This is a genomic window from Vibrio sp. 1727 (genome assembly GCF_033344415.1).
Lineage (GTDB): Bacteria > Pseudomonadota > Gammaproteobacteria > Enterobacterales > Vibrionaceae > Vibrio > Vibrio alginolyticus.
In genome coordinates, this window is record NZ_JAWPOT010000003.1 from 1 (window position 1) to 57671 (window position 57671).

Annotated in this window: 48 protein-coding genes and 1 pseudogene (1 of these 49 running past the window's edge); 26 read left to right on the forward strand and 23 right to left on the reverse strand. The window is 44.3% G+C overall.

Annotation, left to right across the window (positions count from 1 at the left end):
* The first annotated feature begins 90 nt into the window (after window positions 1–90).
* Window positions 91–1509 carry a tetratricopeptide repeat protein gene (locus tag R8O10_RS04290; RefSeq protein ID WP_318191140.1) on the forward strand — a complete coding sequence of 473 codons (1419 nt, stop codon included), beginning with the start codon at window positions 91–93 and terminating at the stop codon, window positions 1507–1509.
* Between the two features lie 134 nt (window positions 1510–1643).
* Here the strand turns inward: R8O10_RS04290 and R8O10_RS04295 are convergent, their stop codons facing one another.
* Window positions 1644–2117: a DUF1842 domain-containing protein gene (locus R8O10_RS04295; RefSeq protein WP_005373450.1), complete on the reverse strand. Its 474-nt coding sequence runs from the start codon at window positions 2115–2117 to the stop codon at window positions 1644–1646.
* Between the two features lie 283 nt (window positions 2118–2400).
* Here R8O10_RS04295 and R8O10_RS04300 point away from each other — a divergent pair, with 283 nt between their 5' ends.
* From R8O10_RS04300 to R8O10_RS04310, 3 genes are all read left to right on the forward strand, one after another.
* Window positions 2401–4092: an FAD-binding oxidoreductase gene (locus tag R8O10_RS04300; protein WP_213915836.1), complete on the forward strand. Its 1692-nt coding sequence runs from the start codon at window positions 2401–2403 to the stop codon at window positions 4090–4092.
* 87 nt (window positions 4093–4179) lie between these two features.
* On the forward strand, window positions 4180–4506 hold the full coding sequence (locus tag R8O10_RS04305) for a hypothetical protein (RefSeq protein ID WP_005373454.1): 327 nt from the start codon (window positions 4180–4182) through the stop codon (window positions 4504–4506).
* 471 nt (window positions 4507–4977) lie between these two features.
* A complete protein-coding gene (locus R8O10_RS04310) occupies window positions 4978–6267 on the forward strand; it encodes a linear amide C-N hydrolase (protein WP_017635214.1) in 1290 nt (429 codons plus the stop codon).
* 146 nt (window positions 6268–6413) lie between these two features.
* Here R8O10_RS04310 and R8O10_RS04315 read toward each other — a convergent pair whose 3' ends face one another.
* The 5 genes from R8O10_RS04315 to R8O10_RS04335 all read right to left on the reverse strand — a co-directional run bounded on the left by R8O10_RS04315 (window position 6414) and on the right by R8O10_RS04335 (window position 12238).
* A complete protein-coding gene (locus R8O10_RS04315) occupies window positions 6414–7457 on the reverse strand; it encodes a GMP reductase (protein ID WP_005373458.1) in 1044 nt (347 codons plus the stop codon).
* A 435-nt stretch (window positions 7458–7892) separates the two neighbouring features.
* Window positions 7893–9434, reverse strand: coding sequence for an NAD(P)H-hydrate dehydratase (locus R8O10_RS04320; RefSeq protein ID WP_262655115.1), 1542 nt, complete (start codon window positions 9432–9434; stop codon window positions 7893–7895).
* A gap of 86 nt (window positions 9435–9520) precedes the next feature.
* Entirely contained in the window at window positions 9521–9958 is a 438-nt protein-coding gene (locus R8O10_RS04325; protein WP_005373463.1) for a PAS domain-containing protein, read from the reverse strand.
* Complete coding sequence (locus R8O10_RS04330) at window positions 9958–10962, reverse strand: response regulator (RefSeq protein ID WP_005373466.1); 1005 nt, start codon at window positions 10960–10962, stop codon at window positions 9958–9960. Before R8O10_RS04330 ends, R8O10_RS04325 begins: the two co-directional genes overlap by 1 nt.
* A 367-nt stretch (window positions 10963–11329) precedes the next feature.
* Window positions 11330–12238, reverse strand: coding sequence for an aldo/keto reductase (locus tag R8O10_RS04335; protein WP_005387688.1), 909 nt, complete (start codon window positions 12236–12238; stop codon window positions 11330–11332).
* Between the two features lie 95 nt (window positions 12239–12333).
* Between R8O10_RS04335 and R8O10_RS04340 the strand changes: the two genes are divergently transcribed.
* Window positions 12334–12747 (forward strand): helix-turn-helix domain-containing protein, encoded by a 414-nt coding sequence (locus R8O10_RS04340; RefSeq protein WP_005387686.1) that lies wholly within the window; start codon window positions 12334–12336, stop codon window positions 12745–12747.
* Here R8O10_RS04340 and R8O10_RS04345 read toward each other — a convergent pair.
* Window positions 12728–13342, reverse strand: a complete 615-nt coding sequence (locus tag R8O10_RS04345) for a hypothetical protein (protein WP_080996737.1) — start codon at window positions 13340–13342, stop codon at window positions 12728–12730. The genes R8O10_RS04340 and R8O10_RS04345 overlap by 20 nt on opposite strands.
* Before the next feature lie 470 nt (window positions 13343–13812).
* Here R8O10_RS04345 and clcA point away from each other — a divergent pair, with 470 nt between their 5' ends.
* Together clcA and R8O10_RS04355 are read left to right on the forward strand one after the other, a co-directional pair.
* Window positions 13813–15216 carry a H(+)/Cl(-) exchange transporter ClcA gene (gene clcA, locus R8O10_RS04350; RefSeq protein ID WP_005373473.1) on the forward strand — a complete coding sequence of 468 codons (1404 nt, stop codon included), beginning with the start codon at window positions 13813–13815 and terminating at the stop codon, window positions 15214–15216.
* Between the two features lie 261 nt (window positions 15217–15477).
* Window positions 15478–16425, forward strand: a complete 948-nt coding sequence (locus tag R8O10_RS04355) for a TDT family transporter (RefSeq protein WP_005373475.1) — start codon at window positions 15478–15480, stop codon at window positions 16423–16425.
* Between the two features lie 44 nt (window positions 16426–16469).
* Here the strand turns inward: R8O10_RS04355 and folE are convergent, their stop codons facing one another.
* A complete protein-coding gene (gene folE, locus R8O10_RS04360) occupies window positions 16470–17123 on the reverse strand; it encodes a GTP cyclohydrolase I FolE (protein ID WP_005373478.1) in 654 nt (217 codons plus the stop codon).
* A 287-nt stretch (window positions 17124–17410) separates the two neighbouring features.
* Here folE and moeA point away from each other — a divergent pair, with 287 nt between their 5' ends.
* From moeA to R8O10_RS04385, 5 genes are all read left to right on the forward strand, one after another.
* Window positions 17411–18646 carry a molybdopterin molybdotransferase MoeA gene (moeA, locus tag R8O10_RS04365; RefSeq protein ID WP_318191141.1) on the forward strand — a complete coding sequence of 412 codons (1236 nt, stop codon included), beginning with the start codon at window positions 17411–17413 and terminating at the stop codon, window positions 18644–18646.
* Window positions 18647–18655: 9 nt separating this feature from the next.
* Complete coding sequence (gene moeB / locus R8O10_RS04370) at window positions 18656–19405, forward strand: molybdopterin-synthase adenylyltransferase MoeB (protein ID WP_053349250.1); 750 nt, start codon at window positions 18656–18658, stop codon at window positions 19403–19405.
* Window positions 19406–19581: 176 nt separating this feature from the next.
* Window positions 19582–21687 (forward strand): LruC domain-containing protein, encoded by a 2106-nt coding sequence (locus R8O10_RS04375; protein WP_318191142.1) that lies wholly within the window; start codon window positions 19582–19584, stop codon window positions 21685–21687.
* Window positions 21688–21699: 12 nt separating this feature from the next.
* Window positions 21700–22194 carry a hypothetical protein gene (locus tag R8O10_RS04380; protein WP_318191143.1) on the forward strand — a complete coding sequence of 165 codons (495 nt, stop codon included), beginning with the start codon at window positions 21700–21702 and terminating at the stop codon, window positions 22192–22194.
* A 129-nt stretch (window positions 22195–22323) separates the two neighbouring features.
* Window positions 22324–23154 carry a sulfurtransferase gene (locus tag R8O10_RS04385; protein WP_065275193.1) on the forward strand — a complete coding sequence of 277 codons (831 nt, stop codon included), beginning with the start codon at window positions 22324–22326 and terminating at the stop codon, window positions 23152–23154.
* A gap of 165 nt (window positions 23155–23319) precedes the next feature.
* Here R8O10_RS04385 and R8O10_RS04390 read toward each other — a convergent pair whose 3' ends face one another.
* Complete coding sequence (locus R8O10_RS04390) at window positions 23320–24321, reverse strand: sugar-binding transcriptional regulator (protein ID WP_065275192.1); 1002 nt, start codon at window positions 24319–24321, stop codon at window positions 23320–23322.
* A 466-nt stretch (window positions 24322–24787) separates the two neighbouring features.
* Between R8O10_RS04390 and tal the strand changes: the two genes are divergently transcribed.
* Window positions 24788–25738, forward strand: a complete 951-nt coding sequence (tal, locus tag R8O10_RS04395) for a transaldolase (protein ID WP_005373488.1) — start codon at window positions 24788–24790, stop codon at window positions 25736–25738.
* A gap of 125 nt (window positions 25739–25863) precedes the next feature.
* Window positions 25864–27855, forward strand: coding sequence for a transketolase (gene tkt, locus R8O10_RS04400; protein WP_042522667.1), 1992 nt, complete (start codon window positions 25864–25866; stop codon window positions 27853–27855).
* 141 nt (window positions 27856–27996) lie between these two features.
* Here the strand turns inward: tkt and R8O10_RS04405 are convergent, their stop codons facing one another.
* From R8O10_RS04405 to aroG, 3 genes are all read right to left on the reverse strand, one after another.
* On the reverse strand, window positions 27997–29559 hold the full coding sequence (locus R8O10_RS04405) for a methyl-accepting chemotaxis protein (protein ID WP_065275191.1): 1563 nt from the start codon (window positions 29557–29559) through the stop codon (window positions 27997–27999).
* A gap of 209 nt (window positions 29560–29768) precedes the next feature.
* Window positions 29769–30941 carry an MFS transporter gene (locus R8O10_RS04410; RefSeq protein ID WP_025767923.1) on the reverse strand — a complete coding sequence of 391 codons (1173 nt, stop codon included), beginning with the start codon at window positions 30939–30941 and terminating at the stop codon, window positions 29769–29771.
* 159 nt (window positions 30942–31100) lie between these two features.
* Window positions 31101–32153 carry a 3-deoxy-7-phosphoheptulonate synthase AroG gene (gene aroG, locus R8O10_RS04415; RefSeq protein ID WP_005389030.1) on the reverse strand — a complete coding sequence of 351 codons (1053 nt, stop codon included), beginning with the start codon at window positions 32151–32153 and terminating at the stop codon, window positions 31101–31103.
* A 459-nt stretch (window positions 32154–32612) separates the two neighbouring features.
* Here aroG and R8O10_RS04420 point away from each other — a divergent pair, with 459 nt between their 5' ends.
* Entirely contained in the window at window positions 32613–33605 is a 993-nt protein-coding gene (locus R8O10_RS04420) for an OmpA family protein (protein ID WP_005373499.1), read from the forward strand.
* Between the two features lie 88 nt (window positions 33606–33693).
* Here R8O10_RS04420 and R8O10_RS04425 read toward each other — a convergent pair whose 3' ends face one another.
* The gene (locus R8O10_RS04425) at window positions 33694–34296 is read right to left on the reverse strand and encodes a beta-phosphoglucomutase family hydrolase (RefSeq protein ID WP_270007478.1); all 603 of its coding nucleotides are present in this window, start codon (window positions 34294–34296) and stop codon (window positions 33694–33696) included.
* 76 nt (window positions 34297–34372) lie between these two features.
* Here R8O10_RS04425 and arfB point away from each other — a divergent pair, with 76 nt between their 5' ends.
* Window positions 34373–34786: an alternative ribosome rescue aminoacyl-tRNA hydrolase ArfB gene (arfB, locus tag R8O10_RS04430; protein WP_017635196.1), complete on the forward strand. Its 414-nt coding sequence runs from the start codon at window positions 34373–34375 to the stop codon at window positions 34784–34786.
* A gap of 100 nt (window positions 34787–34886) precedes the next feature.
* Window positions 34887–36656 (forward strand): methyl-accepting chemotaxis protein, encoded by a 1770-nt coding sequence (locus tag R8O10_RS04435; RefSeq protein WP_025767924.1) that lies wholly within the window; start codon window positions 34887–34889, stop codon window positions 36654–36656.
* An 89-nt stretch (window positions 36657–36745) separates the two neighbouring features.
* Here the strand turns inward: R8O10_RS04435 and vmeZ are convergent, their stop codons facing one another.
* The gene (gene vmeZ / locus R8O10_RS04440) at window positions 36746–39898 is read right to left on the reverse strand and encodes a multidrug efflux RND transporter permease subunit VmeZ (protein ID WP_017635194.1); all 3153 of its coding nucleotides are present in this window, start codon (window positions 39896–39898) and stop codon (window positions 36746–36748) included.
* Window positions 39899–39906: 8 nt separating this feature from the next.
* Window positions 39907–41033, reverse strand: a pseudogene (gene vmeY, locus R8O10_RS04445) (multidrug efflux RND transporter periplasmic adaptor subunit VmeY).
* A 419-nt stretch (window positions 41034–41452) separates the two neighbouring features.
* Between vmeY and R8O10_RS04450 the strand changes: the two are divergent.
* Window positions 41453–41917, forward strand: coding sequence for a dCMP deaminase family protein (locus R8O10_RS04450; protein ID WP_005373515.1), 465 nt, complete (start codon window positions 41453–41455; stop codon window positions 41915–41917).
* Between the two features lie 82 nt (window positions 41918–41999).
* Here R8O10_RS04450 and pepT read toward each other — a convergent pair whose 3' ends face one another.
* Window positions 42000–43229, reverse strand: a complete 1230-nt coding sequence (gene pepT, locus R8O10_RS04455; protein WP_176311456.1) for a peptidase T — start codon at window positions 43227–43229, stop codon at window positions 42000–42002.
* Between the two features lie 170 nt (window positions 43230–43399).
* The gene (locus R8O10_RS04460) at window positions 43400–44263 is read right to left on the reverse strand and encodes a DUF6279 family lipoprotein (RefSeq protein WP_053304525.1); all 864 of its coding nucleotides are present in this window, start codon (window positions 44261–44263) and stop codon (window positions 43400–43402) included.
* Window positions 44264–44524: 261 nt separating this feature from the next.
* Here R8O10_RS04460 and R8O10_RS04465 point away from each other — a divergent pair, with 261 nt between their 5' ends.
* Window positions 44525–44698, forward strand: coding sequence for an RNA helicase (locus R8O10_RS04465; RefSeq protein WP_318191144.1), 174 nt, complete (start codon window positions 44525–44527; stop codon window positions 44696–44698).
* Between the two features lie 90 nt (window positions 44699–44788).
* On the opposite strand, the gene R8O10_RS04470 is transcribed toward R8O10_RS04465, so the two are convergent.
* Both R8O10_RS04470 and narQ read right to left on the reverse strand, forming a co-directional pair.
* Window positions 44789–45403, reverse strand: a complete 615-nt coding sequence (locus R8O10_RS04470) for a response regulator (protein ID WP_031777156.1) — start codon at window positions 45401–45403, stop codon at window positions 44789–44791.
* Window positions 45404–45407: 4 nt separating this feature from the next.
* Window positions 45408–47144 carry a nitrate/nitrite two-component system sensor histidine kinase NarQ gene (gene narQ, locus R8O10_RS04475; RefSeq protein WP_318191211.1) on the reverse strand — a complete coding sequence of 579 codons (1737 nt, stop codon included), beginning with the start codon at window positions 47142–47144 and terminating at the stop codon, window positions 45408–45410.
* Window positions 47145–47391: 247 nt separating this feature from the next.
* Here narQ and napF point away from each other — a divergent pair, with 247 nt between their 5' ends.
* From napF to R8O10_RS04505, 6 genes are all read left to right on the forward strand, one after another.
* Window positions 47392–47877: a ferredoxin-type protein NapF gene (gene napF, locus R8O10_RS04480; RefSeq protein ID WP_005373529.1), complete on the forward strand. Its 486-nt coding sequence runs from the start codon at window positions 47392–47394 to the stop codon at window positions 47875–47877.
* A 47-nt stretch (window positions 47878–47924) separates the two neighbouring features.
* On the forward strand, window positions 47925–48233 hold the full coding sequence (locus R8O10_RS04485; RefSeq protein WP_005373535.1) for a chaperone NapD: 309 nt from the start codon (window positions 47925–47927) through the stop codon (window positions 48231–48233).
* Window positions 48230–50719, forward strand: a complete 2490-nt coding sequence (napA, locus tag R8O10_RS04490) for a periplasmic nitrate reductase subunit alpha (RefSeq protein WP_158173411.1) — start codon at window positions 48230–48232, stop codon at window positions 50717–50719. The genes R8O10_RS04485 and napA overlap by 4 nt, the downstream gene beginning before the upstream one ends.
* Window positions 50720–50797: 78 nt before the next feature.
* On the forward strand, window positions 50798–51253 hold the full coding sequence (locus R8O10_RS04495; protein ID WP_005389061.1) for a nitrate reductase cytochrome c-type subunit: 456 nt from the start codon (window positions 50798–50800) through the stop codon (window positions 51251–51253).
* A 28-nt stretch (window positions 51254–51281) separates the two neighbouring features.
* Complete coding sequence (locus tag R8O10_RS04500; RefSeq protein WP_005373542.1) at window positions 51282–51860, forward strand: NapC/NirT family cytochrome c; 579 nt, start codon at window positions 51282–51284, stop codon at window positions 51858–51860.
* A gap of 11 nt (window positions 51861–51871) precedes the next feature.
* Window positions 51872–52006 (forward strand): TIGR02808 family protein, encoded by a 135-nt coding sequence (locus R8O10_RS04505; protein ID WP_005373546.1) that lies wholly within the window; start codon window positions 51872–51874, stop codon window positions 52004–52006.
* Between the two features lie 170 nt (window positions 52007–52176).
* On the opposite strand, the gene phaC is transcribed toward R8O10_RS04505, so the two are convergent.
* The 4 genes from phaC to R8O10_RS04525 form a co-directional block, all read right to left on the reverse strand.
* Window positions 52177–53952 carry a class I poly(R)-hydroxyalkanoic acid synthase gene (gene phaC / locus R8O10_RS04510; protein ID WP_017819891.1) on the reverse strand — a complete coding sequence of 592 codons (1776 nt, stop codon included), beginning with the start codon at window positions 53950–53952 and terminating at the stop codon, window positions 52177–52179.
* Window positions 53953–54018: 66 nt separating this feature from the next.
* The gene (locus R8O10_RS04515) at window positions 54019–54366 is read right to left on the reverse strand and encodes a phasin family protein (protein WP_005373550.1); all 348 of its coding nucleotides are present in this window, start codon (window positions 54364–54366) and stop codon (window positions 54019–54021) included.
* A 44-nt stretch (window positions 54367–54410) separates the two neighbouring features.
* Window positions 54411–55619: an acetyl-CoA C-acetyltransferase gene (locus tag R8O10_RS04520; protein ID WP_054574713.1), complete on the reverse strand. Its 1209-nt coding sequence runs from the start codon at window positions 55617–55619 to the stop codon at window positions 54411–54413.
* A gap of 12 nt (window positions 55620–55631) precedes the next feature.
* On the reverse strand, window positions 55632–56372 hold the full coding sequence (locus R8O10_RS04525; RefSeq protein ID WP_005373555.1) for an SDR family oxidoreductase: 741 nt from the start codon (window positions 56370–56372) through the stop codon (window positions 55632–55634).
* Window positions 56373–57111: 739 nt separating this feature from the next.
* On the opposite strand from R8O10_RS04525, the gene R8O10_RS04530 reads away from it, so the two are divergent.
* A protein-coding gene (locus tag R8O10_RS04530; protein ID WP_258475559.1) for a LysE family translocator crosses the window boundary here: on the forward strand, window positions 57112–57671 show its 5' portion. Its footprint extends 61 nt past the window's final position; the window shows 560 of its 621 coding nt (coding positions 1–560); the start codon lies at window positions 57112–57114; its stop codon lies beyond the right edge, outside the window.

A 57671-nucleotide genomic window follows, 5' to 3' on the forward strand; every position in this document is an offset into this window, starting at 1 on the left:
GGCTACGATGCTTGATGGGTGTAGCCGATCAGATCGTATCTTTTTGATTTAGTTCCATCGATTTAAGCAACAAAGCCTTCAAAAATACACATGGCCTGCGCAAAATGGTATGAGAACCGAGATCGGTTCTTATATGCAGTCCATATCAATCATGCCAAGGGCGAAGGTGTATTTACTGTTCTTGACCAGACCGCCAAACATTACCTGAGCAATTATCAATTTGAAAAAGCACTGACTCTTATTGAATACGCTATTAAAGAGTCACCTAAAGCACAGATGGCGTATGCACTAAATATGAAAGGAAACTGCCTGTATTCGATGGGACGCATCAAAGAGAGTATTGAGGTTCTTGAGCAAGCGATTCATCACACAGAAAATGATTCTGAACGTGTTCAATACTATTTAGACCTCATTAACCCCTACCGTTTAACCGACAACTTTGTACAAGCGATGTCGATTTTAGACCAAGCCCAAGCCCTGTGCGAAAAGCTGACGTTAAATAAATCTTTGTGTGAAATTCACTCGATGAGAGGTAATATGCTGTTCCCCACTGGGCAGCTAGACGAATGTGAGAAAGAACATTTACTTGCATTAGATTACAGTCAACGAGCAAACTGTTTTCGCGCGAAAGCAAAATCGCTTGGCGGCCTCGGTGATTGTGCCTACGCACAAGGAAAAATGGCTCGCTCATACGAGCACTTAACCGAGTGTTTGCAACTGTGTGAAGAGCATCAGTTGCTTTCGATTGAAACTGCTAATCGCTACATGCTGGCAACAGTGATGATCTATCAACTGCAATCTGACGAAGCACTAAAACAGGCTCAGCATGCCTCGAATCTTGCCTATCTCACGGCAAACCGCCGAGCAGAAATTGTTTCTAGGCTTACGGCTGCATGGATCTTTCTCGACCGTAATGTCTTGGTGCAAGCTGAAAACGAAATCTCGACCGCTCTACAACTTTCAAAACAGCTTAATGCTCATCGATTTGTCGCTTTTCTTTTGGAGTCCAGTGCAAGATTGCACTGGTATCAGGGAAAAGAGGAGAAAGCCCTTTCGGACATCGACACGGCTCTAGATCTTGTTCATATCAATAAGCTACACAATTTTATTGGTCCTTGGCTCGTATCTACCAAGGCACTTATTTGTGGCGATGAATCAACGGCCCTCTCCGCTTTGCGCACTGGTGAGGCTTGGCTAGAATCTACCTGTGTTGGTCATAACTATTTACGCTTTTACCAACAAGGAATCCAAGTAGCGTGGCAGTATAAGCAGCCTACGCTACTTCGAAAATATCGCGATAAGCTGTCTAACTTCACCCAAGAAGATCCGCATCCATGGGGTGATTTTTATATTGAACAAGCGAATCTGATGCTTGCCTTACTCGACCAGTCCAGCTCCGTCTCTGAGTTGTTAAACTTCAATCAGGCCGCGCGTAAGCATCAACTGAATCAGGCTCAAATAAGTGTTGATGAGCTCGACCATTGGCTCTCCACATCTACTCAACCATGAAATATTCAATAAACGAAGAAAGTCGATTAATTGCACCGTCAAGTCATCGTGTTTACTCGATTTACCTCGTCAAACACAGATATTCGAAACCATCGAATATCTGTGTTTTGGCACAGTGTCATCGCTGATGAGATTTATGCTGGCGCAAGATCATTTTGCTCCACCTTAAAGTTCTCGATGCTAGGAACATGCTCAGGCAAAAGTAGAGTAACGCGTTGATTTGCTGCTTCAATCCATTTACCTGAACTATTTTTATATCGATAGAATGCCACGCCTGACTTCCAATCATCATTAAGTAGGAGGTTGAGCGTTACGTTATGAAGATCAGCTCCTAAAGGAGCAATGCCTAGATAAGGCTGGTAGCCCTGCAACGTCACCATGATATGACAATCACGCATCGTGCATTGATAGTTGAAACTACCATTGAGATCAGACACCACATTTAACGGTGGGTTAACGGCCTGAAAGATATGTCCTTTACCCACTATTGATTTGTCTTCGCTGGCCACGAGTAGATTAACATCGAAGCTCACTCCTCCAGGTAAGCCGTTACCAATTTGATAATGAGCAGTAAAAATTGCTTGTGATTCTTTTGAGTCCATTTTCATTGTGTTCTCCAACTGAATTTATTGTCGTTAGTGACCCATTCAATGTAGATAACACGTCATTCTGGTTCAGTATCAATTTAGGCTCAGATCTACTTGACTACATAAATTATCCACGGTCACGCAGATGCCGATCGTTCTTTTCATCAACCAGATATTGTTGCTCTCTCGCTGATGCTTTTGGCGATTTGTACAGAACAACTGATACCAAACTGATATGGTGAATGTATGCATTTGGTTTAATATTTGAACAACTATTCAATACATAAGCCAAATGGAAAAAATAATGGAACATGAATGGATGCAGGGAACTAAAGAAAACCAAGTGGTAGAACAGCACCCTAACCCTCAAATACAACGCCTCGCTGTACTTAGCGCGTACTCAATCTCAGTCAATAATGCCAAACTGTTTATTCAGAAAATGGATAAGTGCGGTTTTCCTAAAGAACGATTACTGACACCTCTTGAAAACACGGTTTCACCGGTTCCCGGTTTGAACCAATATCAAGTCGAGTCACTCATCTTCAATACTCGCTATCAACACCAACCCTTTGTCATTGTCATGTGCGAAAGTACGCAAGAAGTTCAGCAAGCCTATCTAACAGCAACTCAATTCAATCTCCCGATTCGTGTTCGCTCAGGAGGGCATGATCACGCAGGTGAATGCAGTGGTGACAACGTCATTTTGATTGACGTGAGCAGAATTAAGACCTTCCAATTGTGTGACAATATTGCCACCATTGGTGCTGGCTATCGCTTCTATCAACTGACACCAAAACTTGCAGAGCATGATCGAATGATTGCACATGGAACCTGTGCCACAGTTGGGTTGACTGGCTATATTCAAGGCGGAGGATGGGGCCCTTGGACGCGAAAATACGGCATGTGTTGTGAGCACCTAGTGAGTGCAACCGTGGTATTGGGTGATGGTACGATCACAGAAGTCTCAGCAGAGTCCAACCCTCACCTATTTTGGGCACTAAGAGGCGGCGGAGGCATGAGCTATGGCATTGTTACCGAGCTACGCGTAAAAACATTCCCTTTACCCAAAGAGATCCACCGCTTCGAGCTTCAGTGGAACCTCTATCCAAAAATCAACGGTATGCTTCAGCCAATACCAACGCACCCTACCATAGATGTGCTAAAAAATTGGGAGCAGGCTATAAAAAGCCTCGATACGCCTAAACTTCTTGGCACCAACTTGCAAATTGATGCTCTGCCTGAATCATCTAACCACTGTGATATTGAAACCATCAGCCATCACTGCACCATGTATGGCTACTGGGAAGGAACAGAACAAGATCTTCACCAATTTATAGCCGTTCAATTTGGCGCTTGCTTCCCTGATTTAGTTCAAGTCTATGAAGCACATGGCACTGACTTTGACGGGAAGAAATACGATCACTCCCTGATGAGCACATGGGGGCGCAATTCTTTGTGTCAAAACGGTTCTCCTTTCCCTCCCGATTATGACGCCCCAGCACCTCACAAAATCACTTCGCGATTGGTGTCAGAGCGAGGTCTTAAACCAGAAGGCTATACTGCACTTTTGCAAAGCTTAACTTCACCTTTGATAAAGCCAGAAAACCGCGATCAAGGGCTATTTAGTTACGTAACCTTAGGGGCGATCACTGGCGGTTTTTATCATCACTCAGACGACCTTGAAGACATATCTTTCCCCTACCGCCAGTGTCAATATACAGTCCAATACCAAACCTGGTGGAATGAAGAGATAAAGCAAAAACTAGAACTACAAAATAACCCAGTACTTGTTGATGTAAACAGAGCCATGGACTGGATTGATAAAGCCAGAGAAGCTGATATACCGGGAACCTATGGTGCCTTCATCAGCTTTAAAGATCCGGCAATTCCGACAAGCGTTTATTTTGATCGAAGCTACCGCGACTTAATCGGTATAAAAGAAAAATACGCTAAGGATAAGTTTAATCACCTTAGAACTAATAAGACCATCATTTAACATCAATATGCATCTTAAAAAGCATATATTAACAGAACGTCATTTGGCCGTTCTATCACGTATAGAAATTAAAAAAGAGGAAAAATTATGACAACTAAGGGTTCATTTTACGTTAAAAATAACTCCAACGATAAAATCACCGGATATGTGAGATTTAAAGACTCTCCGGAAATGGAGGTTCATTTCGACTTGAATATTGGCGAACAATCTGAATCTGCTAGTTTTGAATCCGGTGCCGCTACCCATGACTCCTGGTATTACAGTTTCAAAAAGGCAGGTAAAACCTATACTGGGGACAAGTCCTGTGCATACTATGCAAAAGATGAAAATAAAGGCCCCGTCGTTGTAGAAATCTTTAATGATAATTTAAAAATATCTCCACCACTTAGCGGTTCTTGTGAGAAAACTTTATAGCTGCTCACCTGATTCATCACTTCGCCCGAGACAGTTGCACAACTTCTCGGGCAGTTTCATTTCTCGGTATTTGGATTGAAGACTCTCCCCATTTTCAATCACAATCTGAAATTGTTAACTTTATGTTCTCACTTTATATCACCACTGCAAGATAATCGAATAAATACAAATCACTTTTAAAATAAACTTTAAATCTAGAGTAACCAAGATTGAAAAAATAAATATATTATTAATTTCTAAGATCAAAGAGTTTTACTTAATACATCACTTTTTATTTTAACTCTATCAACTGATACTAAACTGCTACTGACGTTTTTTGATTGAATGCTTAACTTAATAGCATGCGCTTATCTCAAATGCTAAAACCATTACTAAAGCGCAATTCATCTATATCCACGTAATCTCTAAGCATTTGATTCAGAGGGTTTCTTGGATATTCATCATTCAAGATAAACAACGGAAAGCATGGCTATGTGTACAGATGTTAATATCAATTATGGTTGCAACAACCAAACCTTATCCGCTAGAACCATGGAGTTTGCAGTTAACCTTCAGACCGAGATTTGGTTTAGAGCCCAACAAACTTACCAAATTACGACCTTTACTTCCGACGGAAAAGCCGACCGTGTTTTCAATGGTCAGCCGCCAAAACGTCACAGTAAAGAATGTGAGTTTCGAGCAAATTGGCAGGGAGAGTTGAGCTTCATACACTGCAATGCCATTACCCGGTATAATAACCCTCTTTTAACAGCTGATGGCATTAATGAATCTGGCCTTTCTGTTGGGTCACTGTACTTGCCCATTCTCAATCAAAATGTATCGACCTCTCACATCCCTGATGATGCCTTTGCATTAGGCAGCGGCCTGTTTGGTACTTTTATCTTGTCTACGTTTAATACTGTGGACGAGATGGTGACCTACTTCACCACCCACCCCGTTTACGTGTTTAACTCGACTATTTCAACTGGTGAAACAGAGAGTGACAACATGGCTTTGGACCAGCATTTCGTGATTCACGATGCAAATAATGACAGTGCCGTCATTGAGTTTCTTAACGGTAATATGCATATCTATCGAGCATTCAAAGAAAGCGATATGTTCAGCAAAGAGGAAAATCAGCAAGCACGCTATCAATGTACCGAATACGACTTTGATGATTATAAAGTGGTTGTGGACCACTCCTACGTTGGAGTAATGACTAACTGCCCAAATTACCATTGGCATGTCAATCACCTCTCTTATTTTTCCAATTTGCGCAACTACAACCCAGAACCGAACAATGAAGCAACCATGCAACGTCATGTCCAAGTGCCTGGCCCACTTCAATCAATCAATGGCGCTGGCTTGATGGGTCTACCCGCCGACCCAACACCGCCGTCTCGATTTGTACAAACCTATGCAATTAAGCAGTTAAGCGAACAACCAACTAACTTCGACGAAGCCTTCTCACTCGGACAAAAGCTACTTAATCGCGTTGATATACCTTTGGGCATCATGGCGAATGAGTTTGAGACATCCGATAACCCTGAAGTCTTTTTTAGTGATATTACCCAATGGAGCGTTATTAGACATAACAGTCATCAATCACCCGCGTTCTATCTGCGTACTTACGGAGACATGACTTGGCGAGTCGCTAATGTCAAAGACTATATTGGGTTAAATAGAGACTGTCAGATTTCAAGCGTTTTACAGCTCATGCCAGTTACAACATCATTACCGTTTGAACAAGTCGAATCTCGACCAACTATTAAAATCGCTTAGAGTTAATTTTGAAGCGCAAACAAATGAGAAGCAAAAAGCCAGAGTAAGAAATCAATCTCACTCTGGCTCATAGCTGCATATAGTATAGTTTTATCTGCTATAGATATAACGTATGGTTGCTTTTACACTTGTTACATTCAGTCGATTTACTCTTTACCGAACACGTTGTTCTCTTGTTCTTGAACGCGGATGAATGTAGTACGCTTGGTTAGCTCTTTAAGCTTTGCTGCACCTACGTATGTACATGTTGAGCGAACGCCTCCAAGGATGTCTTGAATAGTGCCGTGAACGCTACCACGGTATGGCAATAATACGGTTTTACCTTCAGCCGCACGGTAGCCAGCGACACCACCTGAGTGCTTATCCATCGCGCTCTTCGACGACATGCCATAGAATTTCATGAACTTCTCGCCGTCTTTCTCGATCACTTCGCCGCCTGACTCTTCGTGACCCGCTAGCATCCCACCTAGCATTACGAAGTCCGCGCCACCACCGAATGCTTTCGCTACGTCACCCGCACAAGAACAGCCACCGTCACCGACGATCATGCCACCAAGGCCGTGCGCTGCATCACCACACTCGATGATTGCAGAAAGCTGCGGGTAACCAACACCCGTTTTTACACGAGTTGTACATACAGAGCCTGGGCCGATACCCACTTTAACGATGTCTGCACCAGCTAGGATTAGCTCTTCACACATATCACCAGTAACCACGTTGCCTGCAGAAATGACCTTGTCTGGGAACTCAGCTCGCACGCGTTCAACATACTCGACCAAATGCTCTGAGTAACCATTTGCAATGTCGATACAAATGAAAATAAATTCATCTGAAAGTGCCATGATGTCTTTGGTTTTTTGGAAGTCTGCGTCAGATGTCCCAGTAGACACCATAACGTTATTCATGGTTACTTTATCTGCTGATTTAGCAAACTCAGCCCAATCTTCTACCGTGTAATGTTTGTGAACAGCGGTCATTACACCATGCTCAGCCAGGGCTTTAGCCATTGCAAAGCTACCAACCGAATCCATGTTTGCTGCGATTACTGGCACACCAGACCATTGACGACCACTATGCTTGAATGTAAAATCGCGGGTTAAATTTACTTGAGAACGGCTCTTAAGGGTAGAACGTTTCGGGCGAAACAGTACATCTTTAAAACCTAACTTAAGTTCTTGTTCGATACGCATTGTGTAATTCCTTGATTCATATGTATATGTGTCATTTCAGAGTGCGTAGTGATTTCGTTGGCAGACGAGTTCACTGTTCTTCGGACACAAAAAAACCGGAGCGTTGGCAGACGCTCCGGTTTTCAGCATTATAGGCTGTGATTTATTTCCTACAAGTCTGATATTTGAATTTTTTTTGTGATACCATCTTGACAATCGCATATCAAAAACACTCCTCAAGTCGTTATTTTCTCTCATTATTTATAATTATCAACAACTTAAGAAAACGTTTAAGTTAACCTCTTGCGCAAACCTTTGCGTCATCCCTTTAAAATGAAAACGCATCACCTCTCAAATCTGCCTAAAACTCAATCACCTAATACTAAGATGCCCTGCTAATTCGAAAAAAGTACTCAAAAAAATCGACGAATTTTCTCAGCAATGCATGAAATCTAATTAAACTCGATAGAGCTCTTGGGTGATAGCGGTACGAAGAGTGCTAACGACATCACTTGCCAAAAGACCAATTTGACCATGCTGACTCACGTTTATATCGGCAGCATGACTGTGAAGTACCACACCTAAACGTGCGGCAACAGAAATTGGTAAACCTTTGGCTAGTAATGCACCAATGACTCCAGATAACACATCTCCCATTCCCCCCGTCGCCATTCCGGCGTTACCCGCTAGACAGACGTACATTCTCGTTCCATCGTAAACAAGCGTCCCCGCGCCTTTTAAAACCACTACACCGCCATAACGCTCTTGCAGTTGTCTTGCAGCAGAATATCGGTCACTTTCTATTTGTTGAATGGTTACATTTAGTAGTCGAGCTGCCTCTCCAGGATGCGGCGTGATCACTCGATGGTTGTCGCACACCAGAGTGCCATCGCATCGCTGGCTCAGCATCGCTAGAATATTGAGGCCATCAGCATCAACAACTTTAGGTTTCTGCTCTTGAGCCAGATATTGATAGGCTTGATAAGCCCACTCATCATCTCCAAAGCCAGGACCAAACACGAATACGTCAGCCCAGCGAATGCGTTTAGTTAAGTCGTTCTCAGTATCCCTGAGTAAGTCAGCGGTGATGCTCTGGCTCATTACTTCTGGGCAACCAACCTGCAGTGGAATAAGGCTACTCGTGTGAGTAATTGCGGCAGTTAAACCCGCTCCGGCTCTAATCGCAGCGGAGGAACATAAACGAATCGCTCCAGACATCCCTTGGTTGCCACCAACACAAAGCAACTTCCCGTTGTCACCTTTATGGACCGTTGGATTTGGCTTGGGCATTAATCTTGAAACAACCTGATGATCAATACCTAATGCACTTTCTACTTCGATAGTATCAAACTTAGTATTGACGCCTAAACCACAAAAGTAGAGCTCGCCAACTCGATCTCTCGCTTGTCCAGTGCATAAGCCTTGCTTAACCCCAATGAAGGTTACAGTATGCTCGGCACGAATAGCATCACCTAAAACTGCACCTGTATTAGCACACAGACCAGAAGGAACGTCGACTGCAATCACAGGGGCATGAATTTGATTAATTTGGTCAATATAGCGACGATACTCCGAACGAACCTCACCGCTTAAACCAGTGCCTAACATGGCATCGATGATCACATCTGCTTCTAGCAATGCGGTATTCCATTCATCCCAATCATTGTTAACACCGTCGATTGACTGCCAGTCTTGGTATGCGCGCAAAGCATCACCTTTTAGCACAGATACATCACCAATTTGGAAAACATGTACATTGAGTTGAGCTTGTTTCGCAAGAGATGCAAATACGTAACCATCGCCACCGTTATTCCCTTTACCGCAAATCACTAAGATATTTTTTGATTTAGGATACAGATGTAAAAAGCGCTCATACACGGCCATACCAGCGCGTTGCATTAAGCTATACATAGAAACACCAGCCATTTGCGCAGCCAGCGTTTCACCGTTTTTTACTTGCTCTGCGGTGTAGAGTTTTAGGGCGAGATTAAAGTCCATATTCACGTTCTACGCATTGGGAAACACAATTATAAGTATACAAAAAAGCCAAGGCGGACCTTGGCTTTTGAGAAAGTTTTTTATCGCTATTGATTCTGAGACATCAGAGCTTCAGCCGTCGCGTCTTGTATAGACAAAAACAACGAGTTGATTTTTCCAGTCGGTGTGCGCATTGGGTTCAACGTAACATTCTGGTACATAAACTCCGCTTGCTGCGTAACTGGTCGAACATTGCGACAGCAGAATAAGTAAGGTCGTTGTCGCCATGTGATGAAGCTGCGACAGCCTAGGTCATACACTGGTTTTGTTTTTAATTTAAACCACTCCTGTGGGATTTCAGGGAAGATATCAAATATAGAACGACCTATCGCATCATGAGACTGCAAACCACTGTGATGAGTCATAAACCCATTCCAGACCTGTACATTGTAATCTCGATCAATGACCACTAAGCCCATGTCAACGTTTTGTACCATATCCACCATCCAATGGAATTGTTCAAACTCTGCTGGCATATTCAACATTAGAACTCCTCCATTAGATAAGACAGTTTGTTATCAAGCAGCGGCAAGGATTCATCCACAAACATAAACAACAAGTCACAACGAATCGACGTTCCTTCAATGTTGTAGCTCACTTCGAATGTCATCGTGCGGCTGAATGCTCCAGTTGTAGATTCAATGATCGAGTCAATTGAGATATGCTGACCAAGGAGTACTGGTGGACTTTGGAAGAATCGGACTTCAGACTGCTCGCCTAAACCATTTAAGAACGACCCCACCAAAATATTAGAAATATCCATTAGCAGCTCAAGCTCTTCTAGCTCTTCGCTGTCTGCTGGTACTTTCATCAACTTTTTGAGATCAGATACGCTTGAATCACTCAAAATCACTAGCGCTTCGCCAGCAATACCTTCGCCACAAAATCCCTGACAAACACCCGATACGTTGTCATGCGACGCCAAGTCGCGTAGGGCCATGTGAAGTTCGCTCACTTCAAAGATATTGACGTTCGGCAGAGGTAGTTGCACAAACACATCAAAGTGACGCGCCAATGCATCGGCTGCTCGACCAATTGAAACGTTAGCCACTTCCATGTAAATATCGCGACGACGTAAAATCGGTAACTCAATAGAGACAGGCGTGATAATTTGAGGACGAGGTTCTGGCTCGACCAACTCTTTAAGCGCCTTCTTGAGTTCATCTTTGGCGATCGGTTTTTGAATAAACGCTTTTGCACCCAGTGCGAACACGCGCTCTTTCGCTTTAGGTTGGATATCCCCCGACACAACAACCACCGGAGTTTTATCCCCCAACCGTTGCATGTGCTCTAGTGTTTCAAAGCCATCCATTTCTGGCATGGTCAAATCAAGAAACATCAATTTAAACTCGTTTTTTTCGAGTTCTTCTAGCGCGTTTTTTCCGTGGATAGCAAACGTAATATCGGCATTCAATGTGGCTGGTAGTGATCTCGCCATCTGTTTGCGTGCTAACGCTGAATCATCACAGATGAGTACGGGAAAAGACATTCAATCACCTTTTTATATTCCACAATCTGCGCCGGAGTCTAACAGATTGTTACAGCATGTAATACGAGAAAACTGACGAGTTTTTTATTTCTTTATTATTCAATAAGCATACGCAATATGAATGAATGAGTGAACAAAATGACTAAAAAGCAAGCATCACATTCGCTGTTTAGTGACATAAAACAAACATGGGTAAAACTCCTCCACCCAAAGTAAGCAAAAAGTTGCAGCTAACATCCAAAGCCCATTTTTGCTCGAATTTCATTCTTTCCATTTCCATAATGGGTAAACAGTAACGCGCTAAAACTAAAAAGGCACCCTGCTAGAGGATGCCTTTAATAACAATTTCATCGATAAGATATCAATTCTATGGCACACCATGACCTTTAGAAGCCACCCATACGCGATACCATTGCTCTCGAGTAAGTTCGATGTTCAATGCATTAACTGCAGTTTGCACACGCTCGATTTTACCAGAGCCAATGATTGGAATAGGGTTAGATGGCAAACGACGTACCCAGGCATAAATTACTTGGTCAATACTCGCTGCGCCCACTTCTTCACGAATTGCTTCTAATTCGTTACGGACACGAACAGCTTGCTCACTGTCACCACTAAAAATTGAACCTCCACCGAGGCAAGACCAAGCCATTGGTCGCGTACGCAACATTTGCATTTGGTCAAGCGTTCCATCGTGAGCAACCTCAAAGTTAAGTGGGTTGATTTCCACTTGGTTAGTAACCAACGGCTTACCTAAGCGAGATTGCAGCAGTTCAAACTGGCGTGGAGTGAAGTTAGACACGCCAAAGTGCTTCACTTTGCCGACTTTATGAAGCTCAGAAAATGCTTCTGCAACCTCGTCTGCATCCATTAACACGTCAGGACGATGAATTAAAAGTACGTCGATTTCATCCACATTCAAACGTTCTAGCGAGTTGTTCACCGATTGGTAGATATGTGCTGAGCTCGTGTCGTAGTGATTGATCTTACGCTCTGGCGTTTTATCGCCACACAAATTGATGTCGCATTTCGTCACGATCTGAATTTGCTCACGAACACTCTTGTCTAAAGCTAACGCTTCACCAAACAACGCCTCACACTCGTAATTACCGTAGATGTCGGCGTGATCGACTGTCGTAATGCCTAACTCAATGTGTTGCTTAAGAAATGACAAACGCTCTTGAGCCGTCATTCCCCACTCAACTGCACGCCAATATCCTTGAACCAGCTCTGAGAACTCTGGGCCTTTTGGTGCAGTTACTACTTTTGCAACCATGGGTTTTCTCCTTCAATTGATCTGCATTCATCGTAGTCTTGTTTTCGTACCGGCTCAACGGGTAAACTTTCGCAATTCGAACTGGAGTACGAAATATGTCTTTTGCCCAACGCCTAGCCACCCTGATCGGAGAAGAAAGCATCAGCGGGTTCGCTCGACGCGTCGATGTGTCTGAAGCTTTAATACGCAAATACCTTAAAGGCAGTGAACCTAGCCTAACTAAAGCAAATCAAATTGCAATGCGCGCCAATTGCTCTCTCGAATGGTTAGCAACGGGATGCGGTTATTTATATCGCCGTGCTGAAGTCGTGGATATGGATGCGTACAAACTTGCCTTTCAACACGTTATGAATCAGCCGTTGTCAGACGATGCAGAAGAGCTACACCGCAAGCTAATTGCAGGATATCAATACCTGCGCGCTCACAAAAAATCGGATGGTTTTTTGGATGAATCAGCAATGGCGACCTTCCTATCTCTCCATAAAGAATCTAAAAACGAGTCACTTTGACCTCGATAATTTCGCCATCACTGCGCAAGTGCACATTTAAGGACGGTGATGGCGTCAGAAACTCGTCCGGTTTTACCCAAAGCAAACTTCGAATCGTTTCTTGTGGATAGCGGTTCATCAACAAAATAACTTCTTTATCGACAAGCTCGGAAGATTTCTTTTCCAGAGCTTCAACGACATCATATTGCTCTTTTCCGATAGTGACTCTGCGTAAAACTAACCCATCCTTTCTTAAGTTGAGAAGTAAGTCATTCAGACGCTGCCACTCGTATTCAGTAAGAAACGAGAACTGAGCACTTTCTCTTCTCAAAATCACTTCACCATACAAGTGCTGCTGGTAGTACGAAAAATCATCCAAACAAAATGCGTTGATAAACGTTGAGTTGTCTCGCAACTGCACTTCGCAACCATACCAGCTTCCACTTTTTTCTATACGTTCTTTTAAATTGGAATATGGCATTGCTGACAACGTGTCTTGCCACCAGCTCGGCGTTGAAAGTGCCGGAAACGTTACCGAACAACAACATAAAGAAAGTAAGAGTCGAAGATAAAAGCGCATGCACTGCTCTAGTTGGTTGACATCGAACCAAGACATTACTAACTGCAAGAAAATGTTCAAGAGAAAAATAGTGGCAGGTGGCGATGAAAGTTATGGTGATGAAAGTTATAACGCAGAAATTAAGAAGGCGCACATGTTCGTGCGCCTCTACCTCGTTACTCAATCGTGAGTGTGCGAATCGGCGATGTCTATTGATGCATCCCGAACATAAAACGAGGACTTACCGTAGGGTTTGAATCCATCCAAATTGTGTGTAAAACCTCACATCCCTCCTTCTGAAGCAGTCATGTTGCTTTACAATTAAAGCATGGTTCATTTTTCTCAAAAAACAAGTTTTTTATCCTAAATTATGAGAGCAATAGCACAATCTGAGTGAATGAATAATATCGCGACACTTCGAACACTCAATAGTGAAAAGCTAAATTGCATCTTTATTGATTAGGTCTAGACTCTGCGAAGCGTATACTTTCTTTCGTCCCTTCCCCCAGCAACAGGAGAGCTTGTTAATGACCAAACGCGAGAGAATTGTGAAATCTGTGTTGGCGCACGTACCGAAAGATGCGATTAACCAGTTTGTCTCTCGAGGGTCAACACCATTTTCTGTTCTCATTATGGCCGCCATTGTGGGTACGTTGGCTGGTTTTGTCGGTACGTATTTCGAGCTTGCCGTTCATTTCGTTTCTGAAACACGAACAGAATGGTTAAGAAGCGAAATTGGTAATGTTCTACCGTTGTGGCTGGCAGCGGTTCTCATTAGCGCACTTTTAGCTTTTATTGGCTATTTTCTTGTGCACCGCTTTGCGCCAGAAGCGGCAGGTTCTGGTATTCCTGAAATCGAAGGGGCAATGGATAATATTCGTCCAGTGCGCTGGTGGCGAGTTCTACCAGTAAAATTCTTCGGCGGCATGGGCGCACTTGGCTCAGGTATGGTGCTGGGTCGTGAAGGCCCAACCGTTCAAATGGGTGGTGCTGTAGGTCGAATGGTGACCGATATATTCCGGGTAAAGGATGACGATACCCGCCACTCCCTGCTCGCTTCTGGTGCTGCTGGCGGTTTGGCTGCGGCTTTTAATGCCCCACTCGCAGGCATTATGTTCGTTGTGGAGGAAATGCGACCTCAGTTTCGCTACTCTTTGATCTCAATTCGCGCAGTGATCATTTCTGCCATTATGGCGAACATAGTGTTTCGCGCCATCAACGGGCAAGACGCCGTTATCACTATGCCGCAATACCAGTCGCCAGAGCTTCAAACCCTATGGCTGTTTTTATTGCTTGGCGCATTGTTTGGCGTGTTTGGCGTGATCTTCAATAAACTGATTACCGTGGCACAAGACAGTTTTGTCGCAATTCACAAAAACGATCGTAAGCGCTACTTGATTGTAGGTTCGTTACTGGGAGGCGTGTTTGGCTTGCTTCTTTTGTACGTACCCCAATTAACTGGTGGTGGTATCGGCCTTATTCCTGACATTACTAACGGTAACTACTCGGTATCCATTTTAGTTTTGCTTTTCTTTGGTCGTGTAATTACAACCCTGCTCTGTTTTGGTTCTGGTGCGCCGGGAGGCATCTTTGCACCTATGCTTGCTCTGGGAACCTTATTTGGCTATGCGTTCGGAGCAAGTGCTGATGTCTTACTCCCTGCGCTTGATATCGAGCCTGGTGTATTTGCGATTGCGGGCATGGGTGCCCTGTTTGCAGCAACGGTACGTGCACCGATTACAGGTATTCTGTTAGTGATTGAAATGACGAATAACTACTACTTAATCCTGCCATTGATCATTACTTGTTTGGGCGCTGTGATTATTGCTCAATTGTTGGGTGGACAACCTATTTACAGCCAGCTGCTGCATCGCACAATCAAAAACGAAAAGTTACGCCAACAGGATCTACCGGAGAATCAATCAACATAACATTCTCTTTGTTATCACTTCGCTCCAGACTATCGAAGGGTTTGGAGCGATAAACTCTGCATTTTTACATCTTTTCCCAAATATTCGATACCAAACTCACAAAATTATCATTCTCTGATATTTGCTCACCACCTTTCATGAGAAACCCCTCTCCATACTTGTTAGTATTCGCTACTTAAATAGAGCATTTCATCCAAATCGTCATGTTTCGTTTCATTCAGGCAAAAATCAAATGGAGTAGATTTGAACTGGAGAAGACTTGTGCAGTTTTATAGTGTCCCGCCGTCTCAAGCCGCGTTGGCACTAGGTATGATAGGTTTAGGGCAAGCTTGGGCACTCTATGTTCCTGAGATTGGTGAACCGATACGCCCATTTTTGGCGTCACTCGGCGCACTTTTACTCGCCCCTGTACTCATAAAATATGCCGCTAATCCACGATTATTCATGGTCGACATTCGTCACCCGCTGAGTGGTAGTTTAATGGCACCAATGAGTATGGCGTTACTGATCCTTGCAGATTATCTTGCCGCTGTAGCGCCTATCATCGCTTATCCACTTTGGTTTATGGCGCTTTTGCTGCATTTTACTATGATGGTGCTGTTTTTTAGCTTTCAGCTAATGAACTTTAAAATGTCCAATATCGTACCGAGTTGGTTTCTTTATCCGGTGGGGCTGATCAGTAGTTCACTAGCCGGTTCTCAACTAGGTCACAACTTATTCTCCGAAACGTTAGCGATGATGTGCATCGGCATTTATTTCTTCATGCTGCCACTCGTGTTGTATCGTTTAGTGTTTTTCGGCTCTCTACCAAGGCGAGCAAGACCGACCCTCGCGATTATGGCCGCGCCGGTAAACTTGTCATTAGCAGCATACTTGGTGAACTTTCCCTTACCAGATCCGATACTGACAGGCGCATTGGCCGGGATCGCCATCACTATGACGTTATTGATCTACTTATGTTACTTCCGCTTACTTCGCTTGAAGTTTCAACCTTCTATCGCGGCAGTAACCTTTCCTTCCGTGATCAGCGCCATCGCAATGCATCGCTTAACCTCTTTTTTTGCCGAATCGCACCCTCACTGGCACTGGCTACACGACTTTGGTTTTCTAGAGCTCAGTATCGCGACTGTATTGGTTGTTTGGGTATCGGCAGGTTACGTCAAAATGTATTGGCCAGAAATCATGAAGTCATTTTCTAAACAAGCATAAAAAAGGATGGCGTTTGCCATCCTCTTAGAATAGTGCTTGGTTACCTAACGTAAACCGTGCAGAAACTCGGCACGCGTTGCTGGGTTGCTTTTGAAGATACCGCCCAATGCTGTTGTCGTGGTTTCGCTGGTTGCATCCATCACACCGCGAGATTTCACGCAGTAGTGTGTTGCGTCAATCGTCACTGCCACATCATCGGACTCAAGCAACGTTTGAAGTGCAACAAGAATTTGCTGAGTCATACGCTCTTGAACTTGTGGACGCTGGGCAAAGAAGCGAACGATACGGTTGATCTTTGATAGGCCAATGATCTTGCCACGTGGAATGTAAGCCACTGCAGCCTTGCCATCAATGGTCACAAGGTGGTGTTCACAAGTGCTGGTCACCGTGATGTCCTTCACGCGAACCATCTCGCTCACGTTCATCTTGTTCTCAATCACCGTGATTTTAGGAAAGTTGGAGTAATCCAGACCAGAGAAGATTTCGTCAACGTACATCTTAGCAATGCGGTGAGGGGTTTCTTCTAGGCTATCGTCAGTGAGGTCAAGTTGAAGTAGACCTAAGATCTCACGCATGTGGTGTTCGATCTTCTCTTTCTTCTCTTCACGACTTACGTTGTTTGGACGCATTGGCGTTTCCAAACCGCGTTGCTCTAGCGCTTCTTTTACTAACTTCGCTGACTCGCTAAGACCTGACATTCCACTTCCTCTTTTGTTTTACTTCAGCCTTCGTACAAACCCAATCAAAATTGCATTCATACTTTTCGCTTTGAGTTGCTCAGTTCGTGTCTTTACACCAAGTCACATCAGATGAAGGTACTGAGCTGATTTTCTTGAGCTCCGCAGGTTTTTTACCCCTTTTGGATGGCTGACAAGGATACTCGGATTTTTGAATAATTACACCCATATTTTATAGGTGGACATTCTTACTCAGTCCCCTTTTATGGTAAAGTTGCCACAAAACAAAAGAACACAGGATTTTCTCAATGGGCTGCTGCGACGCACCTGGCTTGATGCCAATTGAAGAAGCGATGGACAAAATGTTATCGCGAATCAAACCTATCCAAACAACGCTTTCTCTTCCACTTGCTGAAGCACTCGGTTTTGTACTGGCAGAAGATATCTTGTCTCCTATCCACGTACCGCCATTCGATAACTCAGCAATGGATGGCTACGCTATTCGCATTCAAGATCTTGAGTCATCTTCTGTATTGCCTCTGGCAGGTAAATCATTTGCAGGACAACCTTTTGAAGGTGAATGGCCTCAAGGTACCTGTGTTCGCATCATGACTGGCGCAAAAATCCCACAGGGTTGTAATGCCGTTATCATGCAAGAAAACACAGAAGTGACGGATGCTGGCATTCAGTTCAACCAAACTGACGTGAAGCCGCAAAACAACATCCGCCCAACGGGTGACGACATCAAACAAGGCGATATCGTACTGGCAAAAGGTGCACGTTTGACACCTCGCGATATTCCGATGATTGCGTCTCTTGGTGTCAGCCATGTGACTGTAGTACGTAAGCCAAAAGTTGCGTTCTTCTCTACTGGTGACGAGCTTAAACCACTGGGCGAACCGCTAGACGAAGGTCAGATCTACGACAGCAACCGTTACGGTATTAAACCGCTTATCGAGAACTTCGGTTGTGAAGCCGTTGATCTGGGCATCATTCCAGATTGCCCAGAGACTCTAAAAGCAACCTTTGAACAAGCGCAAACATTGGCAGATGTGGTCGTGACCTCTGGTGGTGTTAGTGTCGGCGAAGCGGATTACACCAAAGACATTCTTGAAGAGCTTGGTGAAATAGGTTTCTGGAAGCTAGCAATCAAGCCAGGTAAACCTTTCGCATTTGGTAAGCTAAGTACAGCTTGGTTCTGTGGTCTGCCGGGTAACCCGGTTTCTGCAGTTCTTACTATGTACGTGCTTGTTCAACCAATGCTGGCAAAACTTGCAGGCCATACCGAATGGAAAGCACCCGAATCTATTCCAGCAACAACCAAAACCGCCTTTAAGAAAGCGCCAGGTCGTACCGATTACCAACGCGGTATCTATACATTGGAAGATGGCAAGTTTGTCGTTGAAACTACAGGTAACCAAAGCTCTGGTGCATTCCGCTCAATGAGCCTAGCCAACTGTTTTGTTGTGTTGGAACGTGAACGCGGCCGAGTTGAAGTGGGCGAAACGGTTCAGATTCAACTGTTCAACTCAACCCTTTACTAGGAAGTCGTTGTGGATATTCTTTCCGATCAGGAAATGCTGCGTTACAACCGCCAAATCATTCTTCGTCAGTTTGACTTTGAAGGACAAGAAGCACTCAAACAAGCATCGGTATTGATGCTTGGTGCTGGCGGTTTAGGCTGCGCATCAAGCCAATATTTGGCGACTGCTGGTGTCGGTAAAATCACGCTGATTGATGATGATATCGTCGAGTTGTCTAACCTTCAGCGCCAAGTGCTGCACCACGATGCGGATATTGGTCGTAAGAAGGTAGACTCGGCGGCCAATGCACTACGTGAACTTAATCCGCACATTGTCGTAGATACCATCGCAAAACGTCTTGATGATACCGCGTTAGAGAGCCTGATTAAGCAACACACTATTGTTGTCGATGCATCAGATAACGTCGATACGCGCAATCAACTTAACCGCCTATGTTTTGCGACTAAAACACCGCTAATTTCAGGCGCGGCTATTCGTATGGAAGGCCAAGTGAGTGTGTTTACTTACGACGACCCAACTCAACCATGTTACCAGTGCTTAAGTGCCCTCTTCGGCAGCGGTGCGTTAAGTTGTGTCGAAGCCGGAGTCATGGCTCCTGTTGTGGGTATTGTTGGCGCAGTACAAGCGATGGAGACGATTAAAGTGATTGCTGATTACGGCCAACCAAAGAAAGGCAAAATTCTGATTTTGGACGCGCTCAGCATGTCTTGGCGAGAAATGAATCTGATGAAAATGCCAACCTGTCCGGTTTGTAGTTAGTTCTAAACCTCTAATCATTCCCAAAAAGCCCAACTCGATGTTGGGCTTTTTTCTCATTTTGACAATCAGATTTAAAACCCTTCTTCTTACAAATTTTAACTTCATAAAATTCAACAATTTAAAAGTTGGCACATTCCTTTCATTGCATATATCACGAACCAATGAGAGGGCGAATTATGAAAAGGACATCACTACTACTTGGGTCTCTAATAGTGAGCGCTTATGCACAAGCGGCGCCATTTGATACGTGCCCAAGCCAAGCATACCTATTCCAATCAACCCCGGTTCAAATCTATGGCGTCAATTTGGTTACAGGCTCTACGACTCTTTTAGAGGACGACACAGGTTTGGCTTCGGGCATCAACGGTGTAGGCTTTAACTTCACTGACCGTTATATCTACGGCTACGACACCACAAACAAAAAGATTGTTCGTCTTGGTAAAGACTTCCAAGCAGAGACACTTAATGTTTCGGGCCTTCCTACCGACCACACGTTTTACGTTGGCGACGTTTACAACCACGTCTACTACTTGTACCGCAAAGGCAAAGGACTTTTCTCCATTGACCTTTCTCCGCTCGATTCTGATCCAAATGCGACATTGAGCATCGTGAAAATTAGCTCAACAGCGACAGTGAACCTAACCGACTTTGCATTCCATCCAGGTGATGGCTCCCTTTACGGCATCGACAACAACTCTGGTGTGCTATATCAGTTCAACCCATCAAACGGTAGCGCAACTGCGATAGGTGACACAGGTGAGAAAGGCACATTTGGTGCTGGCTACTTCGATGTAAACGGCAACTACTACGTGTCACGTAACCAAGATGGCAAAATCTATCGCGTTGACCTTTCGGAAGGTAACGCAGCCAATATCGCAGCAGGTATCGTTCCTGCGGTTGAGTTTGTATCCAACGGTCCAAGCTCAAGCCAAAATGACGGTGCACGTTGTGCAAATGCTCCGGTGATTAACGAAGACGAGCCAATTGATTTCGGTGATGCTCCAGACAGCTACCACACAACACTTGCGTCAAACGGTCCTCGTCACGAAGTGGACGGTGCAACTTGGCTTGGTTCCGTCGCTCCAGATGGTGATGCCGACGGTCAAGCAAACGACAACTCTGTGGGCACAGCCGATGAAGATGGTGTTGGTTTTGTATCCGCACTTGATCCAGGCTTAAGCTCAATTGTGAATGTGACAGCTTCTACTTCTGGCTACCTATCAGCATGGTTTGACTGGAACCGCGATGGTGACTTTGATGATGAAGGCGAACAGGTCTTTACTGACCAATTACTGTCTGCGGGTAATAATCCCCTACCGTTTGTCGTTTCAACCGCTGCAACGGAAGGTTCAAGCTGGAGTCGATTCCGCTTTAGCCAACAAACCGGATTAAACTACGATGGTGGTTCGACATCTGGTGAGGTGGAAGATTACCCAATTACCATCACTGGTAATGGCTACTCAGTGGAATATTTCCCGAGTGCAGAAGATTACGCCACCGTGGCTTATGAAGATAATTGGCCATACACCGCAGACTACGACATGAACGATGTGGTCGTGAAATTCCGCATCACTGAAACCAGTCTTGCTGGTCATGTTGAGAATATTCAGATTACAGGTGACCTAGCGGCTTACGGCGCAAGCTACAAAAATGGCTTCGCAATCCGACTACCGGGTGTATTGAGAAGCTCGATTGAAAATGGATTAACGACGCTATCCTTCAATGGTGTAGAGCAAGCATCTAATGGCTTGGAAAGTATTTCTGATGAAGCCATTTTCATCATCAGTGAAGACTTAAGCACACACGCGGCGAGCAGCTGTAGCTACTTCCGTACCGAGTCTGGCTGTGATGATAACGTTTCACTCACCTTTACCTTGAATGTGTACTTCACCGAAGGCTCTGACCGTTCAGCCATTCAAGCCATGCCATACGACCCGTTCATCTTCGCAACGCCGGGGACTTACCATGGCGACGGGATTACCTTCCAACCAGGTCGTAAATGGGAGGTTCACTTAGCAGACCAAGCACCAACAGAACAGTTTGATGACCAAAACCTCTTCGGTGTCGGCGTCGATGCAAGTGACCCTGTACAAGGTGTGTACTTCAAAACAGCAAACAACTTACCTTGGGCACTGTTGATAGTAGAAGATTGGGATTGGCCGCTAGAGCGTGTAGACATGGTCGATGCATACCCTCAATTCCAAACTTGGGCCGAGTCTGGTGGCGAACGAAGCACAGATTGGCACACCGCTCCAACACCTAACAAATGCTACATTCCATAGGGAGATAACATTATGAAAGCACTTATCACAATCATCATGGGATTAGCACTAACAGCTTGTGGCGGAGGCGGCGGTGGTGGTAACAGTACACCACCTCCACCAGCTCAAACGACCGTTGCAGAGGAAGAGACTACCCAACAGGAAGAAACAACCGTAGAAGAGACTACCGTAACTGTAGAAAATGCAACCATGCAGGACCTAGTAGTACCAGATGGCTTTAGCTACAACCCAGTGACGGAAAGTACGCTCAATGTAGACATCAGTGGTTTCTCTTCACAACGAGCACACCTAAGCGTGTACAAAGAGTTTGTCGAGAACAGTTCAGGTAACTACGATGCAAAATACCCAAGCAAAGTCGCATCGGTTCCACTCAACAATGGTACAGCAAATGTCGACTTTAATGTTTCTGATAGCCAAGGTAGCCTACTTGTTGAAATTTGGTTCTATGACGGTAGTGACCCAATTCAGAAAGTGATTACTTCTGGAGACAACACTTGGACCATGTAACTGGGTAAATCGAAAGCTGTCTTTCAGAACAAATCTTCAATCTTTAACTTAAAAATCGCATCGTTCTTTTGAACATGCGATTTTTTTGTTGTAAAACAGTAAGATTATCCACCTAGCAAACTAAAGACAATGCAAGCACTGATTAGTACTGATGAACTCAATAGCCTTCTCGGCCAACCTAACGTCAAGCTCCTCGACGCTAGTATTGCGTTTCAAATCCCTTCTGAAGGTAAAAAGATTCAAGATAAGTGGATTCCAAATACTTTACGCTTTGATTACGACAATGACTTTTGCTTACCCGGTTCTTCCCTGCCGCATATGATGCCAACAGAAGAAGGCTTCAACCAAAGTGCGCAAGAACTCGGTTTGAACAACGAAGATTTGATTGTGGTTTACGACAACTCTGGCACTTTAGCCGCGCCAAGAGCTTGGTGGATGTTCAAAGCTATGGGACATGATAATGTTCGAGTCTTAAATGGCGGTCTTCCAGCTTGGATTGAAGCCGGATTCCCTGTTGAAAGTACCCTATCGCAACCAAGCGAAAGAGGTAACTTTGCGGGTAAGCTCAACCAAAATGCCTTTTTGAGTGCACAAGATGTTCTTGCTCATTCAACCAATAAAAGTGCCAACATCATCGATGCCAGAGCCAAAGCACGATTCCTTGGTGAAGTGCCTGAGCCACGAGAAGGTCTACGTAGTGGTCACATTCCAAATTCGGTTTGCTTACCGTTTCAAGAACTCTTGACCAACGGTCACATTAAACCAAATTCAGAGTTGCAACAGATATTTAGCGCACTAACGATAGATAGTGACAATTCGATTATTTTTAGTTGCGGTTCCGGTGTAACCGCATGCATTTTGTTACTCGCGGCGTATCAAATTGGTCTGGACAATCTGTCGGTGTACGACGGTTCTTGGACCGAATGGGGTGCTGACCACTCTCTACCTATCGAGCGTTAAGACAAGTGTCTGTTTAACAAAGTATCTTACGTTTATCTAAAGATGATGTGTTCCAATAAACTAAACGCAGCTTCTAAACCAAACTTGTCATTTCGAAATAGAAACTGGCTATGAGTGATTTGTCACCCCTCATAGCCTGACTACATCAAAAGCCGACTATTTCCGTTAGCGTTCAGATGTCGCGTTGCCGTGCATTTGCTCATCTAAGTTGAGCACGGTTAATGCGTTGCTAACGCTCGTGGCGATCACGTCTATCGCTCCAGTTCTTAATGCTCCGAGTAGAGCGAGCGGCTTGCTGTTCTCTGCTGCGATCGCAATGACTTCCGAGATCGACCGAAACTCTTCAATACCAAGTCCAATTACTCGGTCACTCATTACCGTGTTCGCTACATTACCGTGAATATCAAAGAAGTCATAACCTGCAAAATCCCCTACCACACCTTGTTGAAGTCTCGACTGAACCACTTCATCAGGCGTAAACCAACCTAAGTCGACCATGTAACTGTTTTCGCTCATGTCACCAATACCAACCAAAGCGACATCGGCTTTACGTGCTAGGTCGAGCGTTTGTTTCACGGTTGCATTTTGCATAAAGGCCAACTTCTGTTCTCTGTTTTCTGCGTAAGCCGGCGCATAAAGTGTTTCAGAGGTCCCCCCATATTTCTTCGCCAACTGACGACAAATATGGTCGGCGTTATACATACCGCCACGCGGGTGAATACCACCAATGCCACACACAAATTTACAGTCACGCGGCGTAATAACACCAATATGGTGAGCGACAGACGACACGTTGCGCCCTTGTCCGACCGTCACCACCATGCCGTTTTTGAGCGTGCTAGTGAGATAATTGGACACCAATCCCGATACCTGTAGTCGTTGCGCTTCTTCATTCGGTTGATCAAGAGCAACAAGCGCGCGCTTAACGCCGAATCGCTCGATCAAACGTTGTTCAATCTTGGCGCTAAACACCGGATGGTATTTAACGGTAATTTCAACAATGCCTTCATCACGCGCCTGCTTGAGCATTCGCCCGACCTTTGCGCGTGATATGGCAAATTTTCTCGATATCTCTTCCTGAGTCGCACCGTCTTGATAATACGCGACGGAAATCTCTGTCAACAAATCCGTGTTTTCAATGGAAATATCTTGATTAGAACTGCTCATGGTTTCTCTCGCCCTTTAAGAGGATCGATATTGTATGCAATAAGTGAACATATGCTCATTGACTTAGCATATGTTCTTTATCAATTTAAACGCTACATTTGCTCATCGCAATAACATTTTCTCACTACAATTTTTTACCCTCTTGGATAACGCTCAAGCTTTGAACAATAAGGGCAAACGTTTATTTGGGTTAACCACTAAACACACAGTAAAAAAACGTTGATGAAGTTCACTATAAGTCCATTTCAGCGATTGACTTTCAGCATAGATAGGATAAATATGGACACATCATTTACTCAGCTATCGATCAAATGTTCATAGCATTTGTTCGGTAACGAAATTTTCCGTAGTTGGCTGAGCAGATGTCTCATTAAATGCGATGAGACGGTTAGCTAACTCGCTTGCAAATGCACAAGCTGTGATAACAAAAATCACGCTTAAGCCCATTTAAATAGGATGATCGATTATGAGCAACAAGTTAGAGCAACTTCGTAAACTAACGACTGTAGTAGCAGACACTGGCGAGATTGATGCAATTAAAAAGTATCAGCCAGAAGACGCAACAACTAACCCTTCTCTTATCCTTAAAGCCGCTCAAATCGCAGAGTACGCACCTCTAATCGATGCTTCAATCGAATACGCTAAAGCACAGAGCAACGACAAAGCTCAACAAGTTCAAGATACTTGTGACATGCTTGCAGTAAACATCGGTAAAGAAATCCTAAAAACTATCCCAGGTCGTATCTCTACAGAAGTAGACGCTCGTCTATCTTACGATATGGAAGGCAGCGTAGCGAAAGCTCGTCAACTAGTGAAAATGTACAACGATGCAGGCATCACTAACGACCGTATCCTTATCAAACTGGCTTCAACTTGGGAAGGCATTCGCGCAGCTGAGATCCTAGAAAAAGAAGGCATCAACTGTAACCTAACGCTTCTATTCTCGTTCGCACAAGCACGTGCTTGTGCAGAAGCGGGTGTATTCCTAATCTCGCCATTCGTTGGTCGTATCATGGACTGGTACAAAGCGAAAGAAGGCCGTGACTTCGAAGCTCAAGAAGATCCAGGCGTACTATCTGTAACTAAGATCTACAACTACTACAAAGAATACGGCTACAAAACTGTAGTTATGGGCGCAAGCTTCCGTAATATCGGTGAGATCTTAGAGCTAGCTGGTTGTGACCGTCTAACTATCGCTCCTGCTCTACTTGCAGAACTAGAAGCAGCTGAAGGTGAAGTAGTTGAGAAACTAGTTGATTCTAAAGGCGCAGCTGAGCGTCCAGCACCAATGACTCACGCAGAGTTCCTGTGGGAACATAACCAAGACCCAATGGCTGTTGAGAAGCTGGCTGAAGGTATCCGCAACTTCGCCGTTGACCAAGGCAAACTAGAAGCGATGATCGAAGCTAAGCTTTAATTGCTTACCAAAAGCGAGTAGCCCGTCTACTCGCTTTTACCATCAGCACTATTTTCAAAAAATTCTATTTGAACTTGTTTCGGCGAGTTCCCTCTATTTAAATCAAATATCGAGAAGTAATCACTATGGATCGTAAACATCTAGCAAATGCAATCCGTGCGCTAAGCATGGATGGTGTTCAACAAGCTAACTCTGGTCACCCAGGTGCACCTATGGGTATGGCTGACATCGCTGAAGTTCTTTGGCGCTCTCATCTAAACCACAACCCATCAAACCCTGAGTGGGCAGACCGCGACCGTTTCGTACTGTCTAACGGCCACGGCTCAATGCTGATTTACTCTCTACTGCACCTTGCAGGTTACGAGTTGTCTATCGACGATCTGAAAAACTTCCGTCAGCTTCACTCTAAAACTCCTGGTCACCCAGAGTATGGTTACGCGCCAGGTATCGAGACCACAACGGGTCCGCTAGGTCAAGGCATCACTAACGCGGTTGGTATGGCTCTAGCTGAAAAAGCGCTAGCAGCGCAATTCAACAAAGAAGGCCACGACATCGTTGACCACTTCACTTACGTGTTCATGGGCGACGGCTGTCTGATGGAAGGTATTTCGCACGAGGCATGTTCTCTTGCAGGTACTCTTGGTCTAGGCAAGCTGATCGCATTCTGGGATGACAACGGCATCTCTATCGACGGTCACGTTGAAGGTTGGTTCTCTGACGACACACCTAAGCGTTTCGAAGCTTACGGTTGGCACGTAATCCCTGCAGTCGATGGTCACGATGCTGACGCAATCAACGCAGCAATTGAAGCAGCGAAAGCGGATCCACGTCCTACACTTATCTGTACTAAGACTATCATCGGTTTTGGTTCACCAAACAAATCTGGTTCACACGATTGTCACGGTGCGCCACTAGGTGCAGAAGAAATCGCAGCAACACGCAAAGAACTAGGTTGGGAGCACGGTCCTTTTGAAATTCCGCAAGAAGTCTACGCAGAATGGTCAGCGAAAGAAACAGGCGCAGCTAAGGAAGCAGCGTGGAACGAGAAATTTGCAGCTTATGAAGCAGCGTACCCTGAGCTGGCAGCTGAATTTAAACGCCGCGTAAACGGTGAGCTTCCTGCACAGTGGGAAGAGAAAGCAAGCCAAATCATTGCTGATCTTCAAGCTAACCCAGCAAACATTGCATCACGTAAAGCGTCTCAAAATGCTCTAGAAGCATTTGGTGCTCTACTACCAGAGTTCATGGGTGGCTCTGCTGACCTAGCACCTTCTAACCTAACCATGTGGTCTGGTTCTAAGTCTCTAGAAGCAAGCGACTTCTCTGGTAACTACATCCACTACGGCGTACGTGAATTCGGTATGACAGCGATCATGAACGGTATCGCGCTACACGGTGGTTTCGTTCCTTACGGCGCAACATTCCTAATGTTCATGGAGTACGCACGTAACGCAATGCGTATGGCTGCGCTGATGAAAATTCAGAACATCCAAGTGTACACGCATGACTCTATCGGTCTTGGCGAAGATGGTCCAACTCACCAACCAGTTGAGCAAATGGCATCGCTACGCCTAACACCAAACATGAGCACATGGCGTCCATGTGACCAAGTTGAGTCCGCTGTAGCTTGGAAGTTGGCGATTGAACGTAAGGATGCACCGACAGCACTTATCTTCTCTCGTCAAAACCTTGCGCAACAAGAGCGCACAGCAGAACAAGTAGCAGACATCGCGAAAGGTGCTTACATTCTGAAAGATTGCGAAGGCAAGCCAGAGCTAATCCTTATCGCAACAGGTTCTGAAGTTGAACTAGCAGTAGAAGCAGCAGCACAGCTAACTGCTGAAGGTAAGAAAGTACGCGTTGTTTCAATGCCATCAACAGATGCATTTGACAAACAAGACGCCGCTTACCGTGAAGCTGTACTGCCATCAGACGTAACAGCACGTATCGCAATTGAAGCAGGTATTGCTGACTTCTGGTACAAGTACGTAGGCTTTGACGGTCGCATCATTGGTATGACTTCATTCGGTGAATCTGCACCAGCTGGCGAACTATTCAAAATGTTTGGTTTCACGACTGAAAACGTAGTGAACACAGCAAAAGAGCTACTCGCGTAATTGCAGTAAAAAGATAGTCAGTTTTCTCTATTGCGAATGTGAAAACTGAAAAGCCCCACCAGCAATGGCGGGGCTTTCTTTTATCTGGCTCCTATTCGTGTAAACGCAGCCAGGACATAAACATTACAACTTTCGTTACGACTATTTGTCTTCAAATCGAAGTGCGAGCTGATAGAAATCTTGTACTTGGTCTTTTAACTGCCGGCTGTTTTGTTCCACTGAATGTGTTGCTGCCAAGTTTTGTTCTGCGGTCGAAGCGATAGAATGAATGTGCTGGTTTACATCACTAGATAGCTTTAACTGGTTATTCGCCGCTTCTGCTACATCAACCATCAGCCCACTCATGGTTTGCATCATCTGTTCAACTTCAGACAAACGCAACGCGCTTTGTTCTGCTACTTGAGAACAGGCATCGGTTTGCTCTTTGTTTGCCAGAATATCTTTCTGCCAACTTTGAATCGTTGCCAACATAGTGGAGATAGAAGCTTGGATTTGTTCAGTTGCATTGGATGTACGCCCAGAAAGCGCGCGGACCTCATCAGCTACAACAGCAAAACCACGACCTTGCTCCCCTGCCCTTGCTGCTTCAATCGCCGCGTTAAGTGCCAGTAAATTGGTTTGCTCTGCGATCCCACCAATCTCTTCCATCAAATGGTTCACCTTCTGCGCCTGATCACTCAGTTGATACGTCGTTTCCGTCGCTTTTTCAGCTTGAAGGCTTAATTGCGCTAGATTGGTGTGCGTTTGATCAATGGTCTCCTTCGCCATCAAGCATGACTTCAATGTATCATCAATCAACATATGGGCATCATTGGTACTCGAAGAAACCGAATTTGCCGACAACTCCACCTCTTGGGTAGCATCTCGCACACGATGAATATCGGTATTTTGCTGATTTAATGCAGCTGAGACTTCTGCCGTTGTTTGACTAAGCTCTTCGGCGCAATGCTGCAAAGGCAATGCGGAGTCAGTCATTCTTCCTAACACGGTTCGAATTCTTGCGGATAGCATTTTGATATGGAAATCGGCAATCGAAAATGCCGTGTTACCGGAATAGATCAAGCGACTTACGCTGTCATATTGCTTTTGTAACTTTTTAAGTTGCTGAGGTGTATCAATTAACTCTTGGCGGAATAACAGAGCCAGAACACTTGCAGGTAACGCACTTGCAAGCCAAGCCAACGGCCCTTCAACAGACAACGCATATGCGGTTGCAGGTGCGGTTAGTGCACCAAGTAGAATCGCATAGCGAATGGTTTCATTGATTTTCAACGACCAAGTTCGACCAGACTTCTCTGCAGCACGCATGCTTTTGTAGGCTTTTGTCGCAATATCAACCCACTCTCGCTTTGGTTTCACGCGCACTGATTGATACCCAACAACATGGTTGTCTTCGTAGATAGGGGTGACATAAGCATCAACCCAATAGTAACCGCCAGACTTAGTGGCATTCTTAACCATTCCACGCCAGGCTTTACCTTGTTTAAGGCGTGCCCACATATCACCGAAAGCGGCTTTAGGCATATCATTATGACGAACTATATTATGGTTCTGACCGACAAGTTCTTCGTGAGTGTATTCAGCAACGCGGCAAAAGGCTTCATTACAATATGTAATAACACCTTGTAAGTTCGTTGTTGAGACGAGTTCCTCAGACTCCCTCACGAGAGTTTCTTGAGCTTTATGAGAAATATTGGCTGACATAGACGAAACTTCTTTAGTTTTTATTGATTTTCGGCAAGATATATACAGGATTTTTATTTTTATTACAAAAAGTTAGATAAAAAGTCTTATCAAATCGACATTTTTATTGTGGGAATTCACATTATCGATAAAAACATAAAGAAGAGATTGTTGATTTGAGCTAATAAACAAACCCGACACGATAGGCCGGGTTATATATTAAGACTTAATTAAGCGGTTTGTGATTCTGGCTTTTTATTCGTTTTTAACGCAAACATCGCGATAACGAGTAACACAAATGGAAGAACATACAAATTAAGATTCTGCCAACCTACGGTAGACTCAAGCCAACCAGATAGTAATGCGGTGATGGTGACACAACTGAACACGAAGAATTCATTAAACGCTTGAGCCTTGCTTCTGTTTTTCGCTTCATAGCTTTGACTAAACAGCCCGGTTGCTGCGATAAACATAAAGTTCCACCCTATTCCTAACAGGATTAAAGCAAGACTAAAATGCCAGATAGACACTCCATGTATATTAATTCCAATGCAAGCAACAAATAGCAATCCACCCGCCAAAATCATATTCTTAGCGCCAAACCGCTCTATCAGACGGCCCGTGACAAACGCAGGTGCAAACATACCCAACACGTGCCATTCGATCACTCCCGCCGCTTTATCAAAATCAAAGCCACAACCAATCATCGCTAAAGGAGTTGCTGTCATTAAAATGTTCATCACCGCGTACGCAACCATTGCCGCGATAACTGCTAGCATGAAATTAGGTCGACGAATAATCAGTCTCAGCTTATCCGCCTTAGCGTGTAGCGCCTGCGTGTGTGCAGGTGGAAAACGAATGGTTTGTAGCACAACCAACGCAGTTATATAAAGCACGACAAGCACAGCAAATGCACTAATGTATAAGCCATCACCTGACCACTGCTGTGAGTACACCGCCAAATTAGGTCCAAGGATCGCCGCTAACACCCCACCCGCCATAGATATCGAAATCGCCCTATGCCTTGCCGACTCTTCACACACTTCAATGGCAGCAAACCTGTATAGAGTACCGAAACCTATACCAACACCAAGCAAAAACGTAGACATGCAGAACAGATAGAAGTTTTGTTGACTTAATGCATACGTCGCTAGACTAGCACCCAAAATACCAATGACATTACCAAGGCTAAAACCAAGGCGACGCCCTAACTTGCCCATAATTAGCGACGCGGGAATTGTCGCGGCCATCAGTCCCAAAAACTGCAGTGCAACTGGTAATGTGATAAAACTTGATGACGGCGCAAGTGTTTTGCCAATAAGGGCAATAACAGATATGAGTAAAATATTCCCTGTCATTAATAAGGCTTGGCAGAGGGATAGAAGCCATACATTACGATTCAATTCCAAATTCCTTTTGGTTACGACGTATACAGATAACATATAGGAAAGCAGAAACAATAGAAAGATATGAGAGTAATTCTCAACAAAAAGAGCCAGAGGCATAGTACCTCTGGCTCTTCACTATTCACTTTTCGCTTTTAAAAAGTTTTTCTGTTGAGCTTACTTGTTGCGGCGCGCTTTTACTGCATCAGAAAGCTGACGAAGTACCGTTTCCGTGTCTTCCCAGCCAATACATGCATCAGTGATCGACTGACCATAAGTGGCTGCTTTACCATCCACTAAGTCTTGGCGACCTTCAACTAAATGAGACTCGATCATCACTCCAAAAATGGCTTCTTCGCCACCAGAGATTTGCTCGGATACATCATCAGACACCAGCATTTGACGCTTGAACTGCTTCGAGCTGTTAGCATGGCTAAAATCAATCATCACTTTTTTCGGCAGACCTGCAGTGTCCAGCTCATCTTTAATTTGAGCTACATGTGCTGCACTGTAGTTTGGTTCTTTACCGCCACGTAGAATAATATGGCAGTCTGGATTACCAGCGGTTTCTACGATCGCGGAATGACCGTATTTTGTTACTGAAAGGAAGTGATGGGAAGCGCTTGCAGAACGAATCGCGTCGCTCGCTATTTTAATATTCCCGTCAGTACCGTTTTTGAAACCTACAGGACAAGAAAGACCAGAAGCTAGCTCGCGGTGAACCTGAGATTCTGTCGTACGAGCACCGATAGCGCCCCAACTGATCAAATCCGCCACGTACTGAGGTGTGATCATATCTAAGAATTCACTTGCCGTTGGCAAGCCCATATCGGTTAGATCAAGAAGAAGTTTACGTCCGATACGTAGACCATCATTTAGCTTATAGGTGTCATTTAAGTAAGGGTCATTGATAAGGCCTTTCCAACCAACGGTCGTACGCGGCTTTTCAAAATAAACTCGCATAACAACCTCAAGCTGCTCGCCCAGTTCATCACGTAGTACTTTTAGCTTTTTGCCGTACTCAACCGCGGCAGCCGGATCGTGAATAGAACACGGGCCAACGATCACGAGTAATCGATCGTCTTTTCCTTCAAGAATATTGTGAATGGCGTTACGGCAATCAAAAGTGGTCGAAGAAGCGGTTTCAGTCGCTGGGAACTTCTCTAATACTGCAACAGGTGGCAATAACTCTTTTACTCTATTTATTCTTACATCATCAGTTTGAAACATTACTTCTACTTCCTGGTTTTATTTCCGACCCCATTTTTACCAACTGAACTCATTGCAACATTGTTCACAAAGCGAGCAGCATCAAGGGCTGTGGTCATTTTCTGTCTAGCGTTTAAGTAACTTATCGGCTTAGGCGTAGACTTGCAATCAGTTTTTGCAAATAAATGCAAATAAAAACCACCTGTTAACCACCGCGCACAATGTAAAGTAAAGTTTACGAAAAAAAGTTCAAAATAATCATCAATTTTCTTATGCACCAAAAAATCTTTACTACAATGTAAGAAATATCAGAAGTTTGTGAGGTATTTTTGGGTAGTAAATGTTGATCAAGTTCAAATATATTGTTGCTTGATATGAAATGATTAGAATATTAAACTAATTTCTTATAAACGCTGGTTTTTTCTAATTTTTTGATAAAACGAAGTAGAAGTTAATATGCAATCAATACAAGGAAACATTATGAACAAAGTAGCAATTGCAGTAGCAGCAGTGGTAGCTGGTAGTAGCGCGCTTTTAAACTCTGCTCAAGCTGAAATGTACATCGGGGGCAAAGTGGGCATGACTACACTTGACGACGCTTGCTATCTAAATAGCCCTTGTGATGATGAAGCGTTCGGTGCAGGACTACATATCGGTTATGACTTTACCGATATCATCGGGCTAGAGTACGGCGTAGACTTCTTAGGCGACTATGAAGGAAACTCTAGGTCAGGGGCTAATACGATTAATACGATTGACGGCAATCTAACGGCTTTAACACTTGCACCTAAATTCAACTGGCACTTAAACGACTCTTGGAATCTATTTGCTAAGATCGGTGGTGCTTACATGATGTCTGATGACGAAACAGACTTTGTCCCAACAGGTTCTTTGGGTGCTGAATACTCGATCGATAGAAACTGGAGTGTTCGCGCTGAATACCAACGCTACCAAGATATGTCTGACGACGTGTGGGACGACATGGATGCTAACTTCTTTGGTATCGGTGTTAACTACAAATTCGCAGCAGCTCCAGTTGTTGCAGCAGTTGTAACGGAAGAAGTGATCGAGCCAGATCCAGAACCAGTGATGATGAGCAAGGTGCACAAAGAAGAGTACGGTACAGGTACGTTTGAATTCGATAGTGCTAAGTTAACAGAGTCCGTTTCTGAACGTCTGGACAACTTTGTTTCATTCTTGAACGAATATCCTCAAGCTCAAGTAGAGATTACTGGTTACACGGATAGCTCAGGCCCTGCGGCATACAACCAAAAACTGTCTGAGCGTCGTGCTCAATCTGTTGCTGATTACCTAACCGCAGCTGGCATTGGTTCAGATCGTTTGACAGTTAAAGGTATGGGTGAAGAAAACCCAGTTGCTGACAACAGCACTCGCGAAGGTCGTGAGAAAAACCGTCGCGTAGAAGTTGTGGTACCTTCATTTGAATACCAAGAGCTAGTTCAACCAGAATAAGCATCTATGATTCATGATCGATGATGTGGTAAAAATTAATGGGGTGCATTTGCACCCCATTTTGATCTCATATTAAGGGATATTGCCACTATGGTTTTGGGAAAAAGATCAACTCATTATCTTGCACCATAACGCAATCCATACCAGCTGCATGCGCCGCTCGCTTCCCCAACTCAGTATCCTCGAACACAAGACACTGTGACGCCTCCAAGTCGAGTTGTTCCGCGGCCACCAAAAAGGTATCTGGAAAGGGTTTATGGTTCTCTACATCACTCGCGGTTACTACAACATCCAACTTGTCTAATAAACCTGCATGGCTTAATAAGCGCATGGCACTTTCTCGTTGGCTGCCAGTCCCGACTGCAATTTTCTTATGGCCTAAATATTCCTCTAACACGATGTTCGTGCAAGGAATAACGTCACCATGAAGCTCCATAGCAGCGAATGTTTCCATTTTAAATGTCGCGACAATTTTAGGATCTAATGAAAGCTCATGCACACGATTTAGTTCCTCAACAATTTTAAAGCTCGGCATCCCTCCCAAACTGTGAAACCATTCCTGGCAAAACGGAAAATCAAAACGCTCAGCAGTTGCTTGCCAAGCTGCCAAATGGGCTGGCATGGTATCGATTAGAGTACCATCCATATCAAATATGAATCCCTCATAGGGTCTAAAATCAATCGTGCTCATGTCTTTTCTTCTATTTGTGCATCTGTAATGTTAATTTATCAGCTCTTTCAATCGTCCTTACCGGCATTTACTTATCATGCTCAAAATTTCGAACTCCGTCACAATTCAAGAGTGGGAAATTCAATTATCCCCAATTAGAGCTCAAGGAAATGGTGGCCAGAACGTTAACAAGGTAGCGTCCGCTATACACCTGCGCTTTGATATCCGGCATTCAAGCTTACCTGACTTTTACAAAGAGCGATTACTTGCACTTTCTGATAGTCGTATAAGTAAAGATGGCGTGATCATCATCAAAGCGCAACAATTTCGGACACAAGAACAAAATAAGGAAGACGCCCTAAATCGGCTTCAAGCATTGATAAAAGCTGCCGCTTTACAGGAGAAGAAGCGTATTAAAACGAAACCAACCCGCGCTTCTCAACGCCGACGACTTGATACAAAAAACAAGCACGGAGCGAAAAAACAGCAACGTAAAAAAGTGCTGTATTAGTGCATGTCGTTTTCTCGACATGTTAGTTGAACAACGTTTGCTAGCCCTTGGAAATCTCATTGGATTTCTCTTTTTAGTTACTTATTCAGGAAACAACAATATGACTATTAGGCAAAAACTCTACTTCCTCGGAGTTATCGCCATTTTAGGCATCGTGGCCCTTTTGGGTACGTCATCCCATTTTGAAAATAAGAGCAATGATCTTAATCACGCCATCAAACTCGTTGGTGATCTAGAAATACGCTTACTCAACTTACGCAGAAATGAAAAAGATTTCCTACTGCGTAGTAATGACAAATATCTAAATAAGTTTGACGCCAATGTTGACAAGTTTATAGACACAGAAAAAGAGCTTGCGAACATACTCAAGAGTAATGAATTACCTTCCAGTCAACAATTTAAGCAAGACTTGCTCGCATACCAAAGGGGCTTTCAGAATCTGGTCAGCGCTTACCAACGATACGGGCTTGATTCAAAGAGTGGGCTTCTCGCCGGTTACGAACAAGCACTATTAGAAGCTAAACAACGTTCAGACCACCAGCAGTTATTGGCATTAGTCCGTTTTGACTCTGCGGTAAAAGCAGGACTATTCAATAGTGACTTGCTTGAGGGGCAATATGCTCCTGAGCTTATCAAAACAGGTAAGCAATTGGCGGCCCAAAAGCAAGTTGTTGGGGTTGCTTATGACAAAGGCCTACTCGGTGAAACTCGCGCATTATCCCATGCCGTAGAAGAGCAATTTGAAACCTTTTCCACAGCCCTTAGCTCTGCTGCCGCACAACGTGATGAACAAATGTCGACCATCAAGCAGGTCATTACAGCTCTGATCTTAGTCGTTATTTTCGCATTGATTTGGCAAATTTCACGTTCAATCAATACGCGAGTGAATAGCTTACTTGGCACCATTCGAAGTATCAGCGAAACGAACAACATGGGACTTCGATCTGATTTGAAAGGTCAAGACGAGCTATTTGATATCAGTCATCACCTCAATGACCTATTGGATAAGCTTGAGCATCTAATTAGTAGTACCCAAGAAAAATCGGCGCAACTCACTGCAAGTACCGATAATATGCATCGTGAGTTAGAAGGCGTTATGGAGCAATTCCACACTCAAACTGACCACACTGCATCAATGGCGACGGCAGTTCAGCAAATGGTTGCCACAATAGGTGAAATCTCTGAAAGCACATCAGTTGCGGTAGAAGGCGTGCATCAGGCAGCGAATAATGCCGAACAAGGTCGAGGAGTTGTTGAGGCGACGGTAACCAACATCGGTCAACTAACCACGATTTTATCAAACAGCCAACAGTCGATTGGCTCGCTGAATCAGCATGTAGATAAAATTGGTGGTGCCGTGAACATCATCCAAGAAATTGCAGAGCAAACCAACCTACTAGCTCTCAACGCAGCAATTGAAGCCGCGCGAGCAGGCGAACAAGGCCGCGGGTTTGCAGTTGTTGCCGATGAAGTACGCGCCCTAGCTAGCCGAACTCATCAATCCACAGAGGAAATCACGCGGGTCGTTGCAGATATTCAAACTCAAATGTCGACAGTTGTTGCTGATATTGATCAATGTAACGATCAAGGGCAACAAACACTTAATGCTTCTGAAAAACTGGATTCTAGCCTGCAGCAGATCATCACTGACATGCATTCAATTCAAGGTAATTCGGAGCGCATAGCTTCAGCAATTGAAGAACAAGGTATCGTTATGAACCAAGTTAGCGGTTCAATCACCGAGCTAAACGCAATATCTGAGAATAACATGCAATCCGCTCAGGAATGCTTGCATGAAGTGAACTCTGTCTCTGCTCAAGCTCATGATATGGATGAAGCCGTTGCACAATTCAAAACTGCGCTAAAATAACCCTTTTCAAAATAGAAAGCCCGAGGCAATCATTGCTTCGGGCTTTTTTTCAATTGTCACTTCGTGCTTACTGCGCACTTCGGATGTGATTATTCATCATCAAGAGGAACCAGCTTGGTGTTGCCGCCATGAACTTTCTCACGCTGTCTTTGCACCAGAGCGTAGAAGCCTGGGATCAAGAATGTACCTGCTAGAAGCACACACAATAGACCACCAATCAGCGACACGCCGAGTGAGTTTTGACTCACGTGCCCCGCGCCAGCGGCAAAGATAAGCGGGAAGATACCCAGGATAAATGACCAAGATGTCATATTCACAGCGCGGAAACGTAACGTGCCTCCTTTAACCGCTGCACTATCGATATCAGCATCTTTTTCTTCACGCTCTTGCTTGGCGAACTCCACAATCAAAATTGCGTTTTTCGCCGCCAAGGCTATGAGCAAGACAAGACCAATTTGGGCATACAAGTTAAGCGGCGTGCCAGTTAGATTCAACGCAAGGAAGGAACCTAACGTTGCTACTGGGACCACCAAAATAATAGCCAGTGGAATACTCCAACTCTCATACTGAGCCACCATAAACAAGTAAATGAAGATCAAAGCCAGCGCAAACGCATAAATGGCTTGGTTACCCGCGAGCACTTCCTGATAAGCCATACCTGTCCATTCATACGTGTACCCTTGTGGAAGAACTTCAGCAGCAACGCGTTCCATTGCGGCAATCGCATCACCACTAGAGTAACCCGGTGCTGGTTGGCCTTGAATGATAGCACTGCGGTACATGTTGTAACGCCATGCCACATCAGGCTCAAACACTTGCTCGTAGCTCACTAGCGTACTTAACGGGACCATATCACCGTTCGAAGAACGAACATGGAAACGCTCTAGATCTTCCATGCTGCTACGGTGCTGGCTATCAGCTTGCATGGTTACGCGGAAGTTCTTACCAAACATGGTGAAGTCATTCACATAAAGCGAACCTAAGTTGCCTTGCAAGGTTTGGAAAATAGACGACAGCGAAATACCTAATTGCTGCGCTTTCTCACGATCGATATCAACGTAGTAGTGCGGAACATTCGCGCGGAACGTGCTAAACGTGTAGGCAATTTCAGGCGCTTGGTTAGCCGCTTGGATCATTTCTCCCATGACCATCGACAAGTCGGTACGACTTCGCCCTAGCGTGTCTTCAAGCACAAACTCAAAACCAGACGCAGCGCCCATACCTGGAACCGCCGGTGGTCCCATCGCAAAAACAACCGCTTGAGGTAACTCTGTCGCCGCTCGCCCGTTAATACGTGCCGCGATAGCATTAGCAGAGTGCTCTCCTTGCAGCGAGTTACGAGTATCCCAGTCATGCAATTTGATAAATACAGAAGCACCGTTTGATGCTGCTGCGCCTGTCATAAACGAATAACCGTTCGCAACCGTCACACCATCCACACCAGGTTCTTCACCGATCATTTTCATTAAATCATTGGTGACTTCTTCAGTGCGTGATAAAGAGGCTGAATCTGGTAGCTGTACGTTAACCAGCAAAATGCCTTTATCTTCTTGAGGAACAAACGCTGTAGAGGTGGTTTTCGCAAAGAAAGTGACCGCTGCGATAGCAACTATAAAGAACGTCACGAGCAGTAAAGACTTCTTCACCAAGAAACCAGCGATCTGGCCATAACGCGTAGTGATGCGCTCTAAGCCTCGGTTGAAAGCCTGGAACCAGTTAGCGGTATTGCCCCCACCCTGCTTCAATACCAGAGAACAAAGTGCTGGAGACAGCGTCAATGCATTGATGGATGAAATCACAACCGAAATACAGATGGTCAAAGCGAACTGGCGATACATGATACCGGTGATACCTGGCAGCATGGCGACGGGTATGAATACCGCAAGTAGAACCAAGGTCGACGTGATGATTGGTCCCGTTACTTCTTTCATCGCTAGCAACGTCGCTTTACGCGGTGAAATGGTTGGGTCTTTCGCCATGGTAGTATCGACGTTTTCGATAACCAGAATCGCATCGTCCACCACGATACCAATCGCAAGGATCAAGCCAAACAAAGTAACCGTATTAATGGTGAAGCCCGTTGCCTGCATGATGGCAAACGTACCAATCAGAGAAACGGGGATCGCGACAACAGGAATCAACGTTGCACGCGCACTACCCAAGAACAAGTAAGTTACAGCAATCACCAATAGAATCGCTTCAATCAGTGTTTTTACTACCCCTTTGATCGATTCAGATACGAACACGGTTGTATCGTAGCTGGTCTCGTATTCCATTCCCTCTGGGAAGTTTTTGCTCAAGCCTTCAAGGAGCTCCATGACGGCCTGACCACTTTCTAACGCATTCGCATCCGATTGAAGAGACAACGCAACGATTGACGCGTCCTGGCCACGGAACTTACCGTTACCATCGTAGAACTTTTTGCCTAGTTCAACGCGAGCAACATCTTTCAGATAAACCGTAGAGCCATTGGGATTAGCTCGAAGGACTACGTTCTCAAACTCACTCACGCTTTCCAAGCGACCTTTGGTCACAAGGTTAAACTGAACTTCTTGCGGATTGTTGTATGGTGCTGCACCTACACGCCCTGCCGCAACTTGAACGTTCTGTTCAGCCAAAGCGGCGTATACGTCTGACGTGGTTAGCTTAAGGTTGGCCATTTTTTCAGGATCTAACCAAACACGCATTGCGTATTCGCCACCACCAATCACGTTAACTTCACTGATACCTTTCGCACGAGCCAACTGATCTTTTACATTCAAGTTAATGTAGTTAATCAAGAACTGATCATCGTATTTGCCATCAGGTGAATAGAAGTTAAGTACCATCAGCAAGTCAGGTGAACGCTTTTTCACCGTCACACCAACCATGCGAACTTCTTGAGGCAGTTTTGACTCAATCTGTGACACGCGGTTTTGCACGTTAACTTGCGCCATATCTGGATCGGTGCCGACATCAAACGTGACGTTTAGGCTGTAAGAGCCATCGTTCGCGCTCTTTGAAGACATGTATATCATATCCTCAACGCCGTTGACTGAGGTCTCTATGGGGTCAGCAATGGCCTGCTCGACAACTTCCGCACTCGCACCGGTGTAGTATGCCGAAACGCTGACTGATGGCGGACTTATCTGTGGGTACTCCGCCACTGGCAAAATCGCCAGTGAGATCGCGCCGGCTAGCGTTAATATGATCGAAATAACCAGCGCGAATTTAGGTCTCTGAATAAAGAAACGACTTAACATAGTGCCCCCTACTGCTTATCTTCAGCAGGTGCTTGAAGGCGCACTTCTACACCATTACGCACACGTTGTAGGCCTTGTGTAATAACCGTATCTTCCTGATCGAGCCCTTCTCGAATGATAATGCCTTGTTCAACCTGAGGGCCAAGCTCGACGTTACGACGCTCTGCCACACTTCCCTCAGCCATCACCATCACAAAGTCACCTTCTAAGTCAGTCTGTACGGCACGTCGTGGGATAACAATAACGTCTTTCGTGTTCTTATCTCTCAAGTTCACTTTGATGTGTTGACCCGGAAGTAACTTCTGCTCTGGGTTTGGCACTAGCGCGCGCATAGCAATCGTACCCGTTTTGGTGTCAATACGATTACCTAAGAAATCAAGCTTACCTAGATGCTCAAAAAACTGTCCATTTTCCAGTTCAAGCTGAACTTCAACGCGGTTTGATTCAGCCGAGCCATCACCTTTTACTTGATCCATACCCATAGCTAAACGCTCACGCTCACTCACACTAAATGAGGTATGAACTGGATCTAAACTCACCAGAGTTGTCAGCACGCCAGATGATGGAGAAACCAGATCACCCGTACTAACTTTGTATCACTAATACGTCCGCTAAAAGGTGCTCGGATTTGAGTATAGGAAAGGTTAACTTCAGCAAGTTTAAGTTGAGCATTTGCCGCTTCTAGCTCTGCTCTCGCACCAAGAAGTGCCGCAGTTAAAGCATCAAACTCAGATTGAGAGATACTACCGCGAGGCAACAAGTTTTTACCTCGAGTATGATCTAATTCGGCTTTTTTTAGCGCCGCTTTAGCTTGTGCAAGTGCGGCTTTAGCACTCGCGACTTGGGCTTCAAAAGAAGATGGCTCGATAGAGTAAAGGAGCTGCCCTTTTTCTACCATTTGCCCCTCTTCAAAGTGACGAGCTTTTAAGTAGCCAGAAATCTGCGCGGTAATATTGGTATCTTCTACTGCTTCAATGCGACCGATATAAGACTTGCTCGGTTGGTAGTCGATAACCGTGACATCCTGAGTCACTACGAGAGGCGCTTGACCTTTCGTTTGGGCATTATTAGCTTCCCCGCATCCAGCGAGGATTGCTGTAGCCGCCATTAGTGCGACAAGTGGTTTCTTTTGCATGTATTTACCGTCTTTATAGAACAGGATATTGTTGAATTCCTATCAACCTTACTCCTTGCTGCCACTGAAAACTTCACTGAAAAGCGCCCAAGGTGTTTCTAAATGTAAACATGAGAAACAAAAGGAAAATAAAGTAATTTAGTTAACAGTGGTATTCAATGAGCAATATACATACAACTCAATCATAACTATTTAATATACGCCTTAGGAGATCGCGAATTTTAGCGTGTGCTTGGAAACACTAACGGGAGTATTGTATTCGGGCGTAAAGTGAGATTCAGTGCTCAAGATAAGAACGTTTTGTGGCTAAAAAGGTAAAAAGTGACGCCTTCATACTCAAGACCCCGATTTTGACTATTTTTTTAATATAAATGGGTTATCATTCAATTAATTCAACGCCTTCGACAGAGAGGATGACTATGATTTCTAAATGGGCGAAACGCTTTTACCAGATGGCAGAACTAGTGGCGTCTTGGAGTAAGGACCCATCAACACAAGTCGGTGCCGTTATTACTAAACAGAATCGCATTGTATCTGTTGGATTTAATGGCTATCCGCATGGTGTTTCTGACAGTGTCGACACCGATGAGCGCGAGTTGAAATACCTTAAAACACTGCACGCGGAAGAGAACGCAATTTTGTTCTCAAAACGTGACTTAGACGGATGTGATATTTGGGTAACGCATTTTCCTTGCCCTAACTGCGCGGCAAAGATCATTCAAACAGGGATCTCACACGTACACTGCCCTGAGCAGTCTGAAGACTTTTTATCTCGCTGGGGAGATAAAATCCAAGTCAGTCAAGATATGTTCGATCAAGCGGGTGTGAAAGTCGACTGGTTACCACTAGAAGACATTGAAATTGAAGACAAAGACGTGCGCTAGTATTCCATCTTAATATTTAAATAGCCCAGGAAGATCTGGGCTATTTTGTTATTAAATCTGCAAGAGGTCTCGACGTAGTCTTTTAACTGTGTTTTTTCGCTGTGAGCTCAGCAATTTTGACAATAACGAGTACTGATTTTTCCATCATTTCAACAGAAATAAACTCATGAATTCCGTGGAAGTTAAAACCACCGGTGAAGATATTCGGGCACGGCAAACCCATAAAAGATAAACGAGCACCATCTGTACCACCACGAATAGGTTTTATAATCGGTTCCACATCACACGCTTCCATCGCTTGCTTTGCCAGCTCAATGATATGAGGGTAAGGCTCAACCATTTCTCTCATATTGTAATAGCTGTCTTTTATCTTTAGCTCTACAGAACCATGGCGTAAACCCGTGTTCATTTCATCGACGAGTTTCTGCATAAAGGCTTTTCGATCCTCAAGTCTTTGACGGTCAAAGTCTCTAATAATGTAACCTAGCTCGCTTCGTGCAACGCCCATTTCTGCCGATTTTAAATGGAAGAACCCTTCGTAACCTTCGGTTGTTTCCGGAGTTTGATCTTGGGGCATTTGAACTTGAAATTTCGCAGCCAAGTTCATCGCATTGACCATTTTGCCTTTTGCGGTACCTGGATGAACGCTAACTCCATGAAAAATTACATCAGCGTTTGCTGCATTAAAGTTTTCGTATTCCAATTCACCTTGCGGGCCACCATCTATAGTGTATGCCCATTTCGCGCCAAACTTTTTAACGTCAAACAAATCTGCACCACGACCGATTTCTTCATCCGGAGTAAAGCCGATACAAATGTCGCCGTGTGGAATGTCTGGGTTTTCCAGTAGCAGAGCTACCGCGGAAAGAATCTCTGCGATACCGGCTTTGTTATCCGCGCCAAGTAATGTAGTGCCATCGGTAGTAATAAGATTGTGGCCATGTAGGTGATGTAAATCGGGGTATTGCACGGGAGATAGCACTTCATCCCCCAACCCTAATGCAATATCGCCACCTTGGTAATCTTCGATGAATTGCGGCTTTACGTTTTTGCCAGATGCATCCGGCGCGGTATCCATATGGGCAATGAAGCCGATAGGAGGAACCTCATAATCAACATTGGCTGGCAGTTTAGCCATCAAGTAGCCATTTTTATCCAAAATCACGTCACTTAAACCAAGCTCGATCATCTCTTTTTTAAGTAACTCAGCAAACACAAGCTGACCAGGTGAACTTGGGCAAAGCGTCACATGTGGATTGGATTGGGTATCAAACGTGACGTATCGAAGAAATCTTTCAACTAAATGTTTCATATTTATTCTCATTGTTTTGTACGATGAGGCCTTATCACGCATTGATAAGCTGACGTTGCCTCATCAAACCTCACGCTATGTTACGCTCTTAGTTCAATAAGAATTTGCTTTGAATCATTTTTTGATAAGAAAGGCTTCTGCACTTTGCCCTCGCTAATTGAAGCACGAATTTAATCTAAAAGTTCCTCTGCCAGTACTCGCCACTCTTTAACCTTTTCACGAAAATGACGCCATTGCTTATCGGTCATCGAACGAGAAACATCTAATGTCAGTTGATCAACCAATGCAAAGTTAGAGTCAATATTCAGAGAAAGCTGCTCACTATAATAACTCTCTGGCTCGAACAAGAGTCGCATAAATATATCTTGATAAGTCACAACATTAGATTTGTTGTCGAACAAGTATTCGAGCTCTTGATATACCGTGGCTCGATAATCTCTCCATAAAGGGCTGTTTAAAATAACTTGCTGAGAAAATGTTTGAGCTAATTGACGCTGATTTCCTGATAGATTCCCCAGCCATTCTTCCATCCACTCTTCAGTGTTATCCAGAATAATTTCACGCACTTCGTCTTCTGTCTTATCGGCATATTTTGCGTTTCGCTCTTGATAATGTTCTTGTACATTACTCAAAAACTCGCGTTCTTGCTCTTTCGTTAATTGCAAACTTAACGCAAAAAGATCTGGTGCTGCTTTGCTTACCACTCTATCGTAATGCGCTCGCGTTCTATCTCGATTTTGTTGTAAGTAATTTAAGGTGATATCGCTCGCTTTTAATCTCTCAAGGTCTTTTAAATGTTCGATATATAATGGTAACTCCTCTTTCTTGTGCCAGTCTGCCAACAATAATAAGCGCTCTTCCACTAGGACTTCTTGTTCCCCTTGCAACGAGACATAGTCCTCTAAGTAATCGAGCACGAACCAATCGATATTGCTGTATAAAAACTTTTTCGCACAACCGGCAAGCAGAAATACGAAACAAAATAGAAGGCCATAACGAAGCGCCTTATTAGATACATCCTTTAATTTAGTCACTTATTCGTATTCCCTTTTCTGTTGATTAAGTTCTATACTCAACCTGTATCACTTAGTATTGCGGCAAACTTACACCAGTGTGACAAATATTGATTGCCACCTTAATAATATATAGAGTTTGAAATTAACTTTTTGATCACAGCTATCCGCAAAAAAGTGAGTTAGAGCGCAATTATCGGCTAAAAAACGTACCGAACGACGCTCCCTATAACGGCATATAATTTGCATGGATGTTTTTTGGATGGTTTATGGAGGCGAAGTATGTCAGCCGCTGAGCAACTTGATACCAGTGTAGAATATGAGATTCGATATTTTGAACAGGGGAAAATGCACTGCATGAGAGTCATTGCTGAAAGCAAAAAAGTGGCTTATCAGTACTATTTGGAGTGTGGTAAGCACAACAGTGACTTGTACTCTATTCGCCCAGACAAGTAAAAAAACCGCCTAACAGGCGGTTTTTTTATTCGTCAGAATCAATATAACTTTTTGATTTTATTTATTATTACAAATTCAAATCCAACAATGTTATTTGATGTCGCCAAAGCGCTCAAGATAAAGGACGGTTGCTGCAGTACGAGAAGGAACTTGAAGCTTTTTAAGTAAACTCTTCATATGTACTTTAACCGTAGACTCAGAGATAAAAAGACGATCGGCAATTTGCTTGTTGCGGAAACCTCTTGCCACCTCTCTTAAGATCTGCGATTCACGATCGGTCAGTGTATCAAACACGTCCTCTTGCTCTGAACGTTCACTCAAATACTTAGAAACTTCTTGGCTGTATGCCTTGTCCCCTTGGTGCGCTTGTTTTAGCAACTCAACCAACTCATCGGGCTCAGTGTCTTTCAATAAATAGCCATCGGCACCACTTCGAACTATTGCTTCGATATCTGCTGGGCTATCTGAAACGGTTAGAATGACAATTCTGGCTTCACAGCCATCTGCACGCAGTGCTTGCAAAGTATCAAGGCCAGACATGCCTTTCATATTAAGATCAAGAAGTACAAGATCCAGTTCCAGCTCATGCGCTTTCGCAACTGCATCCGCGCCATTACTTGCTTCTGCAATAACCTCAAACTCAGGCTCAAAGCTTAAAAGCTGGTGGATACCTCTTCGCATGAGTGGATGATCATCCACCAGCATTACTTTACACACTGTCACTGTTTACTTCCTTACTATGTTGGAATTCTAATTTTACGGTACAACCTTTGTTTATCGATGCTTCGATGTGAAGATCGGCATGCAGTCTAGCGGCCCGCTCTTGCATGATACTCATACCGTAATGATTTAATTTTTCGTCTTGATGTTCAAAGCCTATTCCATCGTCGCTAACGGTTACTGTGACTTTTCCATCATTATCGAGACATTGAATGTGAATATTATCTGCTTGCGCATGTTTGATAGCATTAATTGCCGCTTCTCTTATCAACTGTAGTAAATGAACCTGCTGATGTGCATCCAGTTCAGTTGATGAAAGTCTATTTTTTAGCGTAATGTCCGCAGCAGTTTGTTCACTGAGCGTTTCAAACATGTCTTGCAATGCTTGGCCAAAACTGCCCTCTTTAATCGTAAGACGAAACGTCGTCAGTAACTCGCGTAACTGCGTATAAGCCGCAGATAAGCCCGTATCTAGCTCAGCAATAACTTGATTAGCCTGCGCGATCGCCTTTTCGTCAGGCAAGTTCTTTACGCTTCTCTTTAACAAAGCGACCTGAATTTTTAAGTAAGAGAGTGCTTGAGCCAATGAATCATGCAACTCCCGAGCAATAGTGGCTCGCTCTTCCATCAGCAGAATTTGTTCTGCTTGGCGCTGCGCCCGATTGTAATACACGGCGCGTGATAAAATCTGCACGAAGTTGTCAATAAGAGCCTCGTTCGGACAAGGTAACCCTGCTTTCCAATATAAATAGCCCAAGTGCTCACCATCTAGCATCAGGGCTTTACCGTGGCAATCTTCATCACAATCTTGGCAGCATTCTTCTCCTTCCATCAATATCCAGCTCGGTTCTCCCAGCTGCTCGATTTCAAGTTTGACCGCTTTAATGCCCTCAAGACTGACGATATGCTGCAAAATCGCCTGGAAATTGTCTTGATTAATACGCGACGCCGTGAGTTCTTTTGACGAGTCATACAGCACTTCTAAAGACTGGTTGGCATGCTGCAATTTACGTGTTTTCTCATCAACCGCTTGTTCTAATCCTCGGTACAACTTACCAAGGTCTGTCGCCATCCGGTTAAAGGTTCGAGTCAGTATTCCCATTTCATTGTCGCTAGATACATTGAGCGATATATTGAATGAGCGATTTTTAATTTGCTCGCTAGCAAAAACTAAGGCACGCAGAGGCCGAACAACTTCGAGGCGCACAAAATGAACGACAAACATACTGACACAAAGGATGCCACCCAACCCTAACCCGCCGATCCAGGCTAAGTTAATCAGTTTTTGCTCCGAAAAGCTTTGCAGCTTAAATACAAACTCATCGATTTGTTCAACAAAACCGGCCACTAGGAGTTGATATTCTGCCGGGTTGTCTCCTCTCAGCACCGCCTTGAGTTCATGCCATCTGATAATAAGACGGTAGTAATCGTGAGTGATGTCTTCTGGCACAGACCAATGCTGAAGCGCTTTCATTGAAGGTGAATATATCGAATGTTCAAATGCGTCAATATGTGAAGAAGAGTCAACAGATTTAACCTGAATATCATTCGCCAGACGGTAGCTTTGCATTCGCATCGAGCCAGCAACATTGACGGCTTCAGCATCGTTCAAACTGGACGCTAACGTAAAAATCGCAAAACCAGTCGTAGCGACTGAGAGCAGCAAAATAAGAAGCATCGCGGATGCAATCGTGCGCGTCACTGACTTTTTCACATTTTTAAACAATCTGAGTTCCTCGCCCATTAACAATCCTATTTGTACGTGCAATGAACCCATTACCTTTCAACTTTATCAATATGTGATCACCTGCGACGGAATTTATTGATCCAAAACAATATTGCATACCATTTACCCCCTAAGAGGTATTTATACAAATATGTCAAAAACTACAATTTCGTTAGTTTAAATGACAGTTTATTAATGAAAATTGTGGACTATGCTTAGTTTGGGTTCCAAGTTTCGAGGTGACTAAGTGGTAGACCTTTCCAGAAGAAGACTCTTTGCAAGAAAAGCGCACCCCGACAACGCCGTACGTTTGCCTTGGTTAACTAAACCGCAACAGTTTACGGACGATTGCACTCGCTGCGGTAAATGCATTGAGGCCTGTGAAACAAAGATTATAACCAAAAGTGATGGCGGATTCCCCTCGGTCGATTTTTCCATCGATGAATGCACATTTTGCTATCAATGTGCAAACGCCTGTCCTGAGCCCCTTTTCTTGCCAGAAACAGAACAACCTTGGCAAGCAAAAGCAAGTATCAACGATAACTGCTTAGCAAAACAAAATGTCGAATGCCGAAGCTGTGGGGATATGTGCGACCCGATGGCAATTCAGTTCAAATTAGAACTGGGGAAAGTAGCACAACCCAATTTAGACCTTGATGAGTGTAACGGCTGCGGCGCCTGTGTTTCAGTTTGCCCGACTTCATCCATCAATGTGAGCAATACAACAGCCTAAGCCGAATGTCGTCGGCCAAAGGCAATAAAAATAAATGAGAGAGCTATATGTCACTAAATGAAGTGCATATTTCAAGTTTGGTAGTACATGTGCTGCCGGAACATTTGGACGAAATCAAACAAAAGATAGAAGCACACGAAAATGCGGAAATCTATGGTGACAGTCCTGAAGGCAAGATTATCGTCGTACTTGAAACTGAGAACCAAGGTTTCATCACAGACACTATCGATGCCATTAACAATTTACCGAACGTCTTAAGCACGGTATTGGTTTATCACCAAATCGAAACTGGGCTTGAAGAAACGGATGAAGAAGACACTGGAACACAACATTCCCAAATCGAGGGTGAAGTATGAAAATGACAAGACGTGCGTTTGTGAAAGCAAACGCGGCTGCATCAGCTGCTGCTGTCGCAGGTGTGACACTACCAGCATCTGCAGCCAACCTGATTGCAAGCTCTGATCAAACCAAAATCACATGGGACAAAGCACCTTGTCGTTTCTGTGGTACAGGCTGTTCTGTTCTTGTTGGCACTCAAAACGGCAAAGTGGTAGCAACACAGGGTGACCCAGAAGCACCAGTAAACAAAGGTCTGAACTGCATCAAAGGTTACTTCCTTTCTAAGATCATGTACGGTCAAGACCGTCTAACTCAACCGATGCTACGAATGAAAGATGGCAAATTCCACAAAGATGGTGAATTTACACCTATCTCTTGGGATGACGCTTTCGACATCATGGCTGAGAAATGGAAAACGTCTCTAGAGAAAAAAGGCCCAACAAGCGTAGGTATGTTTGGCTCAGGCCAATGGACAGTAATGGAAGGCTACGCTGCATCAAAGTTAATGAAAGCAGGCTTCCGATCAAACAACATTGATCCAAACGCTCGTCACTGTATGGCTTCTGCCGTTGTAGGTTTCATGCGCGCATTCGGTATCGATGAGCCAATGGGTTGTTACGATGACTTTGAGAACGCAGACGCTTTCGTTCTTTGGGGCTCAAACATGGCAGAGATGCACCCGGTTCTATGGACTCGCATTACTGACCGCCGCCTAAGCCACCCTCACGTTAAAGTGAACGTGCTTTCTACTTACTACCATCGTTCATTTGAGTTGGCAGACCACGGCTACATTTTCAATCCTCAGTCTGACCTTGCAATTGCTAACTTCATCGCAAACTACATCATCGAAAACGATGCAGTAAACTGGGACTTCGTGAACAAACACACGAACTTCACTCAAGCAGACACTGACATCGGCTACGGTCTACGTGACGATGATCCGCTACAAAAAGCAGCGAAGAACCCGAACTCTGGCAAACTCACTTCTATCTCATTCGAAGAGTACAAGAAATCAGTAGCGCCATACACAGTAGAGAAAGCATCTGAAATCTCTGGTGTTGAGAAAGAGAAGCTTATCGAGCTTGCGAAGCAATACGCGGATCCAAACACGAAAGTGATGTCTCTATGGACAATGGGCATGAACCAGCATACTCGTGGTGTATGGATGAATAACTTGGTTTACAACATCCACCTACTAACCGGTAAGATCTCGACTCCGGGGAACAGCCCATTCTCACTAACGGGCCAACCATCAGCATGTGGTACCGCTCGTGAGGTTGGTACGTTTGCTCACCGCCTACCAGCGGACATGGTGGTTGCTAACCCTAAACACCGTAAGATTGCAGAAGACATCTGGAAACTGCCAGAAGGTACGATTCCACCAAAACCTGGCTTCCACGCCGTATTGCAAGACCGTATGCTGAATGACGGCGTTCTGAACTGTTACTGGGTTCAATGTAACAACAACATGCAAGCCGGTCCAAACATCAACACAGAACGTCTTCCAGGTTACCGCAACCCAGAAAACTTCATCGTTGTGTCTGACCCATACCCGACAGCAACAGCACAAGCAGCAGACCTTATTCTTCCTACCGCAATGTGGATTGAAAAAGAAGGTGCTTACGGTAACGCAGAGCGTCGTACCCAAGCTTGGTACCAACAAGTGGGCACAGTCGGTCAAGCAAAATCGGACCTTTGGCAGCTAATGGAGTTCTCGAAACGCTTCAAAATGGAAGAAGTGTGGCCTGAAGAACTTCTAGCGAAAGCGCCTCAATACCGTGGTAAAACAATGTACGACGTACTTTACCGCAATGGTAACGTCGACAAATTCCCTATCGAAGAAGCTCGTGAACTGAATGACGATGCTCACCACTTCGGTTTCTATGTTCAAAAAGGTCTATTTGAGGAATACGCAACATTTGGCCGTGGTCACGGTCATGATTTGGCTCCATACGACCGCTACCACCAAGTACGTGGTCTACGTTGGCCTGTTGTTGATGGTAAGGAAACACAGTGGCGCTTTAAAGAAGGTTCAGACCCATACGCGAAAGAAGGTTCTGGTTGGGACTTCTACGGCAATGCTGATGGCAAAGCGAAGATCATTTCCGCGCCATACGAAGCGCCACCAGAAGTACCGAACGATGAATTTGATATGTGGTTATGTACTGGTCGTGTTCTTGAGCATTGGCACACAGGCACCATGACTCGTCGTGTACCTGAATTATACAAAGCAGTACCAGACGCAGTGTGTTACATGCACCCAGAAGACGCAAAAGCACGCAATGTTCGTCGTGGTGAAGAAGTACTCATGGCAAACAAACGCGGTGAAGTACGCGTTCGTGTTGAAACTCGCGGTCGTAACCGTCCGCCAAAAGGCTTGGTATTCGTACCGTTCTTTGATGCACGTATTTTGATTAACAAGCTTATCCTAGATGCGACTGATCCACTGTCTAAACAGACAGACTTTAAGAAGTGCCCAGTCAAAATCACTAAGATTGCTTAACCTTCAGATACTGAATGCTACGGCCGTCATTATGGCGGCCTAATAAAGAATTTAAGCCATAAAGGCGGAGATGAAATGATGAAAAAATTACTTGTCGCAGTTTTATCTGTAGGTGCGTTAGTGACAGGCATTGCGCAAGCTGAGTTGGATAATCCAGGTGGTATTGGTGGTCTAGAATCTTTACGTGGAATGTCTCAATTGGAAGATACGCGTCCAGCAGACGAGTTCAAAGACTTCCCTAAAGATCAAATTGTTGAAGACAGCTATGTTTATCAACCACCGTTGATCCCACACAGCATTCGTCACTACGAAATTTCGTTAAATGCTAACAAGTGTCTTGCATGTCATAGCTGGAAAAATGCAAAAGAGTCAGGTGCGACTAAAATTAGCGTAACGCACTATGTAAACAGAGAAGATGCGGTACTGGCAGATATGTCTCCTCGTCGTTACTTCTGTTTGCAATGTCACGTTCCACAAACGGATGCAAAACCACTAGTGGAAAACGAGTTTAAGGCAGTCGATTCGCTTCAGTAATTGAAACGCGAGTACTAAGAGGTTACTTATGAAAATACTTAAAGCGTTTTGGAAGAGACTGTCGAGCCCGAGTAAAGCTGCCGCTGGTGTGGTTTTATTTCTAGGCTTCGCTGGTGGCCTTCTATTTTGGGGCGCATTCAACACAGGTATGGAAGCAACCAACACAGAAGAATTCTGTTCTGGCTGTCACGCGCCGATCGTTGCTGAAATTCAAGAAACAATTCACTACTCCAACCGATCTGGTGTTCGTGCGATTTGTTCAGACTGTCACGTTCCTCATGAATGGACGGATAAGATCGTTCGTAAAGTACAGGCATCTAAAGAGCTATTTGCACACTTCGTAACGAAGACGATCGATACGCCAGAGAAGTTCCAAGAGCGTCGTGGACACCTCGCAGAGCGAGAGTGGGCACGTATGAAAAAGAATGACTCTCTTGAATGTCGTAACTGTCATGAGTTTGATTTCATGGATTACTCTCAGCAAGGATCACGTGCGGCAGAACAGCACTCCACCGCTCTCGCTTCAGGCGAGAAAACATGTGTAGACTGTCACAAAGGTATTGCGCACAAACTACCAGACATGAGCGGCGTTGAAGGCTGGCACTAAGGAGACTTACCATGAGTACATTAGAATCTGTAATTTGGCATATCCTTGGCTACAGTGCTATGCCAGTGATTATTCTTTCCGGCTTTGTGGCGGTAGCAGCAATCTCTCTCTGGCTGCTGTCATTTGGTAAGGATAAAGAGGTGTAACGTAACGCATCTCTACTCGTCAACTAGCCTATTTGTTGACACTGAGCGCCGAGCAAATGCTCGGCGCTTTTTATTTATTAATCAATGGTACTTGCCAACAGCAAACAAGCAATCATACATAAAAAAAGCGACCATAAAGGCCGCTAAGATTTACTGCTATAGGGAGTCGTTTAAGATTCTTTTACTGGCAGAACCTGTTTGACGTATTGTCCTGGCGCCTCATCAATAACCGGATGGTTTTCTGAGCCAATAGGGAAAGGCTCAACTTGCTCTTTAGGGTTGAATTGGAGTAACCACTCGTTCCAGTGTGTCCACCACGATCCCTCTTTGTGTTCCGCGTTATTCAACCACTCATCAGCAGAGTCATCCAAATTATCGTTCAACCAATAACCATACTTATTTTTAGCTGGAGGGTTCACGATGCCCGCAATATGACCAGATTCACCGAGGACAAACGTTTTGTTACCACCCGTGTTCAGCGCACCACGGTAAGTTCCCTGCCATAACGCAATGTGGTCTTCTTTCGTTGACACAAAATAGCTAGGAATTTTGATCTTATTTAGATCAATCCATACTCCACCAATTTTGACGCCTTTATCTTGCACCAGCTTGTTCTCTAAATAGAGCTCGCGAAGCAAGAAATTGTGAGATGCAGCGCTGACGTTGGTGCTATCGCTATTCCAGTACAACAAGTCGAAATCAACCGGACTGTTACCCTTCAAGTAATTGTCGACGTAGTAGTTCCAGTACAAGCTGTTTTCACGCAGTAAACTAAACGTCACGCTTAAGGAACGGCCGTCCATATACCCTTTTGCGTTATTTTGCGCTTCAATTGCACTAACAATGGTGTCATTGATATACGCGCCGACTTCACCTGGTTGAGAGAAGTCGAGCAACGTGGTGAAGAAAGTGGCAGACTTAATGCGCTTCTTCATACGTTTTGCAGCGTAGTAGGCAACCGTGCTTGCTAAAACAGTACCACCGATACAATAACCAGCAGCATTGATTTGCTCTTGTCCTGTTATATCTTCAATTGCAGCGACGGCTTTCACTACGCCTTCTGTCACGTAGTCACCAAACTCTATGTGCGCTTGTGCCTTGCCTGGATTGCGCCAAGACATCATAAATACACTATGCCCCTGCTCTAACAACCATCGAACCATTGAGTTCTTTGCTGTTAAATCAAGGATGTAGTATTTATTGATGAAAGGTGGGACGATGAGCAGCGGCGTCGCATTCACTTTCTCTGTTAGAGGTCGATATTGAATCAACTCAAACAATTCGTTTTGAAAAACCACATTGCCCTGTGTCGTCGCAACGTCATCTCCCACGCGGAATGCATTGTTATTCGTCATACGAATTTTTAAAATGTCTGCGCTCGACTCAACGTCTTCTTTCAACTGCTCTAAGCCTGCCAGTAAGTTTTGACCGTTTTGCTCAAGTGTCAGCTTCAAAAGCTCTGGGTTAGTGGCGATGAAGTTGGAAGGAGAAAGGGCGTTAATGGCTTGGCGAGAGAAAAAAATAATACGTTCTTTCGTCTTTTCATCTAAGCCTTCCAAAGACTCGATGGTGTCCAGATAGGTCTTACTAAATAAAAGGTAGGATTGTTTGATGAAGCTATACATGGCTTCATTTTGCCACGCTTCGTTTGAGAAACGCTTATCCCCTTTTTCAGCTTCGACGATTTGTGCTTGGTTCCCTGCCAATGCAACATTCTGCCAAATTTGCAGCTGCTGTTCCCACCACTGTGCTTGCAGCTTTAAAATCGCAGCAGGCTGATTCGCAGCTTGTTCGAACAGTTTGGCAGTATCCTCAAAGTTCACTTCTTGCATGGCCTTGTTTAAAGGAGAGTTCACGACTGCCTTGTTCACTTCGAAATCATGCCACCACTGATGATTGGTTTCCTGAAGCTTCACAAGATAGTCCGAAAAGAAGTGTTGAAACATAGTCTTACTCCTATATTCGGAAAAAACAACGCCGCCCAAATCTAGGGGCGGCGAGAATCGGACAAATTACGCTGGAGTAACAGTCTTTAGATTTTCCGAAGTCATTTTCTCAACGTCTTCTTTGAACTCTTTTGCAATCGCTTGAAGCTTGTTGCTGTCATCCATCATTTGTTGAGAAAGTTTAGTAAGTACGCTTAGTTGCTGACTGTTGAAAGCAGTCAATGACGTTACGTCTTTGATTTCTGTCGCTGCTTTCATCTGGTTTAGACCCACTTCACTGTATGTGCGAATGGCGTTCAATTGAAGCTCGGTCAACACTTCTACGTTTTTTGTCACTAGCTTGTTGAACTTCAAGTAAGGTTCTAGATTTTTTTCAGTTTGATCGCTAAATGTTTTGAAGAAATCTGTGTACATGGTTTGTCTCCTAGAGAAAGAATTAAAAATGTCCGTTTAAATAATTACTTAACTGTCTTTACAACCACAGCCGTGCCCATGCCGCCGCCCACACAAAGTGAAGCAACGCCATATTGACCATTTTGCTTATGAAGCTCGTGAACCAGCGTGACTAAGATTCGGTTGCCAGAAGCACCAAGCGGGTGTCCTAGCGCGATAGCACCACCGTTAAAGTTCGCTTTATCTTGAATCGCGTTAACTGGAACTTGGTTTGTTTCCGCCAACTGATGAATCACGCCAAGTGCTTGCGCTGCAAATGCTTCGTTTAACTCGTAAACGTCGATGTCGTGTACACTGAGTTCTGCTTTCTCGAGTGCTTTATTGACCGACTCAACAGGACCTAGGCCCATGATCTTCGGATCAAGACCCGATTGCGCATAGCTTACGATCTCAGCAAGCGGCGTTAATCCATGCGCTTTAACTGCGCTTTCAGATGCAACGATAATCGCACTCGCGCCATCGTTAATACCTGATGCATTACCCGCAGTCACAGTGCCTTCGCGGTCAAAAGCAGGACGTAGCTTGCTTAAGGCTTCCATTGTCGCGTTCGCTTTTGGGTATTCATCCGTATCAAACATTACGGTTTCACGGCGTTGCTTTACTTCCACTGGCACAATTTCGTCTTGAAATTTGCCAGCTTCGATAGCGGCTACCGCTTTCTGTTGGCTAGACAGCGCGTATTCGTCTTGCTGCTGGCGAGTTAAGCCGATTTGTTTTGCTACGTTTTCTGCCGTCACACCCATGTGATATTGGTTGTAAACATCGGTTAAACCGTCCGCTACGAGCAGATCTTTTAGCTCCAGATTGCCCATTTTGTTGCCATCACGAATGCTGCTTGGTGCAGCAAACGGAATCTGCGACATGACTTCAACACCCGCTGCAACAACGATCTCAGCATCGCCACTACGGATATGGGACACGGCATCCATGACCGTTTTCATGCCACTACCGCAAACCATGTTTACGCCATATGCAGGAACAGATTCAGGAACCCCCGCAAACAGTGCCGCTTGGCGGCCAACACCCATTCCTTGACCTGCACCAACAACGTTGCCAACAATCACTTCGTCAACCTTGTCGCCAGGCAACTTTGCCGCTTCCAACGCGCCTTTAATCGCTACTGCTGCCAGATCGCCAGCAGAAGTATTTTTCAGGCTGCCACCAAAAGCACCAATTGGAGTACGCTTCGCCGCTACGATAAATACTTTTTCCATCATCTTCTCTCCTTAGTGCATGTATAGGCCGCCGTTCACCGACAAAGTCTCTCCGGTGATGTAGGCGCCCGCATCGCTGACCAAGAAGCTCACTGATGCTGCAATTTCTTCTGGTGTCGCAAGACGTTTCATTGGAATTTGGTTCGTGATGGATTCCAGCACTTCTGGCTTCATTTGCTCAACCATTGGCGTACCCGTGTAACCCGGAGCGATAACATTAACTGTCACACCCGAGCGAGCACCTTCGTATGCTAAGGCTTTAGAGAAACCGATCATCCCAGCTTTCGCCGCCGAGTAGTTTGCTTGACCAAACTGCCCTTTAAGACCATTGACTGAAGAGATATTGATGACACGACCACCGCCTTTTTCGCACATTGCAGCAAAGAGGGGTTGCGTAACGTTGAATAAACTATTGAGGTTAGTATTGATGACATCATTCCAAGCTTGCGCAGTCATCTTTTTAAACACGCCATCACGTGTGATTCCTGCGTTGTTGACAACAACATCAATGGTTCCTTCCTCCCCAAGCAATTGCGCCAATTTCTCTGCACACTCTGTCGTGTTTGTTACATCCAACTCAAAAAGGCGAACCTGATCTTTGGTAAACCCTTTGCTGTTGAACCACTCCAGCGCACATTCGTAGTTACCTGTGAAATAAGTAGCGATTACACGGTAACCGTCATTGACTAATTGAGAGGAAATAGCAGAACCAATTCCGCCTTTTGATCCAGTGATCAAAGCGACTTTCTTCATTGAAGACTCCATTCTTAACGGCATTTAAAAAGCAAACTTAATACACTGATGAAATAGTTCACCAACTGACGTGTTTATTTATTCTTTTGACAACCAATCCCGTGCTGCCTTTATTTTAAGTTAACCTAGAAATATTACATTTCAAATAAAAAACTCACCCGATTGCATAAGATTGATTTAGATCTCATTACCCGTGAAATGTTATAAAATGGTTAATTTTACATAAGTCATTGTTTTAAATCACACTTCCACAAAAGCCACACCAACAGAAATAGAAACATAATTATTAAATATCATGCACTTACATACAGAATGGTAGACGTTACATTATGTCATGATTTAAGATCTGAATTTTAAGCCTATATGATTACAACAAACTTGAGATTAGAATAATAATTCAATTATCAGTAAAAATAATTATCAAACATATCATTTAATTACTGCATTTAATGATAATTTAGTTATCAATTCGATTATTTTAATACAGTGATGATTAATACCGATAAAGTATAATAAATTAAATATATTTAATCTAAAAATGATATAATAGCTTGTCTCATACTGGTGCAATACGCACTATTATGACGCATAGATTAAAATATAATTTCATTTTAAATTTATATATTCGAAGAACATCAACTAGCTACTAGTGAAAGTAATCGTTCGCTTTGTAGTAGCATCCTTTTCCACTTTGCACTATCTTTGTGGCTTCTCTTTAATCACTAAATCATCAACAGATATGAATCTTGCATTGCTCAGTATGTTCATCCCTACTTTCTTTTTTGTCTCAATCACACCTGGTATGTGCATGACTCTCGCCCTAACGTTAGGTATGACTATCGGTTATCGTCGCACGTTATGGATGATGATAGGGGAACTTCTCGGTGTCGCGCTGGTGTCAGTCTCTGCGGTGTTAGGTATCGCTGCGATTATGCTCAATTATCCTTGGATGTTTATCGCGTTAAAGTTCATTGGTGGCGGTTATTTACTCTATCTTGGTGTTGAAATGTGGCGATCGCGAGGGAAACTTGCGATTAATGTCGACAACTTAGAAACACCAAAGAGTGACAATATCGCACTGATCATGCAAGGCTTCGTTACCGCAATCGCAAACCCAAAAGGCTGGGCATTTATGATTTCTCTTTTACCGCCTTTTATAGACCAAAACGCAGCGCTTGCACCGCAACTGATCATACTTGTCTCCATTATTTTACTGTTTGAGTTCATTTGCATGTCTCTGTACGCTACTGGTGGTAAAGGGTTGAAACACGTATTAGGTCAGTCTAAGAATGTACGTCT

What these genes read in the sequence shown, in the direction of transcription:
- R8O10_RS04425 (WP_270007478.1), bottom strand. Translation starts at nt 34,296, where the DNA reads ATGAGCACGATTGATTTTAGACCCTATGAGGGATTCATATTTGATATG.
- R8O10_RS04505 (WP_005373546.1), top strand. Translation starts at nt 51,872, where the DNA reads ATGAGTACATTAGAATCTGTAATTTGGCATATCCTTGGCTACAGTGCT.
- R8O10_RS04315 (WP_005373458.1), bottom strand. Translation starts at nt 7,457, where the DNA reads ATGCGTATCGAACAAGAACTTAAGTTAGGTTTTAAAGATGTACTGTTT.
- R8O10_RS04390 (WP_065275192.1), bottom strand. Translation starts at nt 24,321, where the DNA reads ATGAGCAGTTCTAATCAAGATATTTCCATTGAAAACACGGATTTGTTG.
- vmeZ (WP_017635194.1), bottom strand. Translation starts at nt 39,898, where the DNA reads ATGTTAAGTCGTTTCTTTATTCAGAGACCTAAATTCGCGCTGGTTATT.
- R8O10_RS04420 (WP_005373499.1), top strand. Translation starts at nt 32,613, where the DNA reads ATGAACAAAGTAGCAATTGCAGTAGCAGCAGTGGTAGCTGGTAGTAGC.
- moeA (WP_318191141.1), top strand. Translation starts at nt 17,411, where the DNA reads ATGGGCTGCTGCGACGCACCTGGCTTGATGCCAATTGAAGAAGCGATG.
- R8O10_RS04300 (WP_213915836.1), top strand. Translation starts at nt 2,401, where the DNA reads ATGGAACATGAATGGATGCAGGGAACTAAAGAAAACCAAGTGGTAGAA.
- R8O10_RS04470 (WP_031777156.1), bottom strand. Translation starts at nt 45,403, where the DNA reads ATGCTGGTGGATGATCATCCACTCATGCGAAGAGGTATCCACCAGCTT.
- phaC (WP_017819891.1), bottom strand. Translation starts at nt 53,952, where the DNA reads ATGTTTCAACACTTCTTTTCGGACTATCTTGTGAAGCTTCAGGAAACC.
- R8O10_RS04515 (WP_005373550.1), bottom strand. Translation starts at nt 54,366, where the DNA reads ATGTACACAGATTTCTTCAAAACATTTAGCGATCAAACTGAAAAAAAT.
- aroG (WP_005389030.1), bottom strand. Translation starts at nt 32,153, where the DNA reads ATGTTTCAAACTGATGATGTAAGAATAAATAGAGTAAAAGAGTTATTG.
- R8O10_RS04305 (WP_005373454.1), top strand. Translation starts at nt 4,180, where the DNA reads ATGACAACTAAGGGTTCATTTTACGTTAAAAATAACTCCAACGATAAA.
- R8O10_RS04340 (WP_005387686.1), top strand. Translation starts at nt 12,334, where the DNA reads ATGTCTTTTGCCCAACGCCTAGCCACCCTGATCGGAGAAGAAAGCATC.
- R8O10_RS04320 (WP_262655115.1), bottom strand. Translation starts at nt 9,434, where the DNA reads ATGGACTTTAATCTCGCCCTAAAACTCTACACCGCAGAGCAAGTAAAA.
- R8O10_RS04380 (WP_318191143.1), top strand. Translation starts at nt 21,700, where the DNA reads ATGAAAGCACTTATCACAATCATCATGGGATTAGCACTAACAGCTTGT.
- R8O10_RS04310 (WP_017635214.1), top strand. Translation starts at nt 4,978, where the DNA reads ATGTGTACAGATGTTAATATCAATTATGGTTGCAACAACCAAACCTTA.
- R8O10_RS04335 (WP_005387688.1), bottom strand. Translation starts at nt 12,238, where the DNA reads ATGGTTGCAAAAGTAGTAACTGCACCAAAAGGCCCAGAGTTCTCAGAG.
- R8O10_RS04465 (WP_318191144.1), top strand. Translation starts at nt 44,525, where the DNA reads ATGTCAGCCGCTGAGCAACTTGATACCAGTGTAGAATATGAGATTCGA.
- pepT (WP_176311456.1), bottom strand. Translation starts at nt 43,229, where the DNA reads ATGAAACATTTAGTTGAAAGATTTCTTCGATACGTCACGTTTGATACC.
- R8O10_RS04290 (WP_318191140.1), top strand. Translation starts at nt 91, where the DNA reads ATGGCCTGCGCAAAATGGTATGAGAACCGAGATCGGTTCTTATATGCA.
- napA (WP_158173411.1), top strand. Translation starts at nt 48,230, where the DNA reads ATGAAAATGACAAGACGTGCGTTTGTGAAAGCAAACGCGGCTGCATCA.
- R8O10_RS04405 (WP_065275191.1), bottom strand. Translation starts at nt 29,559, where the DNA reads ATGTCAGCCAATATTTCTCATAAAGCTCAAGAAACTCTCGTGAGGGAG.
- folE (WP_005373478.1), bottom strand. Translation starts at nt 17,123, where the DNA reads ATGTCAGGTCTTAGCGAGTCAGCGAAGTTAGTAAAAGAAGCGCTAGAG.
- tal (WP_005373488.1), top strand. Translation starts at nt 24,788, where the DNA reads ATGAGCAACAAGTTAGAGCAACTTCGTAAACTAACGACTGTAGTAGCA.
- R8O10_RS04495 (WP_005389061.1), top strand. Translation starts at nt 50,798, where the DNA reads ATGAAAAAATTACTTGTCGCAGTTTTATCTGTAGGTGCGTTAGTGACA.
- R8O10_RS04325 (WP_005373463.1), bottom strand. Translation starts at nt 9,958, where the DNA reads ATGTTGAATATGCCAGCAGAGTTTGAACAATTCCATTGGATGGTGGAT.
- R8O10_RS04520 (WP_054574713.1), bottom strand. Translation starts at nt 55,619, where the DNA reads ATGGAAAAAGTATTTATCGTAGCGGCGAAGCGTACTCCAATTGGTGCT.
- R8O10_RS04385 (WP_065275193.1), top strand. Translation starts at nt 22,324, where the DNA reads ATGCAAGCACTGATTAGTACTGATGAACTCAATAGCCTTCTCGGCCAA.
- tkt (WP_042522667.1), top strand. Translation starts at nt 25,864, where the DNA reads ATGGATCGTAAACATCTAGCAAATGCAATCCGTGCGCTAAGCATGGAT.
- arfB (WP_017635196.1), top strand. Translation starts at nt 34,373, where the DNA reads ATGCTCAAAATTTCGAACTCCGTCACAATTCAAGAGTGGGAAATTCAA.
- R8O10_RS04525 (WP_005373555.1), bottom strand. Translation starts at nt 56,372, where the DNA reads ATGAAGAAAGTCGCTTTGATCACTGGATCAAAAGGCGGAATTGGTTCT.
- R8O10_RS04485 (WP_005373535.1), top strand. Translation starts at nt 47,925, where the DNA reads ATGTCACTAAATGAAGTGCATATTTCAAGTTTGGTAGTACATGTGCTG.
- R8O10_RS04435 (WP_025767924.1), top strand. Translation starts at nt 34,887, where the DNA reads ATGACTATTAGGCAAAAACTCTACTTCCTCGGAGTTATCGCCATTTTA.
- R8O10_RS04500 (WP_005373542.1), top strand. Translation starts at nt 51,282, where the DNA reads ATGAAAATACTTAAAGCGTTTTGGAAGAGACTGTCGAGCCCGAGTAAA.
- R8O10_RS04375 (WP_318191142.1), top strand. Translation starts at nt 19,582, where the DNA reads ATGAAAAGGACATCACTACTACTTGGGTCTCTAATAGTGAGCGCTTAT.
- R8O10_RS04450 (WP_005373515.1), top strand. Translation starts at nt 41,453, where the DNA reads ATGATTTCTAAATGGGCGAAACGCTTTTACCAGATGGCAGAACTAGTG.
- R8O10_RS04330 (WP_005373466.1), bottom strand. Translation starts at nt 10,962, where the DNA reads ATGTCTTTTCCCGTACTCATCTGTGATGATTCAGCGTTAGCACGCAAA.
- R8O10_RS04345 (WP_080996737.1), bottom strand. Translation starts at nt 13,342, where the DNA reads ATGTCTTGGTTCGATGTCAACCAACTAGAGCAGTGCATGCGCTTTTAT.
- clcA (WP_005373473.1), top strand. Translation starts at nt 13,813, where the DNA reads ATGACCAAACGCGAGAGAATTGTGAAATCTGTGTTGGCGCACGTACCG.
- R8O10_RS04295 (WP_005373450.1), bottom strand. Translation starts at nt 2,117, where the DNA reads ATGAAAATGGACTCAAAAGAATCACAAGCAATTTTTACTGCTCATTAT.